The 57671-nt window shown below is 36.8% G+C and carries 56 protein-coding genes, 1 pseudogene and 1 riboswitch (2 of these 58 cut by a window edge); of the genes and pseudogenes, 50 read left to right on the forward strand and 7 right to left on the reverse strand.

Annotation, left to right across the window (positions count from 1 at the left end; all coding sequences use genetic code 11):
- A protein-coding gene (locus tag BMZ04_RS18945) for a DUF4352 domain-containing protein (RefSeq protein ID WP_093275767.1) crosses the window boundary here: on the forward strand, window positions 1–556 show its 3' portion. Its footprint begins 92 nt before the window's first position; only the last 556 of its 648 coding nucleotides appear in the window; its start codon lies beyond the left edge, outside the window; it ends in the stop codon at window positions 554–556.
- Window positions 557–828: 272 nt separating this feature from the next.
- Here the strand turns inward: BMZ04_RS18945 and BMZ04_RS18950 are convergent, their stop codons facing one another.
- On the reverse strand, window positions 829–2391 hold the full coding sequence (locus BMZ04_RS18950) for an alkaline phosphatase family protein (protein WP_093275770.1): 1563 nt from the start codon (window positions 2389–2391) through the stop codon (window positions 829–831).
- Between the two features lie 289 nt (window positions 2392–2680).
- Between BMZ04_RS18950 and BMZ04_RS18955 the strand changes: the two genes are divergently transcribed.
- The 26 genes from BMZ04_RS18955 to BMZ04_RS19075 all read left to right on the forward strand — a co-directional run bounded on the left by BMZ04_RS18955 (window position 2681) and on the right by BMZ04_RS19075 (window position 29613).
- Complete coding sequence (locus BMZ04_RS18955; RefSeq protein ID WP_255368013.1) at window positions 2681–3967, forward strand: glycosyltransferase family 2 protein; 1287 nt, start codon at window positions 2681–2683, stop codon at window positions 3965–3967.
- Window positions 3968–4237: 270 nt separating this feature from the next.
- The gene (locus BMZ04_RS22515) at window positions 4238–4423 is read left to right on the forward strand and encodes a TetR-like C-terminal domain-containing protein (RefSeq protein ID WP_255368022.1); all 186 of its coding nucleotides are present in this window, start codon (window positions 4238–4240) and stop codon (window positions 4421–4423) included.
- Between the two features lie 36 nt (window positions 4424–4459).
- On the forward strand, window positions 4460–5512 hold the full coding sequence (locus tag BMZ04_RS18960) for an LLM class flavin-dependent oxidoreductase (protein ID WP_093275775.1): 1053 nt from the start codon (window positions 4460–4462) through the stop codon (window positions 5510–5512).
- Between the two features lie 246 nt (window positions 5513–5758).
- Window positions 5759–8116 carry a polyprenyl synthetase family protein gene (locus BMZ04_RS18965; RefSeq protein ID WP_093275779.1) on the forward strand — a complete coding sequence of 786 codons (2358 nt, stop codon included), beginning with the start codon at window positions 5759–5761 and terminating at the stop codon, window positions 8114–8116.
- 504 nt (window positions 8117–8620) lie between these two features.
- Window positions 8621–9463 (forward strand): phosphate ABC transporter substrate-binding protein, encoded by an 843-nt coding sequence (locus tag BMZ04_RS18970; RefSeq protein WP_093275781.1) that lies wholly within the window; start codon window positions 8621–8623, stop codon window positions 9461–9463.
- A 155-nt stretch (window positions 9464–9618) separates the two neighbouring features.
- Window positions 9619–10533 (forward strand): phosphate ABC transporter permease subunit PstC, encoded by a 915-nt coding sequence (gene pstC / locus BMZ04_RS18975; RefSeq protein WP_255368014.1) that lies wholly within the window; start codon window positions 9619–9621, stop codon window positions 10531–10533.
- A 1-nt stretch (window position 10534) separates the two neighbouring features.
- The gene (gene pstA, locus BMZ04_RS18980) at window positions 10535–11362 is read left to right on the forward strand and encodes a phosphate ABC transporter permease PstA (protein WP_093275784.1); all 828 of its coding nucleotides are present in this window, start codon (window positions 10535–10537) and stop codon (window positions 11360–11362) included.
- 81 nt (window positions 11363–11443) lie between these two features.
- Complete coding sequence (pstB, locus tag BMZ04_RS18985) at window positions 11444–12214, forward strand: phosphate ABC transporter ATP-binding protein PstB (RefSeq protein ID WP_093275788.1); 771 nt, start codon at window positions 11444–11446, stop codon at window positions 12212–12214.
- A 12-nt stretch (window positions 12215–12226) separates the two neighbouring features.
- Window positions 12227–12886, forward strand: a complete 660-nt coding sequence (phoU, locus tag BMZ04_RS18990; RefSeq protein WP_093275790.1) for a phosphate signaling complex protein PhoU — start codon at window positions 12227–12229, stop codon at window positions 12884–12886.
- Between the two features lie 555 nt (window positions 12887–13441).
- Entirely contained in the window at window positions 13442–13948 is a 507-nt protein-coding gene (locus BMZ04_RS18995; protein ID WP_093275794.1) for a YehS family protein, read from the forward strand.
- Between the two features lie 611 nt (window positions 13949–14559).
- The gene (locus BMZ04_RS19000) at window positions 14560–15945 is read left to right on the forward strand and encodes a sigma-54 interaction domain-containing protein (protein WP_093275797.1); all 1386 of its coding nucleotides are present in this window, start codon (window positions 14560–14562) and stop codon (window positions 15943–15945) included.
- 222 nt (window positions 15946–16167) lie between these two features.
- A complete protein-coding gene (locus tag BMZ04_RS19005; RefSeq protein ID WP_255368015.1) occupies window positions 16168–17724 on the forward strand; it encodes a long-chain-fatty-acid--CoA ligase in 1557 nt (518 codons plus the stop codon).
- A 17-nt stretch (window positions 17725–17741) separates the two neighbouring features.
- Window positions 17742–18533: an enoyl-CoA hydratase gene (locus BMZ04_RS19010; RefSeq protein WP_093275801.1), complete on the forward strand. Its 792-nt coding sequence runs from the start codon at window positions 17742–17744 to the stop codon at window positions 18531–18533.
- A gap of 35 nt (window positions 18534–18568) precedes the next feature.
- Window positions 18569–19927, forward strand: a complete 1359-nt coding sequence (locus tag BMZ04_RS19015; protein WP_093275805.1) for an acetyl-CoA carboxylase biotin carboxylase subunit — start codon at window positions 18569–18571, stop codon at window positions 19925–19927.
- A gap of 13 nt (window positions 19928–19940) precedes the next feature.
- A complete protein-coding gene (locus BMZ04_RS19020) occupies window positions 19941–20153 on the forward strand; it encodes an acetyl-CoA carboxylase biotin carboxyl carrier protein subunit (protein ID WP_093275809.1) in 213 nt (70 codons plus the stop codon).
- A 12-nt stretch (window positions 20154–20165) separates the two neighbouring features.
- Entirely contained in the window at window positions 20166–21086 is a 921-nt protein-coding gene (locus BMZ04_RS19025; protein WP_093275811.1) for a hydroxymethylglutaryl-CoA lyase, read from the forward strand.
- Entirely contained in the window at window positions 21079–21873 is a 795-nt protein-coding gene (locus tag BMZ04_RS19030; protein WP_093275816.1) for an enoyl-CoA hydratase, read from the forward strand. The genes BMZ04_RS19025 and BMZ04_RS19030 overlap by 8 nt, the downstream gene beginning before the upstream one ends.
- A 12-nt stretch (window positions 21874–21885) precedes the next feature.
- Window positions 21886–23424: an acyl-CoA carboxylase subunit beta gene (locus BMZ04_RS19035; RefSeq protein ID WP_093275820.1), complete on the forward strand. Its 1539-nt coding sequence runs from the start codon at window positions 21886–21888 to the stop codon at window positions 23422–23424.
- Window positions 23425–23613: 189 nt separating this feature from the next.
- A complete protein-coding gene (locus BMZ04_RS19040) occupies window positions 23614–24054 on the forward strand; it encodes a MaoC/PaaZ C-terminal domain-containing protein (protein ID WP_093275824.1) in 441 nt (146 codons plus the stop codon).
- 16 nt (window positions 24055–24070) lie between these two features.
- Window positions 24071–25525 (forward strand): GntP family permease, encoded by a 1455-nt coding sequence (locus BMZ04_RS19045; protein ID WP_093275828.1) that lies wholly within the window; start codon window positions 24071–24073, stop codon window positions 25523–25525.
- A 277-nt stretch (window positions 25526–25802) separates the two neighbouring features.
- A complete protein-coding gene (locus tag BMZ04_RS19050; protein ID WP_093276302.1) occupies window positions 25803–26507 on the forward strand; it encodes a DUF421 domain-containing protein in 705 nt (234 codons plus the stop codon).
- An 84-nt stretch (window positions 26508–26591) separates the two neighbouring features.
- Window positions 26592–26981 carry an iron chaperone gene (locus BMZ04_RS19055; protein ID WP_093275834.1) on the forward strand — a complete coding sequence of 130 codons (390 nt, stop codon included), beginning with the start codon at window positions 26592–26594 and terminating at the stop codon, window positions 26979–26981.
- Between the two features lie 187 nt (window positions 26982–27168).
- The gene (locus BMZ04_RS19060; protein ID WP_093275839.1) at window positions 27169–28182 is read left to right on the forward strand and encodes a glutathione S-transferase family protein; all 1014 of its coding nucleotides are present in this window, start codon (window positions 27169–27171) and stop codon (window positions 28180–28182) included.
- 22 nt (window positions 28183–28204) lie between these two features.
- Window positions 28205–28708: a GNAT family N-acetyltransferase gene (locus BMZ04_RS19065; RefSeq protein WP_093275846.1), complete on the forward strand. Its 504-nt coding sequence runs from the start codon at window positions 28205–28207 to the stop codon at window positions 28706–28708.
- Between the two features lie 250 nt (window positions 28709–28958).
- On the forward strand, window positions 28959–29252 hold the full coding sequence (locus BMZ04_RS19070) for an RNA polymerase alpha subunit C-terminal domain-containing protein (protein ID WP_093275850.1): 294 nt from the start codon (window positions 28959–28961) through the stop codon (window positions 29250–29252).
- 163 nt (window positions 29253–29415) lie between these two features.
- Window positions 29416–29613 (forward strand): cysteine-rich CWC family protein, encoded by a 198-nt coding sequence (locus tag BMZ04_RS19075; protein WP_093275853.1) that lies wholly within the window; start codon window positions 29416–29418, stop codon window positions 29611–29613.
- Between the two features lie 44 nt (window positions 29614–29657).
- On the opposite strand, the gene BMZ04_RS19080 is transcribed toward BMZ04_RS19075, so the two are convergent.
- Entirely contained in the window at window positions 29658–29948 is a 291-nt protein-coding gene (locus BMZ04_RS19080; RefSeq protein WP_093275857.1) for a phospholipase, read from the reverse strand.
- Between the two features lie 221 nt (window positions 29949–30169).
- On the opposite strand from BMZ04_RS19080, the gene BMZ04_RS19085 reads away from it, so the two are divergent.
- The gene (locus BMZ04_RS19085; protein ID WP_093275861.1) at window positions 30170–31060 is read left to right on the forward strand and encodes a phosphate/phosphite/phosphonate ABC transporter substrate-binding protein; all 891 of its coding nucleotides are present in this window, start codon (window positions 30170–30172) and stop codon (window positions 31058–31060) included.
- A 32-nt stretch (window positions 31061–31092) separates the two neighbouring features.
- Window positions 31093–33468 (forward strand): bifunctional diguanylate cyclase/phosphodiesterase, encoded by a 2376-nt coding sequence (locus BMZ04_RS19090; protein ID WP_093275866.1) that lies wholly within the window; start codon window positions 31093–31095, stop codon window positions 33466–33468.
- A 267-nt stretch (window positions 33469–33735) separates the two neighbouring features.
- Here the strand turns inward: BMZ04_RS19090 and BMZ04_RS19095 are convergent, their stop codons facing one another.
- Complete coding sequence (locus BMZ04_RS19095; protein WP_093275870.1) at window positions 33736–34113, reverse strand: SLAP domain-containing protein; 378 nt, start codon at window positions 34111–34113, stop codon at window positions 33736–33738.
- A gap of 101 nt (window positions 34114–34214) precedes the next feature.
- On the opposite strand from BMZ04_RS19095, the gene BMZ04_RS19100 reads away from it, so the two are divergent.
- The 6 genes from BMZ04_RS19100 (at window position 34215) to BMZ04_RS19125 (ending at window position 36985) form a co-directional block, all read left to right on the forward strand.
- Window positions 34215–34772, forward strand: a complete 558-nt coding sequence (locus BMZ04_RS19100; protein WP_093275873.1) for a GNAT family N-acetyltransferase — start codon at window positions 34215–34217, stop codon at window positions 34770–34772.
- 75 nt (window positions 34773–34847) lie between these two features.
- Window positions 34848–35003, forward strand: coding sequence for a DUF1540 domain-containing protein (locus BMZ04_RS19105; protein WP_093275877.1), 156 nt, complete (start codon window positions 34848–34850; stop codon window positions 35001–35003).
- Window positions 35004–35101: 98 nt separating this feature from the next.
- On the forward strand, window positions 35102–35572 hold the full coding sequence (locus BMZ04_RS19110) for a YbaK/EbsC family protein (protein ID WP_093275882.1): 471 nt from the start codon (window positions 35102–35104) through the stop codon (window positions 35570–35572).
- 17 nt (window positions 35573–35589) lie between these two features.
- Window positions 35590–36066, forward strand: a complete 477-nt coding sequence (locus BMZ04_RS19115) for an NUDIX hydrolase (protein ID WP_093275886.1) — start codon at window positions 35590–35592, stop codon at window positions 36064–36066.
- Window positions 36067–36099: 33 nt separating this feature from the next.
- The gene (locus tag BMZ04_RS19120) at window positions 36100–36426 is read left to right on the forward strand and encodes a YnfA family protein (protein ID WP_093276305.1); all 327 of its coding nucleotides are present in this window, start codon (window positions 36100–36102) and stop codon (window positions 36424–36426) included.
- Between the two features lie 22 nt (window positions 36427–36448).
- Window positions 36449–36985 (forward strand): GNAT family N-acetyltransferase, encoded by a 537-nt coding sequence (locus tag BMZ04_RS19125; RefSeq protein WP_093275891.1) that lies wholly within the window; start codon window positions 36449–36451, stop codon window positions 36983–36985.
- A 74-nt stretch (window positions 36986–37059) separates the two neighbouring features.
- Here BMZ04_RS19125 and BMZ04_RS19130 read toward each other — a convergent pair whose 3' ends face one another.
- On the reverse strand, window positions 37060–38496 hold the full coding sequence (locus BMZ04_RS19130; RefSeq protein WP_093275896.1) for a phospholipase D family protein: 1437 nt from the start codon (window positions 38494–38496) through the stop codon (window positions 37060–37062).
- 171 nt (window positions 38497–38667) lie between these two features.
- On the opposite strand from BMZ04_RS19130, the gene BMZ04_RS19135 reads away from it, so the two are divergent.
- The 5 genes from BMZ04_RS19135 to BMZ04_RS19155 all read left to right on the forward strand — a co-directional run bounded on the left by BMZ04_RS19135 (window position 38668) and on the right by BMZ04_RS19155 (window position 44775).
- Window positions 38668–39870, forward strand: coding sequence for a CaiB/BaiF CoA transferase family protein (locus tag BMZ04_RS19135; protein ID WP_093275901.1), 1203 nt, complete (start codon window positions 38668–38670; stop codon window positions 39868–39870).
- Between the two features lie 21 nt (window positions 39871–39891).
- A complete protein-coding gene (locus BMZ04_RS19140; protein WP_093275904.1) occupies window positions 39892–41487 on the forward strand; it encodes a long-chain-fatty-acid--CoA ligase in 1596 nt (531 codons plus the stop codon).
- A 302-nt stretch (window positions 41488–41789) separates the two neighbouring features.
- A riboswitch (purine riboswitch) is annotated at window positions 41790–41889 on the forward strand.
- Window positions 41890–41927: 38 nt separating this feature from the next.
- On the forward strand, window positions 41928–43211 hold the full coding sequence (locus tag BMZ04_RS19145) for an NCS2 family permease (protein WP_093275909.1): 1284 nt from the start codon (window positions 41928–41930) through the stop codon (window positions 43209–43211).
- A gap of 254 nt (window positions 43212–43465) precedes the next feature.
- Window positions 43466–44245, forward strand: a complete 780-nt coding sequence (locus BMZ04_RS19150; RefSeq protein ID WP_093275914.1) for a PhzF family phenazine biosynthesis protein — start codon at window positions 43466–43468, stop codon at window positions 44243–44245.
- 131 nt (window positions 44246–44376) lie between these two features.
- Window positions 44377–44775, forward strand: a complete 399-nt coding sequence (locus BMZ04_RS19155) for a VOC family protein (protein WP_093275917.1) — start codon at window positions 44377–44379, stop codon at window positions 44773–44775.
- A gap of 31 nt (window positions 44776–44806) precedes the next feature.
- Here BMZ04_RS19155 and BMZ04_RS22955 read toward each other — a convergent pair.
- Window positions 44807–45378 (reverse strand): annotated as a pseudogene (locus BMZ04_RS22955) (IS3 family transposase); the annotation flags it as partial.
- 140 nt (window positions 45379–45518) lie between these two features.
- On the opposite strand from BMZ04_RS22955, the gene BMZ04_RS19170 reads away from it, so the two are divergent.
- Together BMZ04_RS19170 and BMZ04_RS22105 are read left to right on the forward strand one after the other, a co-directional pair.
- The gene (locus BMZ04_RS19170; RefSeq protein ID WP_093275925.1) at window positions 45519–45896 is read left to right on the forward strand and encodes a VOC family protein; all 378 of its coding nucleotides are present in this window, start codon (window positions 45519–45521) and stop codon (window positions 45894–45896) included.
- Window positions 45897–46212: 316 nt separating this feature from the next.
- Entirely contained in the window at window positions 46213–46458 is a 246-nt protein-coding gene (locus BMZ04_RS22105; RefSeq protein ID WP_143128326.1) for a hypothetical protein, read from the forward strand.
- A 687-nt stretch (window positions 46459–47145) separates the two neighbouring features.
- Here the strand turns inward: BMZ04_RS22105 and sspO are convergent.
- Complete coding sequence (sspO, locus tag BMZ04_RS19175; RefSeq protein ID WP_369802693.1) at window positions 47146–47352, reverse strand: small acid-soluble spore protein O; 207 nt, start codon at window positions 47350–47352, stop codon at window positions 47146–47148.
- Window positions 47353–47630: 278 nt separating this feature from the next.
- Between sspO and BMZ04_RS19180 the strand changes: the two genes are divergently transcribed.
- Together BMZ04_RS19180 and BMZ04_RS19185 are read left to right on the forward strand one after the other, a co-directional pair.
- Window positions 47631–47987, forward strand: coding sequence for a hypothetical protein (locus BMZ04_RS19180; protein WP_093275928.1), 357 nt, complete (start codon window positions 47631–47633; stop codon window positions 47985–47987).
- Between the two features lie 256 nt (window positions 47988–48243).
- Entirely contained in the window at window positions 48244–48726 is a 483-nt protein-coding gene (locus BMZ04_RS19185) for an NUDIX hydrolase (protein ID WP_093275932.1), read from the forward strand.
- Window positions 48727–48933: 207 nt separating this feature from the next.
- Here BMZ04_RS19185 and BMZ04_RS19195 read toward each other — a convergent pair whose 3' ends face one another.
- Window positions 48934–49446 (reverse strand): helix-turn-helix domain-containing protein, encoded by a 513-nt coding sequence (locus tag BMZ04_RS19195; protein ID WP_093275938.1) that lies wholly within the window; start codon window positions 49444–49446, stop codon window positions 48934–48936.
- 254 nt (window positions 49447–49700) lie between these two features.
- Here BMZ04_RS19195 and BMZ04_RS19200 point away from each other — a divergent pair, with 254 nt between their 5' ends.
- The 6 genes from BMZ04_RS19200 to BMZ04_RS19225 all read left to right on the forward strand — a co-directional run.
- On the forward strand, window positions 49701–51038 hold the full coding sequence (locus tag BMZ04_RS19200) for an MFS transporter (protein WP_093275941.1): 1338 nt from the start codon (window positions 49701–49703) through the stop codon (window positions 51036–51038).
- Window positions 51039–51281: 243 nt separating this feature from the next.
- Complete coding sequence (locus BMZ04_RS19205) at window positions 51282–52265, forward strand: ornithine cyclodeaminase family protein (RefSeq protein ID WP_093275945.1); 984 nt, start codon at window positions 51282–51284, stop codon at window positions 52263–52265.
- Between the two features lie 168 nt (window positions 52266–52433).
- Window positions 52434–53411 carry a ring-cleaving dioxygenase gene (locus tag BMZ04_RS19210; protein ID WP_093275949.1) on the forward strand — a complete coding sequence of 326 codons (978 nt, stop codon included), beginning with the start codon at window positions 52434–52436 and terminating at the stop codon, window positions 53409–53411.
- 1626 nt (window positions 53412–55037) lie between these two features.
- Entirely contained in the window at window positions 55038–56075 is a 1038-nt protein-coding gene (locus tag BMZ04_RS19215; RefSeq protein WP_093275951.1) for an LLM class flavin-dependent oxidoreductase, read from the forward strand.
- Between the two features lie 92 nt (window positions 56076–56167).
- Window positions 56168–57130 carry an ABC transporter ATP-binding protein gene (locus tag BMZ04_RS19220; RefSeq protein WP_093275955.1) on the forward strand — a complete coding sequence of 321 codons (963 nt, stop codon included), beginning with the start codon at window positions 56168–56170 and terminating at the stop codon, window positions 57128–57130.
- On the forward strand, window positions 57131–57671 hold the 5' portion of the coding sequence (locus BMZ04_RS19225; protein WP_093275959.1) for an ABC transporter permease. Its footprint extends 104 nt past the window's final position; 541 of the gene's 645 nt are visible here — the first part of the coding sequence; the start codon lies at window positions 57131–57133; the stop codon falls past the right edge of the window. It abuts the gene before it with no gap.

A 57671-nucleotide genomic window follows, 5' to 3' on the forward strand; every position in this document is an offset into this window, starting at 1 on the left:
GAATTCGAATTCTTCCAATGAAATCCCAAACTATTATCAAGATTATCTCGATAATCCCCAAGTAACCAATGATAAATCCTTGCAAGAAGTAGGTAAAACGATTCGAGATGTAAAGGGTGAAGTTACATTAAACGATATAAATAAAGAGAGTCAAACTGTCAATATTGGTGCAATTGAATTGACGGTAAGAGAAGCAAAAGCTCTTCATTTTAAACCTGATTATAGCTTAATCGATTTTTTTCATAGCTACACTCACGATCAAGAGTTTGATTTTGTAAAAGTGTTCGTAGAAATAAAAAACACATCGAATGAAACTTTAAAATTTGCTCCTATCTCATTAGTTCATACAAGCGCTGGTGAGCAAAAGACTTGGGAAGATGATATTTACTTAGAAGAATTAAATGGAAAAATTGCAGCGAATGAAACAAAAAAAGGGAATTTAGGTTTCATTATTGAAAAATCTAAGATTGACTCATTTGAAATTACAACTAGTGATGTTTTTAATGTACAGGATAAAAAACTAGATGATGCCGAAAAATTAAAAATCAAATTCTAATAATAACCCTAATCTATACTTTTTAAAATCGGGAAAAACGTGAACAAAAAGCAAGCAAAAGGTGTTCAAAATAAGGGTGAAAACGAATATCATTATGTATGATTCATAATCATATTTCGGTGGTGGTGGACGTCAGAAAGCATCTGGTTGTTCTTTAACAGATGAAGCATATAAGCAGCTTGTTGTTGGTTACTTTTCATTTAGTGCCAATAATTATATATACTAGGAAAGGAACTATGCCGATTATCTGACATAGTTCCTTTTAGTAGCGTTCATTTCATTAATTTAATTATCCATTCTTTAAAGTCCACGAGTCTATTGTATTCAGGTTTTTCTTGAGTCCCTGTAATTATAAGTGGGACAAGGGAATCGATTTTGTGTAATGAACCATGTGCTCCTCCTCCAGCATGGTCATGACTATGTTTTTCAATAAATTCATATTGTGGCTTTGCATCTACAATGATGAATCGACCTTCATGTGAATGTAGAGCACCATAAAGTCTTGCCAGACCATCTGGATAATCCCCATATTCGATATGCCCGCCGCTTTCAATCGATAAATTTAAAATCGAATGATCGCCTTTCAACTTCCATGATTGACCATACATATCTTTGTACGATCCTTCTGGAGAAAATATAAGTTCCTTATTGGATTGCGGAGAGATGACATAGTTTGTTTCTCCCTCTTTCCATGCAATAATGCCAATACGCTGATCCTTTCTTAATATCTTTACTACCTCTGAAAGCTCCACGTTTTCATCATTTAAGTTAATGTACGCCATTCGCTCGTTAATCGCGATTGCAATTTCGCCATTCGTGTTCTTACGTTCCCAAAAGGTATAGTCCTTCAATAAATCATTTAAATCTATGAGAGAATTGTTTTTATCTTTCATCACTGTAGATTGAGCGCTATCTCCATGAACAATCCAAATTGTCTGTTCAATTGCTTCCTCCCAAGTCGAATAAGAATTTAATAGTTCTTGAAGATGCTGATCTGCTTTTTCAATTGATCTTAAATCATTTGGCCCGTTTTTATGTAAATCCTTGTCTCCATCTGGCAGATAGGCGAGCGTAAATGCGGGCAATTTATTTTGTTCAATTAGAAATTTCAATTCGTTAACGGTAAATTGATTATTTACCCCCATTCTTGACCAAGCTAATTTGTGAAAATCATTTTCGGGATTATAGAGGGATAATGCTCCTAATGAAAGTAATGTGGGTCCGCTGATTTTAATATCATTCGGTAAAAGTCCCATTGTTGAAATTAGTTTTGGAACATTTAATTGGTGGTGGAAATTTCCACGATATAGAAGCCCATTTATAGAGGCTGATTGAATGTTATCGTTTGTGAGTTTTTCGTGAATGGTCTGAACACTTTTACTCAAATGTTCTTCGTTTAGATGGACGATACTGTCGAGCGCAACATTTTTCACTCCAAGACTCCATATTTCTCTTAAACCGCTGCCATAACTAATAATATGATTTTCATCTTCTTTAAACCAAATGAGTCCTGGAATCTTATGCTGATCGGCATAAGTACCTGTCAACAATGTACTATCAATTGTCACGGACATTGTAGGATATGAGCTAATTACTTCAGGGTGGAATTGTCCGTTGTTTATTAAAAATGAGAAGGCAGGGGCTTTTCCTTCTTGAATTCCTTTTTGGAGGGGCAGACTCATAAGAGAGTCGACTGTGATGAGAATGACTGGTTTTTGCGTTTTGTTTATAGCAGTTCCGTTTATATCTTTCGTAGGCGATATTGAAAAGGCTAATAGAAAAATGGCCATTAGAGTAATGAAAAATATAATCAATACGAGTATATTACGTTTCATGCTTTCACCCTTTCAAAGAATAATCCTTAGTATGGTTCGAATGGAAAAGGTGATACATCATATCAAGCTATTGATATTACATTGTCATATTTTTTAAATTCTAATATCTAACACTAAATGCTAAAATTTTACATAGAATTAACATAGCATTAATCCAATATGTAAATTGATGTAATATAATTGTTTCTTAAGGGTAGTCTAATGTGCTCGATACCTTTTGTAATACGCATAAATTTAGGGAAAGAAGCCGAAGAATGTTAAAAAAATCGTAACATCAGGGGGGATCGGCTTGGGCTCAGATGTATTAACTTTTATTAATGAATTTAATTTTTTTATGTTCCTATTATTTGCGGTGATGTATTCATATCAGATTGTGTACATGTTTGTTGCATTTAAGACCAAAAAAAATAAAAAGCCTGTGATGGAGAATGTCCATCCAAACAAATACTCAATAATCATCGCGGCTCGAAATGAAGAACTCGTAATCGGACAACTCATAAAAAGCATAAAAAACCAGAAGTATCCCAAAGAATTGATTGATATATTTGTTGTAGCAGACAACTGTACCGATGATACTGCGAAGGTTGCCAAGAGAGCCGGAGCAATCGTCAGGGAGCGCTTCAATAAGGCTAAGGTTGGAAAGGGATATGCTCTCGACTATATGATTAAAATTATCGAAAGTGAATATTCATTCAGAGAGTATGAAGGATATTTTGTGTTTGATGCGGACAATCTTCTTGATGAGAATTATATAGAGGAGATGAACAAGACTTTCAATCAAGGATATAGGGTAATTACCAGTTATAGAAACTCTAAGAATTATGATCAAAATTGGATTTCTGCCGGGTATGCACTCTGGTTCCTACATGAAGCTGAATATCTTAACCTCCCAAGGATGGTCCTTAACGCCAGTTGTGCAGTTTCCGGAACAGGATTTCTGGTACATGCAAATTTGATCAAAGACAATGGAGGGTGGGTCCACCATCTCCTTACCGAAGACATCGAGTTTTCTGTTTCTCAGATTATTAAAGGCGAAAAGATCGGATATTGTAGAAACGCCATGTTCTATGATGAGCAACCAGTCACCTTTGACCAGTCTTGGCATCAGAGATTACGTTGGGCGAAAGGGTTTTATCAGGTCTTTGGAAAATATGGCGGTGGTTTGGTACGAAATATTTTTCTTGGGAGACTTAACAAGTTCTCATGCTTCGATATGACGATGACGATTATGCCGGCCATGCTCGTCTCTAGTATTAGTATGATGGTGAATGGATTATTCTACCTAGCTGGCTTTTTGGGATTTTTTGATGGAAAAGAGATTATTCAAGCAACTACAGTGGAATTAATAAATTCCATTGGGTGGTATTATGGAATTTTGTTTACGCTTGGATTCATTACAACCTTGACAGAATGGAAAAAAATACATTGTTCTGGTTGGAAAAAGATTGCTTATACATTCACTTTTCCATTCTTTATGTTTACTTATATTCCTATTTCTATCGTTGCTCTTTTTAAGAAAGTGGAATGGAAACCGATTGCTCACACAGTGGTGAAATCACTTGATGATGTACGGTAATGGGAAGATTGCCGAAAAGCTTTATTAGTTACACTTATTTATAATAATATAGCCCCAATTGTTAGTCATGGTAACTAACAATTGGGGTTATTCTCGTTTTAAGAAAGTATTTTAACGAGATGTGTACCCTGCATCTGCGTGAATAGTTGTACCTGTTACATAAGTAGATGCATCCAAGCTAACCATTCGTAAACCCTATGCAAATCATGATAAAGTGAATATGAGAGAAATGCAGGCAGAGGACATATCTTTGCTTCAAATAGAAAAGCTATTTATGAATTTTTAGAGGAAACTAAATTGGAACAAAAATGGCTGTATGTTTATCAGGCCCATGGAGTAGCAGCAGTTATTTTACGTTGGATCGAAGATGGTTTTCAAGAATCACCGCTATATATGGCAGAGCAGATCATTGCTTTAATGATTACTGGGACAGATATTTTTTATGTGAAAGAATAATAAGAGTTATTAACTAGTTATAGGGAGAGAATTAATATGGAAATTGGAATCACTACATTTGTAGAAACAACGCCAGATGTTGAAACCGGGAAAGTAATTAGTCATGCGGAGCGCATTCGCGAAGTTATAGAAGAAATTGTATTAGCGGATCAAGTAGGATTAGATGTATTTGGTGTAGGCGAACATCATCGGAAAGATTATGCCGCTTCTGCACCTGCGGTAATACTCGCTGCGGCAGCGTCTCAGACAAAGCGGATTAGACTAACAAGCGCGGTAACGGTTCTATCTTCAGATGATCCAGTACGAGTATTCCAGGAATTTGCTACGCTTGATGCGATTTCAAATGGTCGTGCAGAGATTATGGCTGGTCGAGGCTCTTTTATCGAGTCTTTTCCCCTATTTGGGTATGACTTAAAGGATTATGATGAATTATACAATGAAAAGTTGGATTTATTGTTAAAAATACGGGAATCAGAAATGGTTACTTGGAACGGAGAGCATCGAGCAACGATTCAAAATCGAGGCGTTTATCCACGTCCTGTTCAAGACCCTCTACCTGTTTGGATTGCGAGTGGTGGAACTCCACAATCTGTTGCTCGTGCAGGTGTTCTTGGATTACCGCTCGTTTTAGCGATTATAGGAGGAAGTCCACTTCAGTTCGCACCACTTGTACAACTTTATAAGAATGCAGCAAAGCAAGCAGGACATGACATTTCGAAGCTGACAGTCGCATCGCACTCGCACGGATTCGTTGGAGAAAGTACCGATAGTGCGGTGGAAAAATTTTTCCCATCGACCCAGGCGGCTATGAATGTCTTAGGAAGGGAACGAGGGTGGGGTCCGTATACTCTTGCTACGTTTGATAGTGCTCGTAGCCTAGAAGGAGCTTTATATGTGGGGGATGCGAAAACAGTTGCTGAAAAAATTATTTTCCTTCGTAAAAATGTGGGTATCACACGTTTTATGCTTCACGTTCCAGTAGGCTCTATGCCACATCATGAAGTGTTAAAAGCAATCGAACTTCTTGGAAAAGAAGTAGCGCCATTAGTTCGAGCTGAAATAGAACGCTGGGAAGCGGAAGAGCAATAAAAGTCTTAAGGTGAATTTATAGACGACGATAAGAAAAAGGCTTGATTCTACTGAAATGGAATCAAGCCTTACGTGTTTACATATATGAGTTAATTTTCTTCAATTGTATAAAACTTGAATGCAAAGAGATTTAACATCTTGTTGCCTTTTATGAAATTGATCATATAAATAGGTTTTTTGAAGAATAAATTATTAATTGGTTAGTATTGTATTAAGAGAGAACATAAAGTGAAGGTGTGTTGTAGAATGATCAAGGAGTTATTAATAAATGCTGATGAATGTTATCGGCAAGCCGAGCAAAAAGCTGTACACTATTTTAAATCACTTTATGAGCAAGTTGAACAAAAGTCTTATGTCACCGCATTAACAGAAGATATTCGATTGTGGAGACGCAATCATATTCATAATTATTCCTTATTTTCACGTAGAAAAAGAAAACCTGATCCTCGACAGTATCACCATTATATCCAATGGCTAAATTACACAGGTAAACTTGATAATTACCTCGATCGAAGCATCTCCTATATTTTTATGCGGGATTTGAGCAAATCACTTAGTTCACCTGATACGCTAAACAGAATTGGAAGCATCGTAGACGGTTTAAAAAAAGACCTAACTAAAGAAAATAAAAATGAGACATTTAGTATGGCAGGGTTGTATCGTCTTGCCCAGAAAGAAGGAGTGGAATCTGGCCTAATTTGGGTGCTAAACAAGCTAAAGATTGTATCCGAAAGCATTCCAAAAGAGATGGATGCTGAGCACGCCCAGAGAAAGCTAATTAAAATAATTGCTGGTGTTATTATGCAAGAAATTGAAGAGATGAAGGATGAGACGACCTCTGAGGAACGTACTAGGAGACTCGATAAGGCTATTAGGCTTGGCTATTCATATGGACTAACTTATCCATTTATTGATGATCTTCTCGATGCGAAGATTTTATCAGATGAAGAGGAAAAACAATATACCGATTTAATACGTACTACACTTATCACTGGTACCGTACCAGAATTAGGTGATTGGAATGGAAATAATGTGGAATTAATCACATATATTCATTCGGAACTTCGTGATGCTTTTGAGTATATTAAGGGCCATCAGCAACAAGAGACAAGAACGGGTTTTTTAGAGCAATCTTATGTGTTTTTTAATTCCCAAGAAGTGGACCGTGTAAAGGATTTATCTAATGCAACCTATACGAATGAAGAGCTGTATATACCAGTCATATTAAAATCTTCCTCTTCCCGATTAATTGTTCGTTCAGTAATCGGTGCTTCTGAAGATAAGGAATTGGACAGCCGAACGTTTTTTTATGGTATTTATAATCAGTTGGCGGATGATTTTGCAGATATGTTCGATGATCTACAGGATGGTGCGGTAACACCCTATACCTATTATTTAAAATATCACGAGACACGTTCAGATCTCATAAATCCCTTTGAAATGTATTGGACGGTTATTTCTAATTTAATTCATAATGTGTATAACTCAGATAGGAAGACTTGTGAGGTTATATTGGATCGAGCTATCAACGGACTGAAACGCTATAAAGAGCGAGTGGGAACAAAAACATACAACGAAGTGATGGGGATATTTGCTAGTGGAAATCCTACATTCAATAAACTTATTCAAAATATGGTTCGAAAAGCAGATGATGTAGATTTCCTCGATAAACTGCTCCGCGATCATATGATTACTATTTTAAAAAATGAACGAATAGAAAAAGAAGAATTTATAAATACAATCAAAAAGTTACGTCATCAAATAAACGACATATTAAATATTCCTAAAACAGAAAATATGTTTTTAACGGAAGAGCAGATTATTGATGCTGCAAATTATAGTCTAGAAGGTGAAGGGAAACGTTTAAGACCTATAGTGGCTTGGTTCATGGGTGTTAACGCCTATGGATTAAATAGTTCAGAAATCGAGCCACTATTAAAATCATTAGAATATATGCATACTGCATCATTGATATTTGATGATTTGCCATCCCAGGATAATGCATCCACTCGAAGGGGGCGTCCGACACTTCATGAAATGTATAGCATTGCAGTTGCCGAATTAACCGGTCTATTTCTTACCCAAAAGGCTGTAGAGGAACAGGCATCTCTTCAACAGTTCGATTCGAAGACTGTACTTAATCTCATAAAATATTCAGCTCAAACTACAGCAAATATGTGTAGAGGGCAAACGATGGACTTGGGTTCCAAAGGGAAACAACTCACACTGGAACAGTTGAATATGATGTGTTTTTATAAGACAGGAATAGGCTTCGAAGCTTCTTTAATCATGCCTGCAATTCTAGCAGAGGCAAATGAAGTAGAAATGGATGCTTTGAAAAAATTTGCCCGTCATGCAGGCGTTGCATTCCAGATTAAGGATGATCTCCTGGATGTTGAAGGAGATACTACTTTACTCGGAAAACCTACAGGCAAGGATGCAGAAAATAATAATTCCACCTTCGTTTCAATATTGGGGCAGGAAGGTGCCAAAAAAGAGATGTGGGAAAATTATTGTACTGCAGTGGAGGCATTGCAAGAAGTGCCACGCAATACACCATTCTTAAAGCATTTATTGGACTATATTATTAATCGTGATCATTAAGTGATGGGTAAAACAAAAAGAGCTGGAAAATTCATAGTTGAATTTTCCGGCTTTTTATTATTGTTCTTAATAAATATGAAACCAAATATATAATGAAGGATGAATGTGAAATAATTGGAAAGTCATATATTAACGATTTAAACTCACCCTAAGATATCAATCATTCACTAAATTTTAAAAATATTTAACATTAAATATCTTGTTTTTAATAATCTTTACAAAACCTTTACAATTATAGTATCAAAAATTTACACTGAGCATTTATTCTAGCATTAGACAAAATACGACATAAAGTGATACATCCATCCGTGGGATTTCTTCATCCCACGGATGGGGAAATTAAACCCAGGCAATACAACACAATGTCCAAGGAAGGCAATCTAAATTCACAGCGATCTTCGACAACGATTGCATGACCCAAATCCTGTGGACCTCAATGCTTGAGTTACCAACATCCTGTTAAACCGGGATAAAAATTCCTAACATATTACTTGGAGGTAAGAAATGATCAGATTGAAAAAAATAAAAATGGGATTATTAATACTGTCAACACTCACTGTACTATCTGCGTGTAATAACAATGATAGTGATGGTACGCAAGCGCCCGATGGTAGTGGTGCTACAGTATCTATCTCAGGATCTACATCTGTAGGGCCGCTAGCTGAGAAATTAGCAGCGAAATATTCAGAGACAGATAATACGAACATTGAAATAAATCAAATTGGTTCTTCTGCAGGAATTACCAATGCTACCAGTGGAGTGTCGGAGATAGGGATGTCTTCGCGTGATCTAAAAGAAGAAGAAATAGCGAATGGCTTGAATGAAGTGGTTATAGCTTATGATGGAATTGTAGTAGTAACTCATCCAAGTAACAAAGTTAAAGATCTTACGATGGAGCAAGTTAAGCAGATCTTTACGGGTGAAGTGACAAATTGGAAAGAACTAGGTGGAAATGATATGGAAATCGTAGTGGTCTCTCGAGAGGATGGATCAGGTTCCCGTGATGCATTCCAAGAAATCGTTGACTACAGCTCTGGTGAATTAGTAAGAAACTCAATAATCGCAAGCGGTAATGGGAATATTAAAACAACAGTTGCGAACAATAAACATGCAGTTGGTTTTATCTCTTTTGAATATATAGATGAATCGATTTCAACAATCGATATCCATGGTGTGGAAGCAAATGCAGAGAATGTTTTACAAGGAAAGTATAGCTTGTCTAGACCGTTCTTGTTTGTATATAAAGAAGGGAAATTAACAGACGCTGGACAACGATTTATAGATTTTATTTTAAGTGAAGATGGACAACTCATTGCTGCAGAAGCAGGAGCAATACCAGTAAAGTAAATAATATCTAACTTCTGCGGAGCTTAACGAAGAGAAGCGGAAGCAATGTTTTTCCTGCGGAGCTGAACGAAGAGAAGCGGAAGCAAATACGCCGAGGCGTATTTGATAAGGAAGACAACAACATAATCTTTTACGGAATTTTGGAGGAATAAAGAGTGTCTATCCCAACAACTAATAAGCAGGCCGTAGATATCGGTAAATCAAATAAAAGGAAGTATATGCTAGAGAAGCTATCTTCAAGAATATTCTTGATTTGTGCACTTCTCTCGGTAATAACTTTATTGTTAATCATTGGATTTGTATTTTATAAAGGAGCTCATCCCTTTGTAGCAGAGGGCTATAGCTTTATAGATTTTATTTTTGGTACGGATTGGGTGCCGAGTGAAGATAAATTCGGTATATTCCCTATGATTGTTGCATCCATTTTTGCAACAATTGGATCATTAATTATTGGAGTTCCTATTGGCTTATTTACAGCTATCTTTTTAGCAGAAATTGCTTCTAAAAGGTTAGCCAAAATTATTTCACCAGCAATTCAGTTGCTAGCGGGTATCCCGTCTGTACTATATGGTGTATTTGGACTCGCAATCATTGTTCCATTTTTACAAGATACGTTTGGTTTAGTGAAAGGACAGAGCTTAATAGCTGTAATTCTAGTACTTGCAATCATGATGTTACCAACCATTGTGACTGTAGCAGAGACAGCGATTCGTGCAGTTCCACAAACATATCGCGAAGGATCATACGCGCTAGGTGTATCGCAAATTGGGACAATTTTTAAAGTCATTGTACCAGCAGCTAAATCAGGTATTATGACGGCAATCGTATTAGGTTTAGGTCGCGCAATAGGGGAAACGATGGCAGTTATCTTAGTAGCTGGAAATAGTTTAATCGTTCCAACTAGCTTAACGGATAGTGTTCGTCCACTAACGACAAACATTGCATTAGAAATGGGTTATGCGTTTGGTACTCATCAAGAAATGTTATTTGCAACGGGAATTGTTTTATTCTCATTTATATTGATTTTGAATTTTGTATTAGCAAAAATAAGTTCGAAGGGAGGTAACTAAGATGAGACAATTTAAAGATAACTTGTTTCGTGGGCTTTTATGGTTATCAGCTTTCTTATCAGTTGCCATCCTCGTTATGATCGTTGGATTTATCTTTTATAAAGGGATTGGTTTGATTAGCCTTGAATTCATCTTTGGAGATTATTCTCCTACTGGTGGTGGTGGTATTTGGCCAATGATCATAACAACTATATACACGGTTCTTATTTCATTAGTCATTGCAACTCCTATCGGAATATTAGCAGCTGTTTATTTACAAGAGTATGCTAAACAAGGGCGATTAGTTAGACTAATACGCTTTGCAACAGAAAGTTTAACAGGGATTCCCTCCATTATTTATGGTTTGTTTGGAGCGGTATTCTTTGTAACAACTTTAAAATTAGGTATGTCGATTCTAGCTGCTTCTTTAACCTTAACGATTATAGTATTACCTGTAATCATTCGAACAACGGAAGAAGCATTAAAAACAGTGCCACGTTCGTATCGAGAAGGTTCCTTAGCGCTTGGAACAACAAAATTACAAACATTATATAAAGTGATTTTACCAAGTTCCATGCCGGGAATTTTATCTGGTATTATTCTTTCAGTCGGACGAATTGTTGGAGAATCAGCTGCAATATTCTTAACTGCTGGAACAGTAGCAGCTATGCCAGATAGTATTCTATCATCAGCTAGAACGTTAACTGTTCATTCTTATTTAGTAACACAAGAGTCTGGTGACATTGAACTTGCTGCGGCAGTAGGTATTGTCTTAATAATAATTATTTTAGCGATTAATCTTTCAGCAACATATATTTCGAAAAAATTTAACAAAGCAACCAATAAATAAGCGTATGTTAAATGATGCTTAATAATAGAACATGCTGAGCTAACGACCAAAAAAATTCAAGTAGGGAAGGTATTTTAGCATATGGAGCAAAGTAAAGAAAGTACATCGATAATTAATGTAAGAGATTTAAATCTATTTTATGGTGAGAAACAAGCTTTATTCGGAGTTGATCTTGCTATTCTTGAAAAAGAGGTTACTGCTTTAATCGGTCCTTCGGGTTGTGGTAAATCGACTTTTTTACGAACACTAAATCGTATGAATGATTTAATTGATGGTGTGAAAATTACAGGTGATATTGTCATTGATCATGAAGACATTTATAAAACAAATGATGTTATCAAATTACGAACAAAAGTGGGAATGGTATTTCAAAAACCAAACTTGTTTCCAATGAGTATTTATGACAATGTTGCCTATGGACCAAGAATGCAAGGCATAAAAAATAAAAAAGAATTAAATAAAATTGTGGAAGACAGTCTGCGCAGTGCAGCAATTTGGGATGAAGTACAAGATCGTCTTAAAACATCAGCACTTGGTTTGTCCGGCGGTCAGCAACAACGTGTGTGTATTGCTCGTGCTATTGCAATGAAACCAGATATTATCTTAATGGACGAGCCTACATCAGCATTAGATCCAATATCTACGTTAAAAATAGAAGAATTAATTACAAATATGAAAAAAGATTATACGATTGTTATTGTTACACATAACATGCAACAAGCAGCAAGAGTCTCCGATAAAACAGCCTTTTTCTTAAACGGAGAAGTAGTTGAATATGATGATACGGATAACATTTTCTCTACACCACAGGATCAAAGAACAGAAGATTATGTAACAGGTCGATTCGGATGATGGAGGTAACAAATGGGAGTTCGTGTTAATTTCGAGAATAATTTAGAGGAATTAAAAAGTAAGATCACCGAAATGGGTGAACTATCAGTTGTTGCCTTAGAAAGAGCTTTTAAGGCATTAAAAACACAAGATGTGGAAATTGCTTTAAAAGTTATTGAGGGAGATACTGCAATTGATAACCTTGAAATGGATGTTAATCAGTTCACAGTATGGATTATGGCAAAAGAAGCACCTGTTTCGAGAGATTTACGCGAAATTATTGGTATACTTAAAATTTCATCTGAAATTGAACGGGTTGCGGATTTTGCTGTGAATATTGCAAAAGCCACGATCAAGATTGGTAATACAGAATCTTTACTAGGAATTACGAATCTAGAGAAGATGAAAGATGTATCGATTGATATGCTCCGAAAAGCACTACAATCTTTTTTAGAGGAAAATATCCTACTTGCTAAAGAAGTTGGTGACTTAGAGGATGAAGTGGATCAATATAGTGGTCAAACATATAAAACACTTACCACTTATTTAAGTGAACATCCAGAACAAACTAATCAGCTTGTACAATTATTATTTGTAAATCGTTTTCTTGAAAGAACAGCTGACCATGTAACAAATATCGCTGAAAGCACAGCATATTTGATGAAAGGTCAAATATACGATTTCAATTCGTAACACTTAGAAAACTGAATAAAAACTGGAGGAGAAAATGAATAATTTTCTCCTCCAGTTTTTTTATTCGGCGGATGTCACAGTCTTTGAAAGGAATCGATGAAGGAAATTTAAGTCCGCCGCGTCCTGCTCCTGCGCAAAGCTCGTCGCAAAAGTTCTGTGCTCCTGCGCAAAGCTCGTCGCAAAAGTTCTGTGCTCCTGCGCAAAGCTCGTCGCAAAAGTTCTGTGCTCCTGCGCAAAGCTCGTCGCAAAAGTTCTGTGCTCTTGCGCAAAGCTCGTCGCAAAAGTTCTGTGCTCTTGCGCAAAGCTCGTCGCAAAAGTTCTGTGCTCTTGCGTAAAGCTCGTCGCAAAAGTTCTGTGCTCCTGCGTAAAGCTCGTCGCAAAAGTTCTGATAGTTGAATTCAGGGAACTATGTAATTAGTTAAGTTTTTGCAGTATTCTGTTTCAACTGTTTTAATAGGTGTATTTACGTTTTCTCTGCTATAATTTATAAACTATAGCTGTCATCTTAAACTTTTTGAAATGGCTGGTCATTAGGCAATATTAGGAGGCTTTAAAATGGATAACAACGATATATTAATTCGACTAAGATACGCATTAGATATAAAAAACAAAGATATGATTGAGATATTTAATCTTGGTGGTATAGAAGTAACGAAAGAAGAGCTACCAAAAATACTCACAAAATCAAAAGATGAATATGACGATGAAGTTGATGTAGAAGAAACCGATGATCAAATAAAATGCACGCATAAGATGTTAGATTCCTTTTTAAACGGCTTTGTTACATTTAAAAGAGGTAAACAAGATCCAAAACCAGGACAACCTGAAAATCCTGCACCTCCCGAGAAGAGTGCTAATAATATGCTCCTAAAGAAATTAAAAGTAGCGCTACAATTAACAACAGAAGATATGATAGAAATATTAGATGAAGGTGGAATTATCGTATCAAAAGGGGAGCTAGGAGCAATCCTACGTAAAGAAGGACATCGAAATTATAAAGTGTGTGGGGATAATTTTGCGCGTAAATTTTTAAGAGGATTAGCTGTAAAACATCGAGAATAAGCGAGCGGAGAAACAGGGGAAGATTAAAATCTTCACCCTGTTTTTTATGTTCGCATTATAGGGATAATGTGTCGCAGTTATTGTCGTCTAAACGAAATACTGCACCGTATAGAGATACTGCTTCGTACGGTTAGGATCTGCGGGTCTGTCGTGTTGAGCGGTCTTTTTGTCGCGCTCGGAGTAATCTTTGTCGTGTTGGAAGGATAGTTTGTCGGGTTCGCAGTGGATTCTGTCTCGTCCAACCATTTATTGGATATAGCACGGCGTAACTTATAGCTTAAAGGCTGATAAGTAAGCGATTTCTATTGATTTTCGCTGCAGGGGGCGACTCCAGCTGGATGAGTGAGCAAAATGATTCTTCACAACGTACGCGTAAGCGGCGGTGAATGCTCATCGCTTACCCGGCGGAAAGCGTCCGACTGCAGCGAAAATCTTAGCGGACATTGTTTAAGACGCAGTATCCCAATATTGCGTGAACTATCCATTTACAATGGTAGTTTTTTTATTAAAATGTCTCCAAGCGAAAAATGAAACATCCTTTTCTCGAAAATTCCGTTATCATATAAGATATGGGGAGTAAGGGGATTTAGAGGGAGAAAGGGGAAATAAATATGGTATCTGGACAATTATTCAATCATAAATTACTCGATGTCGTATTTGAAAATGCAAACTATGGAACAATCATTATCGATAATAACGGAAAAATACAATATATTAGCAATAAATATTGCGAGTTTTTGGAAGTAGATAGAGAAGATTTAATAGGTGGATATATTGTTGATTTTATTGAAAACACAAGATTACATCTTGTCGTTCAAACAGGAAAATCGGAAATGGGAGATTTACAATTTCTACGAGGGAGTTTTGTCATTACGAATCGTATCCCGATTTTTGATGATAAGGAAATAATCGGTGCAATAGGAACTATCATTTTTCGAGATTTAGATGATTGGAAGAAAATGAATAGCCATATTAAAGACTTATTGGCAAGGAACAATTTGTATACGCCCGAGGTAGATCAAGCAAATGGGGCAAGGTATTCTTTACATGATTTAATCGGAAACTCGCATGAAATGAACGAATTAAAAGAACGTGTGAAAAGAGTAGCCGGTGGAGATATCTCAGTATTGATAAGGGGCGAAAGCGGGACAGGTAAAGAAATAATTGCGCAAAGTATTCATCAACTGAGTACTCGTAGTACTAAACCATTCGTTAGTGTGAATTGTGGGTCTATCCCAGAGCATTTAATCGAGTCGGAACTGTTCGGTTATGAAGAAGGTGCCTTTACGGGAGCTAAGAAAGGTGGAAAAGTTGGGAAGTTTCGGAGTGCCGATGGAGGAACTATTTTTCTAGATGAAATTGGTGACATGCCACTGCATATGCAAGTCAAATTATTAAGGGTCCTACAAGAAAGGGAATATGAACCGGTAGGATCCCTTCAACCTAAAAAAGTGAATGTCCGAGTGATTGCAGCTACAAACCGACCTTTGGAGAAAATGATCGAAAATAGGGAATTTCGGGAGGACTTATATTATAGGATAAACGCAATTCAATTAGTAAGCCCTCCTTTACGGGAAAGAACGGAAGATATCCCACTTCTTATTCAACATTTTTTTGAAAAAGCAAAAGCCCGAATCGGAAAACGGGTGAATTCCATACACAACGACGTATACGAATTGTTTAAAAAATATAGTTGGCCAGGAAATATAAGGGAGCTGGAAAATGTAATGGATGCAGGTGTCCATTTATCAAATGAGGAATTTTTGGATATCGATGCCTTGCCGGAATATATAAAAAGAGATTCTGAAAATATAAGAAGAGATTCTGAAAAAATACAAAAGAAAACATTAAAAGAATTAGTAGAAGAAACGGAAAAAGAAGAAATTGAAAGAACGTTAAAGAATTGTAAATTCGATAAAAATAAGGCGGCAGAAGCCCTTGGAATTAGCAATTCGACCATATATGAGAAAATTAAAAAGTATGGTATCACTGAGTAATATAAAAAATCCAGATTATCGGAAAATCCTCCGGTATTCCGGATTTTTTTATTTTACTGAAATTCTAGTAAGTTACACCATACAATTAATGTTTTCCGACAATTCGGAAATATTAATATTCAATTAATCGAAAAAATGATTCCAAGTAGCGAAAACTCACGTTTTTTAAACTTGGCACGATTCTTGCTTATATAAAAGAGACAAACGAAAGGAGGAATTTCATTGGACGTTGGACTTATTACTAGAAAAATGGCGAATGTGTTAAATGACAACCATCATGAAAAAATAGCAATAAAGGAAGAAATGGGTAAAGCATGGACATACAAAGAACTCCATACTATATCAAATGCATACGCGAATAAGCTTCTTGAACTAGGAGTCCAAAAAGGAGATCGAGTTGGCGTATTGCTTTACAATTGCCTGGAATATTTCGGTTTGTATTTTGCAATTGCAAAAATCGGTGGAATTGCTGTTCGTCTTAATTTTCGACTTTCGAGTGCAGAATTAGAATATGCATTAAACGATTCCCAAACGAAAATATTATGCTTCCATTCTAATTTGGTAACTGAACTGGGGGAAATTCGTCATCAGGTTTCCGTAGAACAGTACATATGCCTAAAAAGTGATGAGGATATAATTCCGGAATGGTCTAAACCATGGAGTCTATTAGAAAGCGGCCCAGCGGATGAAGTACCGGATATTAATATTAAATTGAGTGATCCAGTCATGTTGATGTATACGTCAGGTACAACTGGTAGACCAAAAGGCGCGATTTGGACGCATGACATGACACTTTGGTTTTCTGCCATGCAATCCTTGAAATGGAAGTTTACAGGACAGGAAATTGGCATGACGACAGGTCCACTTTATCATGTAGGTGCGATGGAAGATATTGGACTTCCGATACTATTGATGGGTGGAACACTTGTCATTACAAATAGCCAAGGATTTAAGATTGATAGAATCCTATCCGTAATTGAACAAGAAAAAGTGACGGATTGTTTCTTATTCCCATTTATGATTTATGAAATGTTGAATTACGATGATCTCGATTCATATCACTTGAAAAATTTAAAAACGATTTACACAGGCGGTGATCCATTATTGCCTTCTGCACTTGAACAATTAAAAAAGAAATATCCTAATGTTGGGGTTGTTCAAGTGTATGGATTGACAGAAGGTACACCAATTGCAGCATCGCTTGATCCACAAGATGCTTTTACAAAAGGACAAACAGTCGGAAAGCCAATGCCACTTACGGAGATTAACATCTTGGATGACGAAGGAAACCTATTACCAGCTGGTAAAGTGGGAGAAATCGCCATTAAAAGTCCTGCAGTTTCGGTAGGATATTGGCGAAAACCCGAAGCGACGATGGAGACGTTTGTAAATGGCTGGTGTAAAACAGGCGATTTAGGCGTGTTCGACCAAGATGGATACTTAACGATTGCAGGTAGGAAAAAAGATATGATTCGAAGTGGCGGAGAGAATATTTATGCTGCTGAAATTGAAGATGTTTTATACCGTCATGACGAGATAAAGGAAGTCTCCGTCATTGGTATACCCGATTCCAAGTTTATTGAAGCTGTTTGTGCTGTTGTCGTAAAAAAGGAAGGCTCGAACTTAACCGAAGAGGATGTAGTTAGTCATTGTGTGAAAAGTTTAGCAAGCTATAAAAAACCTAGAAAAGTTATTTTCGTAGATGAATTACCACGAACACCATCCGGCAAAATTCAAAAATTTGTTTTACGACAAGACTATAGTGAAGTAAAAATATAAAAAGAGGTGCTAGAACGATGCAAAAAGTCCAAGTTGTTTCATGGTCGTTACAACAGAATATCGCACAAATTGTCATCGATAATCCACCTGTAAATGTCTTAAGCGCAGATGTTATTGAACAATTGAATACAGTCGTGGATGAAATCGAAAGAGATTCTAACGTAAAGGTAGTCGTTTTAACAGGTGCAGGCGAAAAGGCGTTTGTAGCTGGTGGGGATATTAAAGGGTTTCCAGAATGGATTGGAAAAGGAGTCGAAGAAGCGAAGCAAAAATCGCTTTGGCTTCAAGAACCACTTAATAAGATTGAACAGTTACCTCATCCGACTATTGCGGCTATTAACGGTCTTGCCCTTGGTGGGGGATGCGAACTCGCTTTAAGCTGTGATATCCGAGTTGCGGAGGAACATGTACAGATCGGTCTTCCAGAAGTTAAATTGGGATTATTTCCTGGTGCTGGTGGGACGCAAAGGTTACCACGGTTAATAGGAAAAGCAAGAGCGAAAGAAATGATTTTTACCGGTGAGCCTATCTCGGCAGAAGAGGCAGAACGAATCGGACTTGTAAATCACGTTGTTCCGAAGGGGAAAGCTTTGGAGAAGGCGTTAGAAATCGCAAGTAAAATTAGTAATTATTCTTCACTTCCCATAACTTTTGCGAAGCGTTCAATTGATGATGGATATGAACAACCCCTTAATGAAGGTCTAGTCACCGAAGCCAGCTATTTTGGTGATGTTTTTCAAACGAAGGATGTTAAAGAAGGCGTTGAAGCTTTTATACAAAAACGAAAACCTAATTTTACGGATCAATGATGAATATATAAAGAAACTTAAAAGGAGCGATGTATATGTTTTCAAAAATATTGATAGCCAATCGTGGGGAAATTGCATTAAGAATAATCCGAACTTGTAAAAATCTTGGTATTCAAACGGTTGCCATCTATTCAGAGGCTGATGCGGAGTCTTTATTCGTTCGACAAGCAGATGAAGCGTATTGCGTAGGAAAGTCACCTGTCAATCAAAGTTATTTAAATACTGACGAAATTATTCGTGTTGCGAAAGAAAGTGGAGCAGAAGCCGTGCATCCCGGGTACGGTCTTTTATCAGAGAACGCGGCATTTGCGCGGAGATGTGTAGAAGCAGGACTTGTATTCATCGGACCTTCATCGGATATTATCGCTTCTATGGGAAGCAAAATCGAAGCACGTAAAATGATGAAAGAAGCCGGTGTTCCGATCGTTGAGGGTATCGATACTGCTTTGGATAATATAGATCAAGCAAAAGAAGCAGGTAGAGAGATTGGCTATCCACTGATGCTCAAGGCATCCGCTGGAGGTGGTGGAATTGGTATGCAACTCGTTAACTCCGAGGAAGAACTATTAAAAGCATTCGAAGGAAATAAAAAACGTGCAGAATCATTCTTTGGTGATGGAACGATGTTCATAGAAAAATATATCGCCGAACCACATCATATTGAAGTACAAATTCTAGCGGATACGCATGGAAATGTCATTCCACTTTGGGAAAGAGAATGCTCTATCCAGCGTAGAAACCAAAAAGTAGTGGAAGAAGCACCTTCTCCATTTATCAGTGAAGAAACACGTAAACGTATGCTAGATGCTGCCGTGCAAGCCGCAAAGCATATTGGGTATTCCAATGCGGGAACAATTGAGTTTTTAGTAGACAGCGACCAAAATTTCTACTTCTTGGAGATGAATACAAGACTACAAGTGGAGCATCCCGTTACAGAAGAAATTACTGGTCTTGATCTAGTAGAACAACAGTTGAAAGTGGCGTATGGAGAACGTTTATCTCTTACACGTGAAGAAGTTCAACTAAAAGGACATGCGATTGAAGTGCGTATCTATGCAGAAGATCCTAAAACATTTTTCCCTTCACCTGGAAAGATAACTGAATTTCAGCTACCACAAGGTGAAGGTATTCGTAATGAGTGCGCGATAGAAGCTGGTTCGCAAGTGACACCATACTACGACCCAATGATTGGCAAACTGATCGCTTGGGGAGAAACACGTAGTGAAGCATGTACTCGAATTAAAGAAGCACTTGAAAATTATAAAGTGGAAGGTATTAAAACAAATATTCCAATGCTCATTGAAACGGTCAGCCACGAACAATTTTTAGCGGGATATACAACAACTGATTTTGTGAATAAATATTACTTACCTCAAAAAGCAGCAGCAAAATAAGGAGGACTTGAAAATGACAAACATCGTAGCAAGCATGGCAGGTAGTGTATGGAAAGTATTAGTAGCAGAAGGGGATACAGTAACAGAAGGACAAGATGTAGTAATCCTTGAATCGATGAAAATGGAAATTCCGATTGCTGCAGAAAAAACCGGCGTCGTAACGAAGATTCATATTAATGAAGGCGACTTTGTGAATGATGACGATGTACTCATCGATGTTGAATAGGAGGTAAAATCTTTGAAACTACCGAAAAATGTAACGATAAAAGAAGTTGGTCCAAGAGACGGATTACAAAATGAAAAACAAACTATCTCAACTGAAGATAAGATTGTTTGGATCGACTCGCTTTCGAAGACAGGCCTTTCTTATATTGAAGTGAGTTCATTCGTCCATCCGAAATGGATACCGCAACTAGCAGATGCGTCGGAAGTACTCAGGAAAGTTCAGCGGGAACAAGGGGTTATTTATGCTGCCCTTGTTCCTAACTTAAGAGGACTTGAGCGTGCATTAGAAGCAAATGTAGATGAAGTGAGCATCTTCATGTCAGCGAGCGAAGCGCATAATCAAAATAATATTAATAAATCGATAGAAGAAACGTACCCGATTCTAAGCGAAGTCGTTAAGGAAGCGAAAGCAGCAGGGAAAACGGTCAGAGGTTATTTATCTACAGTAATTGGATGTCCATATGAAGGTCCAATTGCAGCACAGCAAGTAAGAAAGGTGAGCGATCGTCTATTTTCTATGGGTATAGACGAGCTATCGTTAGGTGATACAATCGGCGTTGGTGTTCCAAATCAAGTAGAACAATTACTGGAAGAATTATTACCTCATTTTGATGCGAGCAAGCTTGCTATGCATTTCCATGATACGAGAGGGACAGCACTAGCAAATATTGTGAAATCACTTGAAATGGGAATAACTATTTTTGATAGCTCCCTTGGAGGATTGGGTGGTTGCCCGTATGCAAAAGGTGCATCTGGTAATGTTGCGACCGAGGATTTATTGTACATGCTCCATGAAATGGGTATTGAAACTGGAATTGATCTAGATGCAGTGATGAAATCTGCCCAGTTAATTGAAAAGGTAAGAGGGAAAAGGCTGAATAGTCGTCAAATGGATATTTTGAATGCAGAAGAAGGAGATGTTTGCAATGTTTGAGACTGTACTTACAAATGTGGAAGTTGAAAAGCGGAGCGACGGGATTGCCATCATCACTTTAAATCGTACAGATGCGGCAAATGCTTTGTCCAAACAGATGCTTCGTGATTTAAAAACGGCTGCGAATGATTTGAAAAATAATCCAGAAGTTCGAGTAATTATTCTAACAGGTGCTGGAGAAAAAGCTTTTTGCGCAGGCGCTGATTTAAAAGAGCGAAAAACAATGACGGAAATAGAGGTTAAACAAGCGGTTCGATCAATCGGAGAAACTGTGAATGAAGTCGCATCCCTTCCGCAACCTGTTATCGCTGCACTGAATGGAGTAGCATTCGGAGGTGGTCTTGAGTTGGCATTGGCATGCGACCTCCGAATCGGTGCACTAGAAACAAAAGTGGGATTAACAGAAACTTCCTTAGGTATTATACCTGGAGCAGGAGGAACACAGCGTCTACCTCGTTTAATCGGTCTTGGAAAAGCAAAAGAACTCATTTTCAGCGCAAAGCGATTGACTGCTGAGGAAGCCGAAGTTTTAGGCATTCTGGAATATGTCGTTCCACGTGAGCAACTGTTAGATAAAGCACTAGAAATTGCAGTATCCATAGCGAAAAATGCACCTCTTGCGTTAGTCCAAGCAAAAGCTGCGATTAATAATGGAATAGAAGTAGACCTTAGTACAGGACTAAAAATAGAAGAGCTTGCGTACAACGAATTGCTACCAACTGAAGATAGATTAGAAGGATTACGCGCATTTGCAGAAAAGCGTGCACCACAATATACAGGGAAATAAGGAGGAAACAACATGACAACGACAGTTTCACAAACAGATTTTCAAGCCAAAAAAGATGCCATCTTGCAAGGTGGGCAAGAGAAATATCATAAAAAAAATCAAGAACAAGCGAAAATGTTCGTTCGTGACAGATTGAATTTGCTATTTGATGATGGCTTAAAAGCAGAGGATGGTATGTTTGCTAATTTACTAGCAGGAGACCTTCCAGCAGACGGTGTTGTTACCGGAATTGGTAAGATTAATGGCCGTACTGTTTGTGTCATGGCTAATGATTCTACTATTAAAGCAGGTTCTTGGGGAAAGCGGACTGTAGAAAAAATTATCCGTATTCAAGAAACGGCTGAAAAGCTACGCTGCCCTATGCTTTATCTTGTTGACTCAGCTGGAGCTCGCATTACTGATCAGTTAGAAATGTTCCCTGGTCGTAGAGGGGCAGGACGTATTTTCTATAATCAGGTCAAAATGTCAGGAAAAGTGCCACAAATCTGTCTTCTATTTGGACCATCTGCAGCGGGCGGGGCATACATTCCTGCATTCTGTGACGTTGTTGTAATGGTGGAAGGTAATGCTTCCATGTATCTAGGATCTCCTCGAATGGCAGAAATGGTTATTGGTGAAAAGGTTTCACTCGAAGAAATGGGTGGAGCTAAAATGCATTGTTCTGTTTCTGGTTGTGGCGATGTACTAGTGCAAAGTGAAGAAGAAGCTATTACGTATGCAAGAAAATATTTAACATATTTTCCGGAAAACTTTACTGAAAAGCCGGTAAAAGCAGAAGCAAAAGAACCAGCTTTCTTTGAAAAGACTATTGAGCAGTTAATTCCTAAAAATCAAAACGCACCATTTGATATGTATCAGTTAATTGAAAGATTAATCGACGAAGATTCTATGTGTGAAATTAAGAAATTGTTTGCACCTGAACTTATTACTTGTCTTGGAAGAATCAACGGTCAGCCAATTGGAATTATTGCAAACCAACCGCGTGTAAAAGGCGGCGTACTATTTCATGATAGTGCAGATAAAGCAGCAAAATTCATTAATCTTTGTGATGCATATCATATCCCTTTATTATTCCTTGCAGACGTACCAGGTTTCATGATTGGGACAAATGTAGAAAGAGCTGGGATTATTAGACATGGTGCTAAAATGATTTCTGCTATGAGTGAAGCGACTGTTCCGAAAATGACCGTTATCGTACGTAAAGCGTATGGTGCTGGATTATATGCAATGGCGGGTCCAGCGTTTGAACCAGATTGCTGTATCGCGCTACCGACGGCTTCTATTGCGGTAATGGGACCAGAAGCTGCGGTAAATGCAGTATATGCAAACAAAATTGCTTCCCTTCCGGAAGAAGAAAGAGCTGCGTTTATAGCGGAAAAACGTGACGAATACAGAGAAGACATTGATATTTACCGTCTAGCTTCAGATCTAATAATTGATGATGTTGTTGAGCCTAACCGTTTACGTGAGGAACTTGCATCACGTTTGGATGTTTATATGTCGAAATATTTAGTTTTCACTGAGCGCAAGCATGGAGTTTATCCAGTTTAACTTGACTCAGCAGTCAAAACACATTTGCTGATTTAACCTGCATCAAGCAGGCCAAAGCGCAATGCAAAATTGGGGAGAGATCGTCCAAGTTAGATACGTATTGCCAACTTTCGTGCGAGATTGTCCAAACGCAATTACGCCTGAGGCGTAATTGATAGATTAGTATTTATAAACAAAGGGGAGATTGAAATGTTCGATAAATACTTTGAAGATTATAAACTTGAAGACACTTGGGGATCAAAGGGAAGAACGATAACAGAGGCTGATATCGTTATGTTCTCCGGTTTAAGTGGGGACTGGTTCCCCCTTCATACGAATATTGAATATGCAAAGGAAACCCAATATAAAGAGAGAATCGCTCATGGAATGCTAGTACTATCAATTACGACTGGATTGGTACATTTCGAACCGGGGATTGTCGTCGCATTTTACGGTATGGATAAAGTAAGATTTACAAATCCAACTTTTATTGGAGATACCATTCATCTATCCGGGAAAGTAATTGATTTGCAGAGTAAAGGGCTTAATCAAGGGGTTGTGACGGTATTACAAGAAGTTAAAAAGCAAACAGATGAAACAGTGGCGGTATTTGAAATGAAGCTCTTGGTAAACAAAAAGACTTTAGATTAAACGAGGGAGAACATTTATGGATCTAATTATTATTCTATTAGCACTAGGATTACTCATGTTTTTAGCTTATCGAGGCTTTTCTGTAATCATCATTGCTCCGATATGTGCTTTACTTGCCGTATTTTTAACAGATCCGGGCCATGTTTTACCGTTCTTTTCTAATATATTTATGGAAAAGATGGTTGGCTTCATAAAATCTTATTTTCCAGTATTTTTACTTGGAGCGATTTTCGGTAAAGTAATTGAGATGTCCGGTATCGCAGAGAGAATTGCGAAAGTAATTATTCGATTCATTGGAGTTAGACAAGCCATTCTTACAGTTGTATTAATGGGGGTTATACTAACTTATAGTGGAGTAAGTTTATTCGTAGCAGTATTTGCGATTTATCCGTTTGCCAAACAGTTATTTCTTGAAGCAAATATTCCGAAACGCCTTATTCCGGCTACTATTGCATTTAGTGCTTTTACTTTTTCCATGGATGCGATTCCAGGCTCGCCACAGATTCAAAATGTTATACCAACAACTTTCTTTAATACGAACGTCTATGCAGCACCATTTCTTGGTACAATTGGTGCACTGTTTATCTTTGTAGTTGGTATGCTGTATTTAGAGAGCCGTCGTCGGAACGCAGCGAAGAATGGTGAAGGTTATTATGGTATAGGGAAAAATGCGATTAACGAGTCACCTGCTGCTAGTGAAATGGCAGCTACAAGTGAAGCTATTGCTGCTCCTAGTTCACTGTTATACACAGAAATAGATGTAAAGGATTGGTTAGCTTTTCTTCCGCTTCTATTAGTTGGAGTGATGAACAAGTTATTCACTACTTATATCCCTAAATGGTATGCAAATGGGTTTGATTTTGCCAATATTAATCTAGAACAATACGGAACCGTTAATATGAATCAGCAGCTTTCACTTTGGTCGGTGGAACTTGCACTTCTCGTAGGGATTTTTACTGCAATTGCTTTGAACTTCCAAGCAGTTAAATTGAGTTTCAAGGATAGTTTAAGTGTCGGTATAAGTGGTGCTTTGCTTGCTACGATGAATACAGCTTCGGAGTTCGGTTTTGGCGGGATTATTGCGGCGCTACCAGGTTTTGCTGTAGTTCAGAATTTCTTAGCTACAACCTTTACGCATCCTTTAGTCAATGGAGCTGTATTAACGAACGCACTTGCCGGTATTACAGGTTCTGGGTCCGGTGGGATAAGTATTACGCTAGGTATTATGGCGGAAAAGTATGTGGAGGCTGCAAATGCTGCCGGTATTCCTTTAGAAGTTATGCACCGTGTCATTGCCATGGCAGCAGGTGGGATGGATACTTTACCACATAATGGAGCAGTACTCACATTACTAATGGTTTGTGGACTTACTCATCGCCAAGCATATAAAGATATATTTGCGATTACGATTATTAAGACATTAGCGTGTTTCTTCGTAATTGGTGTATATCTCTTGACTGGAATTGTTTAAGGATTACAACCGGCTCACATCATATAGAAATAACCGCCAAACCCTATAGGGGATGGCGGTTATTTCTTTTATATATAGTTATAATAAAGGAGGATTTAATTGGAAAAAGTATCGAATAAGTTGTAAAAATCATCTACTTAGTTGTAGTAGGTATTTTTAGGCGAATAATCCACATCAAACAACCCTGTTCTAGCCAATTCATCCAGTGGAGTATTATATCTGTTGTGATTTGGAGATAACTGAATGGAATAATAGGTGGAATGGGGTTGTTTTGAAAATGAACGTTTTAAATATTACGATGGAAATAATTGTTGGTTTTTTTCTTCTCTTTTTTATCGTCAAGTTTGTCGGAAAGAAAATTATCAAACAAATAAGTCCGTTTACATTTATAGCAGCGATAGTATTAGGTGAATTACTTGGAAATGGATTGTATCATGATGATGTAGGGTTATTTTACATTGTTTACACGATGGCATTATGGAGTATCTTACTTTTGGTCGTTGAATTTCTCGGGCAAAAGTTTTTAGCGGTTCGTGGATTTTTTGAAGGTAAACCTTCCGCGTTAATAAAAAACGGCATTGTGGACCGGGAAGAATTAAAGAAAAATCGAATGAATCTGAATCAGCTACAAAGCTTACTTAGACAAAGTGAAACATTTTCTATTCGAGAGGTCGCATATTGTTATTTAGAGGCGAATGGATCGCTAAGTATTTTGAAGAAAACCAAGTATCAAAAGCTAACACAAGAGGATTTCAACTTAGCTTCTAAAGCTGTTTATATTCCTGTAACTCTTATCAGGGACGGCAAAGTTCTATGGGATGAAATTAAAGATTTAGGTTTTAACGAGGGATGGCTAACCGATCAACTTCACGCAAAAGGCATTTCTAGTTACGAGGGCATTCTTATCGCAGAATGGTTAGAAGGGGACGGTCTTTTTGTCCAACTACTTCGTGATACACCTTCTTCTTTTGATGGGAAATGAAAAATAGACAATGCAACTAACAATTAAAGCTACAGGTGCAGGTGAACCTAGGCTTTAAAATATTCAAGGAATGAAGGAGTAATTATGCAAGGAGATAAAAAAACTTATACTTCTATTGATGACTATATATCCACATTTCCGCTTGATATTCAGGAAATACTAACAACGTTAAGAAAGGTAATACAAGAGGCTGCACCAGATGCTGAAGAAAAGATTAGCTATCAAATGCCTACTTTTTCTTTAAGTGGAAACCTAGTACATTTCGCAGCTTATAAAAATCATATTGGATTCTATCCAACTTCTAGCGGAATCACAGCTTTTAAGAAGGAATTATCGACTTATAAAAGTTCAAAAGGAGCAGTGCAGTTTCCTATAGGAAAACCGTTGCCTTACGAATTAATAAGTGAGATTGTTAAATATAGAGTTTCTGAGAATATTGAAAAGGCAGCAGGAAAAAAGAAAAGTAAAAAATAGTTCTACTATAAGAAATAAGTATAGTACCTGGTTCTAAAACAACTTAAAATAATTTTAGAACCAAGTACTTTTTATTAGGTTATTATCTTGACTTCGAGATAGTAAGGTAATAGAATTAATTAAACCAAGAAGAATAGTATGTTTTTTTATGTTGCAATGAGAAAAAGAAATATATACTTAGAAAAGGATGATAAAAGTGGAAAAGACGCAGAAACAAGTTCCAACTGAAGTTGATAAGAAAGGGAAATTTATTCGTCAAAAAAATCGTTTTGCAACACCTTTCGGAAGTGAGCCTGGGGAACTTCCAGTAGAAGCGGGGAGATATCGTCTTCTATGGGCGGCTGTTTGTCCATGGGCGCATCGCTCCGTAATAGTGCGAAGCTTACTTGGGTTAGAAGATGTCATTAGTTTAGGTACTGCTAGTCCAATGCGTCCTAAAATCGACCGTGTGGATTGGGAATTTTCTTTAGATAAAGAAGGGGTCGATCCTGTTTTAGGCATTCAATATATAAGTGAAGTGTATAAGAATGCAGACCCAGAATATGCTGGAAGACCAACTGTACCTGTCTTTGTTGATATAAAAGAACAAAAAGCGGTGAATAACGATTATTTTACATTAACAAATCATTTGGAAACGGCTTGGGCGCCATTTCATAAGGAAAATGCACCAGACTTATATCCGGAACATTTACGAGATGAAATTGATGCTTTAAGTGATGTTATTTTTCATGAAGTGAATAATGGTGTGTATAAATGTGGATTTGCTCGTTCTCAAGAAGCATATGAAGAGGCTTACGATGTATTGTTTGCCCGGTTAGATGAATTGGAACAACGTTTATCCACGAAACGCTTTTTATTTGGAGACTTTATTACTGATTCAGATGTTCGATTGTATGCGACGCTTGCACGCTTTGATGTTGCGTATTATTCTGCTTTTAAGGCTAATCGGAATCGTATTGTAGATTTTCCAAACTTATGGGGATATTTACGAGATTTATACCAGACACCTGGTTTTGGGGATACAACAGATTTTGAAGCGATTAAAATACATTATCATCTATCTAATCATATCGCAAGCGATGATCAAAAGAGTCTAAATATTTTACCAAAAGGTCCGGATACGTCTAACTTCCTTTCCGCACATAATCGTGAAGCTTTAAGTGGAAATAAAGAAAAGTTTCTCGTGCATAAAGGAAAATAAGACGTAAGGAGATGAAGAAGTAGTGATTATCCGAGATGCTGTAAAAGAAGAATTAACTTATATTAGAGAGCTAAGGTTGGCTGCATATGAGGAACATGCATCCAAAATTCCGGAAGCACATTGGCAAGCTTTAAGAAAATCCATCTTATCGGATGGGGATATCCAAACCGGTGTGGAACGAATAGTAGTAGAAATCGATGGAGAAATAATGGGAAGTGTCGCTTTGTTTTCTCCTGATATAAAAGCTTATGATGGACTCTTAGAAGACGAACTTAGTTATCCAGAATTACGAATGCTTGCTATCTCTTCCAAATCGAGAGGAAAAGGAATAGCAACATTGCTCATTAATGAATGTATTAATCGTGCAAAGGAAAAAGGTTTTTCCGAAATGGGTCTCCACACCGCAGATTTTATGGAGAGTGCCATAAAATTATATGAACATTTAGGCTTTGAAAGGTTGCCACAGTTTGATTTTGAACCGGCAAATGATGGCATTATTGTAAAAGCATTTCGAATTAGTTTTTAATGAAATTCCAAAATCAAACCAGCTCCAACGACATCAACGTCAGTGTAGCTGGTTTTTATTATTATCCAAAAAGATAGGGTTTACGCAAAAGTGAATCAGTAAAAAGTTTAGTTGTAAAATTTGTGGTTTTAGTTGGAGAAAATGCAGCTTTAGTTGTAAAATATGAGCGGATAGTTGTAATAGTTATTTATGCACCTAAATAGTAAGAAGAATAAGCATTTGAATTCTACAGAAAAAGGAGAAACTGGTCATGACAACTACTCAAAAAACTTTAAGGACATGCGAAAAAGGACACGAATACTACAAAAGCAGCGACTGCCCTACATGTCCCACTTGTGAACAGGAACGCAAACCTGAAACCGGATTTCTGGCTCTACTTTCCGCACCTGCTAGACGTGCATTAGAAAGCAATGGCATCACTTCCTTGCAGCAGCTCTCAAACTTTAGTGAAAAAGATATTTTGAAATTTCACGGTATGGGACCAGCCTCCTTACCAAAACTCAGAGCTGCGTTAGATGCGGAAGGCTTAGCATTTAAAAAATGAAGTATATGAAAGGTATCAGATTCTGAGGTCTATCGGAAATTGATGTCTTTCCTTATTGCTATTAGATTAGTCTGAATATAAAATGAGAGATAGACTTTTAGGAGCGGTTAGAACGATCGAACGTAACCGTGTGAAGATTGACGCAAAATAGGAGGGATTTGTAATGGCTAATACACATTGTCCGCTTTGCGGAGAGGAAAACAAATGTATGGTCGATGCAACAGAGCCAAATGGATGTTGGTGTACGATAGAGGAATTTCCAAAGGGGATTTTCGAACTAGTTCCGGAAGAAAGTAGAAGAAAGCATTGTATTTGTCATAACTGTGTAACTGAATATAAAGAAGAAATGCAAAAAATCTGAATACCGTTTTCTATGGTATTCAGATTTTTTTCGCTACCCTATGCTTATATTCTAAAAGAGTTACAAGTAAAACTGGATTGGAATCTCATATAATTATAAAGTAGCTGAGCGTGTCTTCCTTGTTGTGTATAAGGATTTATATTAGGACGTAGCCGCTCGATAAACTCACGATCACATTCACATGGATTTCTACCTTTACTGTAGCATTTATCATGTGCTTTACACGCTGCATCTACTTCATTTATAGGTGCACCTGGTCCGTTGCAACCGGGTCCACACCAGTTATACCCTGGAAATATACAAAAGCGAGGACTTCTTCTACGTGACAATTTCATAACCTCCTTCGATAGTTTTTCACTTTTTATAAGCTATTCAATAATCTATATATATGTATAAACTACTACCTATTAGTTTCTGAATAGTATAAAAATATTTTGCTAATGGCGACTGATAGCATTGAAAAACATAATTCATAAGAAATTAACAAACAATTAATAAACTTATAGTATAATAGTAACTAATAATAACGGACTATTTTAACGGGGTGCATGTGTCGGTGAATGGGAAAAAAATCACATTCTTAATGATAATAATATTAATAAGTTTTATATTAACAAGCTGCGCTACTACTCCAAAGAAATTAACAATCGGAATGATTCCGGTAAAAGATGCAAATGAAATGGAAAAGGAGTTTGAACCTATTCGACTCTATTTAGAAGAGCAATTGGGTATTCCTATTGAAGTGGACGCCGCCGATAGTTACGTTAGTTTAATAGAAGGAATGAAGAACGAAACAATCGATATTGGGTGGTATGGTGCTTTTTCTTATGTAGCTGCTGAAAGTGAAATGGAACTTACTCCTTTAGTTGTTCAACAAAGAAAAGATACTGGTATTTACTATAATTCACTTATCATTACACAGAAAGATTCAGGTATTAGTAGCATTGAGGAATTAAAAGGAAAGAAGTTTGCATTCGTTGATTCTGGCTCTACATCGGGGTTTGTCCTTCCCTATGCATTATTTAAGAGTAGAAATATAACATATGAAACATTTTTTAGCGAAACACAGTATGCAGGTTCTCATGATCAAGTACTGGCTAATATTCATTCAAAAGATGTAGATGCTGGGGCTATTAGTAGTGTTCAGTATGGAAATTTACTAGAAAAAGGGATAGTAAAGCCGGAAGATATGACCATCGTTTGGAAATCAGAAGATATTCCAGGATCTCCATACGTTGCAAGAAGTAAGTTAGATAAGAAGATACAAAAACGTTTTTCAAAAGCTATGTTAGAAATACACATAGAAGAAACAGAGGCTTTGAATAGTTTTGATCATACGATTGATAAGTACATAGAAGTAGACAACAAATATTATAACTCTATAAGAAATATAGCGAACATTCTTGGTAAAGAGTATATGTACGAGTATTTCTTAAAAGGGGAATAATAGACTCGGGGCGCAGGAGATAGGTGGACCTTTTGAAAATAAAAAGCATTAAATTTTGGACAACGACTTTGATTGTATCGATGTGTATTGTGACAATGTCTTTATTCATACTATTGTCATATAAAAATTTAAATGAAAGTTTAGAGCAACTGTATAAAAAAGAAGCAGAATCTATCCTCATGCAAACTTTTTTATCTTTTGGATATCAATTTTTAACCGTCGAGAATACGTTGGAGCAGCTTAGTAATTCGCTTCTATTATTAAATGACTATGCTAGTAGTAATGATGAGATTGCATCCATGTTAGAAGAACTTCAAAAAGATTCGATTGTGAATGGAAAAATTATGTATGGCTTCACAAATGGTGAATTTTACAGAGAAGAATACAAAGATATTCCAGAGAGCTATCGTCCAGCAGAACAAGTTTGGTACAAGCTTGCTATGCAAAATCCAGGTGAAGTAAATTGGACGGAACCGTATTTTGATTATGTGACACAAGAAATTATCATTACCGCTTCTAAGTCCGTCATGGGGCCAAAGGGAATGCTAGGTGTTATTGCGCTAGATATGAACCTACATGAAATGAGTAGTCAAATTAGTAATTCGAAAATTGGGGAGGATGGATTCGTCCTATTACTAAGTAGTAATGGCACGATACTGGCTAATCGAGATAATCATATGATTGGTGAAACACTTTTTGGAGCTCAACACTCAAAAATAATAAAGGACACAGAAAAAAGTTATGTATCGTACACTATACAGAATAAAGACTATATAGTACGGGCACGTCCAATTGTGGAAAATGATATGAGTATCGTAACGGCGATAAGCAAAGAAGAAATAATTCGAAACCTTATAAACAGGCATCAACCTATATTAGGAATCGGATTATTTTGCCTCCTCCTATTCGGGGTTATTGCCTATTTTGCGACGTTAAGAGGCGTTCGACCATTAAAAAAACTTGGGAAGCTAATGATTTCCGTGGAAAATGGAAATTATAACGTGCAAGCAAACGCAAATGATTATGAAGAGATAGAGCGTCTAGCGAATGGTTTCAATAGCATGATTTTGGCTATAAAAACAAGAGAGGACAAGATAAAACATTTAGCATCCTATGATTCACTAACGGGGCTATTAAATAGAAGAAGCTTACAAGAATTGCTCACTGCATCCTTAGAAAACGATCCAAGCGGGCGCTTAAAAGCAGTTATTTTTGTCGATTTAGATAATTTTAAAACAGTGAATGATACGCTCGGACACTCATTTGGAGATAAATTAATAGAGGAAGTAGCAAAAAAACTAAATGCATTGTCATCGGTACATAAAGATGTCGCTCGTATAAGTGGCGATGAATTTATCGTCGTTATGCATGATTTAGAGTCAATAGAGCAAGCAAGAAACCTAGCGGAGGAAATCATTCAGCAATTTGACATACCAATTACGGTAGAATCCAGAATCTTAAATGTTACTGCAAGTGTTGGCGTTTCCTTATATCCACTCCATACTAATGCTTCGGAAGAATTGTTGAAGCTGGCAGACATGGCCATGTATCAAGCGAAAAGCTCTGGGAAAAATGGATACAGAATATTTGATGAAAGAATGAAACAGCAACTAGAAGAGAAATTTAAAATAGAACTAGGTATTCGAGAATGTCTTGATAAAGATGGATTTGAGTTATTTTTCCAACCATTATTTAAGCCAGAAGAAGGAAGGATTGCGAGTATAGAAGCACTTTTACGAACCAACTCTCCTGCTCTTTCTAATTATAATACTTTACAAATAATTCAAGTTGCTGAACTAACTGGTCAAATAGTTGAAATAGACAAATGGGTATTAAAGCAAGCATGTAGTACGATTCAAAAGATTAACAAAAATATGGAACATCCAGTTAGCATAGCCGTTAACATTTCCGCCGTCCATATTATGCAGCAAGATTTTGTCGATAATATACGAGAAATCATTGAAGCCTCTGGTGTTTCCCCTAGCTGGATTGAGCTCGAGATTACAGAAACCGCTTTGATGAAATCATTCGATTTAAACAAGCAAAAGCTAGTGGATCTCCAAAAGTTTGGGATATCCATTCATCTTGATGATTTTGGAACAGGCTATTCATCTTTAAGTTATTTAAACAGTTTACCAATCAATCATGTGAAGATTGATAAAAGTTTTGTAGACGGAATGCTTCAATCTGAAAAAGACGGTAAGTTTATAGAGACGATTATTAATTTAGCACATACGATAGGATTACATGTTGTAGCAGAAGGGGTGGAACATAGAGAGCAATTTGAAATGCTGCGAAGCTATAATTGTGAATTGATTCAAGGATATTATATAAGCAAGCCAGTAAGTTATGAGGAGATAAATAATCTTCTGCGACAAGAACAAAAAACACTTCAGGTGAGAATTTAATATTATATAACTAAAAGTAGTGCAAACCCAAATATGAAACTGCACTACTTTTTTGTTTGAATTGTGAAATTTAGCAGAGATGTTGCCCAAAATCATAGAAAAGTTGTGCATAATGGGTCATAAGGGAGTTTCCGCTGGGATTTTCGCTGCAGGGCGGACGCTTTCCGCGGGGTGAGCGATGAGCCTTAACGAAATCAACTGCCTCCATGTTAAATCTTCCATATTACGCTATTGAGTAAAACTGCACTTTAAAAAATTAAAGGAAGCTTAAATAATTTCTAATAGACCATTTTCATGTGAAAGTTTTTTATCCAATTTTTCTTTTGGAAAAATAAATGTCCATGGCATACTATATTTTGCTTGTATAGCGAGTAACGGACGGGTAAATGAATGTTCTGCTAGAATCTCATTATTTACGCTGTATCTTAGTTTAGTTCCATCTAAAGAAAATGAATGCTCGGTGAAATTATGAATCAGCACAGTTACTAATAACTCGCCTTTATGATTGAATGCTTTCCATAACGGTGTAAGTTGAATAGTATCATTATTAATCTTACTAGTTTCAAGAAAAGTTTTTTCAATTGCGTTGCGATCTTTATCGGACAGAGCTTTATTCCAAGACGATTCAAACATAAGCTTTTGCATTAATCATTCCCCCAATATGTACTATTTTTATTTTAACATTTAAGTATTAAATTATGGTAAGAATGGTATATGCATAAAATTCAAATATAGGTGGGTGTCTAATGAATTTCAATCCTTTTCCAACTATTGAAACAAAGAATTTATTATTAAGAAGAATGGTAGAAAGTGATCGTAATGATATTCATGAAATGAGAAAAGATCCTCAAATGAACGAATATACTGATTCGAAGGAGGACGAAAACGTTTCTGAAACAACAGCTTACATTGAAAAGATGAGTAAAGGAATCGAGCAAAATAAGTGGATTATTTGGGCTATTGAACATAAACTAACCCAAAAGGTTATTGGATCTATTAGTATTTGGAATATAAATGTAGAACTAAAAAGTGGGGAATTAGGATATGGTATAATTCCGAGTTTTCAAGGGAAAGGCCTAATGAAGGAAGCATTACAAAATGTTGTCAAGTATGGTTTTAATGAGATGAAATTAAAAGAAATAGTAGCATTTACAGAGGAAAATAATATCGCATCTCTTCGACTTCTAGAAAAGTGTCAATTTTTGCAAATAGATAGAATGGAAGAGGATGGATATTTTAAAAAACAAGTCTTTCAAATGAACGTATACCAATTAAAAAATAATACTATTAGTGCAAACAGTTAAGTTTTATTATAACCATTTTATCCGGTATTAATCGCAACCAAATTGTTCATGCTAGCAATAAGGAGGTGTGATACTATGGCTCAAGATGTTCTTTGTGAAGTAAACAACTGTACGTATTGGGGATCTGGAAACAAATGCAATGCTGCTGCCATTTACGTCGTAAGTAATAAAGGGAAACAAGCTTCCAGTAGCGAAGAAACAGATTGCAAAACATTTGAACCAGAAGCGTAGATCACCTAGGACAACCATTTTTTTGGTTGTCCTTTTTAATTTCGAATAATGGTAATATTAGATAAGAAGTTTAACTATTAAAAATACGAGGTGTAAATATGGCAATTGAATTAGTAAGAGATTATTTTAAGCAGTTTGGAATCGAAGAAAGAATACTGGAATACGAGGCATCTAGCGCAACGGTTGAGTTAGCAGCTCAAGCGCTAAATGTAGAAGGAGCACGTATTGCCAAAACATTATCTTTTAAGAAAGAGGACGGCTGTATATTGGTAGTAGCTGCAGGCGATGCTAAAATTGATAACGCTAAATTTAAAGCAACTTTTGGAGTAAAAGCAAAAATGCTAACACCAGATGAAGTACTCGAACATGTAGGACATGCAGTAGGTGGCGTTTGTCCATTTGGTATTCCTGATAATGTAGCCGTTTATTTAGATAAATCATTGAAACGTTTTGTCACGGTTTTTCCTGCATGCGGGAGCAGTAACAGTGCCATTGAACTCTCGTGCGAAGAATTATTTACATATGCTAATGGGCGCGAATGGGTGGACGTTTGTAAAGGATGGGAATAAAGAAAGAGGAGAATAATATGGATATTTCATTTGAAACTGTAGAAGGTAGATTCAATTACCGGGTAGCAGGGTTATTAATACATGACGATAAATTACTCATTATGAAAGATGAAGATCAATCATATTATTATGTTCCAGGTGGCCGGGTAATGCTGAATGAAACAAGTGAAGATGCGGTAAAACGTGAAATCAGAGAAGAGCTGTCAATAGAAGTGAATGTAAAGCGGCTGTTATGGGTGAATGAAAACTTTTTTGTGGAAGCCACTTTACAGGAAAAGTTTCATGAAATTTGTTTTTTCTATTTAGTAGAGTTGAAAAATGATGAATTTATAAGTAGAGGAAATGAATTCACCGTAAATGAAAATGGAAAAATACATACATATTACTGGAAATACTTAGAGGAATTAAAGGATATAAACTTATATCCACTATTTCTAAAAGAGAGAATAACAGAATTACCAATGAGTGTAGACCATGTTGTAGAAACGAAATAATTGTATGCATTAATTCGAAAGGATGAGTAGATGTTGTTTTCTGTAATTGCTCTATTTTTGATAGCCGGGTTAGCTGAAATCGGGGGTGGTTATCTTATATGGCTTTGGTTGAGAGAAGGGAAGTCAGCATATTTAGGACTCTTTGGAGGAATTGCTTTAGCTCTTTACGGTGTTATTGCTACATTTCAAATGTTTCCTTCCTTTGGTAGAGTGTACGCAGCCTATGGTGGAGTATTTATCGTGTTATCGGTCCTTTGGGGATGGGGTGTCGATAAAAAAGTTCCCGATACATATGATTGGATTGGGGCTCTAATATGTATAATTGGTGTATCTGTTATGTTATTTGCTCCCCGGAGTTAACTAAAAAGGAGGAGTGAGGAAGATGTTATTTCAAAACGACAAGTTATCTGTTCGTCTATTAGAACAGAAGGATGAGTGTTTATTAGTTAAATGGCTTTCAGATCCTGCGGTACTTGAGTTTTATGAAGGAAGAGATAATGCATTTGACTTACATAAGGTACATGAGAAGTTTTACAACCGTGAAATCGGAGTAGTTCGATGTATCGTGGAGTTTGACAAAATTCCAATCGGATATATCCAATATTACCAAGTAGATATTGATGAGCGAAAATTATATGGGTATGGAAATGTATTAGATGTGATATATGGAATGGACCAGTTTATAGGAGAAGTTGCATATTGGAACAATGGTATTGGAACACTTCTAGTAAACTCAATGGTAGAATTTTTAGTTGAACAAAATCAAGCAGACAGAGTGGTAATGGACCCTCAAACATGGAATGAAAGAGCAATTCGTTGTTATGAAAAGTGTGGATTTAAGAAGGTCAAGCTTTTACCAAAGAATGAACTACACGAAGGCGAATATCGTGATTGCTGGTTGATTGAATATATTAAATAGGATACAACTCAGAATGCCAAACTAAAGGTACTATATCAATTTTGAATTGTGTTAGTACCTTCATTTTTAGCTCATCAATAAGTTGTTACTTTAAAAAACTTTTGTAACGAATAAATCCAACGCTGCCACCAAGTAAATCCATCTTGATATTCTTCTAAGTCCAAAGTATACATGGCATCTTCATTATTCCATAGACGTTCGAAATAGGCTTCCATCTCTGAAACAAGTTGACTATTATTTGGTGCTATTACCCGTAAATTATTTTCTAAATTGTAATTATCCAATGTACGTTCTGTATAGTTCGCGGAACCACTTGAAATAATTGTATGCTCATCAGATTGAATCCAAATAGCTTTCGTATGGTATTGGCCGATGACAGTATTGTACCAACGAATATTCATCTTACCCTTCGTATCTTCAACCATCTCTTGCACAACTGGTCTATTTGGTAGTCCTGACTTTTCTTGTCCAAATGAGTTTTCGTTTGGATCTAAAATGAGATTTACGTCAACACCCCGATTTGCTGCATCAATCAATGCATTTACAATATCTCGCTTAGCTACAAAAAACATACCAAGCCAAATTTTGTCTCCTTCTTTTGTGTCTGCTAAATCTGCAAGTAATTTATCTAAAATCTTTTTCTCTGTTAAGTACTGGACTTCATATTCACCATCTGTTTCGTTCGCTTTTATACGTGGAAGTTTTGGTCCTCCAGAAAACAAGGACACAACTTCTTCTGATTTTAAAATATCATTAATGATAGGACCTGTTACTGTTAATGCGATGTTACCATGGAATCCACTCGCATCATGCGGATTGGACGATGTAACCATTGCTTTTTTCTCTGTGACGACCGCTTTACGATGATTAGCCTTCACGTTTAATAAGGTCATATAGGATGCAATTGTCATTTTGGGAGCGTCACTTGCCATTGCATTTGCTATCCAGCCTTTTCCTCCAATATCAAACCACTGGAAAAATATTCGATAGATGCCTGAATAAATGGGTGTTGAGTCCCGTAAAGGATCCAAGTCGGTATAGACGATTTCTACACCAGCTTTTCTCATTTTCTTAAACCATTCATTTTCATAAGAACCGTAACCTTGATTAAGCGGATCCGTAATGAAAGTTACCGGCATATTTGGATTCTCTTTCTTTTTATTAGCAAGGGTGGTGGATAGGTTGTCTGCGATTTTGGGGAAATCTTCATCATCATCATAGTAGCCATCAAATAAAAAGAAATCGACAACGACAAATTCTTCTGCCTTATTAATCATTGCATTTACTTCTTCAAAAATATGATTTTCATGTACCATTCCAGTTCCTTCTTTATCTTGTGCAAATGTAAGATCTGTAATGAATTCTACCGTATCTGTTTTATGTACGTTTCCCTCAAATGAGACCCCCTCGGGAAGAGGTTTATATGTATGCCATAAAATAACGGCTATATAAATAAGAGCGAATAATATTGCAGCGCCGATGAATATTCGCTTCTTTGACTTTTTAACCATCTGTGTTTCCTCCTACTATTATCTTTTCCTCTTTGGTATTCCCTAGAATAAGAGAAAGCAAACTATTTGACATGTAAACTATTGAAAACGTATACAATATTCCATACAATAGAGTAATAGAAAGAATATTTTTAAATTAAGTAATATTCAGCATATGAAAGGAGTGAGTATGTGGGGATTTTAGATGGTTTAAAAGTATTAGATTTTTCGACCTTACTGCCCGGACCGTTTGCCACTATGATGTTAGCTGATATGGGAGCAGAAGTGGTGAAAGTTGAAGCTCCTGATCGTGAGGACTTAGTCAAATATTTAGGACCTATCGATGGGGAAGTGTCCGCTACTTTTGGACATTTAAATCGTTCCAAACGATCTTTAGCATTAGATCTCAAACAAACGGAAGCAAAGGAAATCATCTATCAACTAATTCAAGAATACGATATTGTTATCGAACAATTTCGCCCAGGAGTTATGGATAAATTAGGAGTAGGCTATGAAAAGTTAAAAGAAATCAATCCTAAAATTATCTATTGCTCTATTACTGGATACGGTCAAACGGGTCCTCTTTGTAATCGAGCTGGGCATGATATTAATTATTTATCTTTGGCAGGTGTTTCGAGTTATTCCTTTAGAAAAGATCAGATTCCTGTACCAGCCGGTATACAAGTAGCTGATATTGCGGGAGGATCCATGCCTGCTGTAATAGGAATTTTAGCAGCTGTGTATCATCGTGAAAAAACAGGAGAAGGTCAGCAGATTGACATAAGCCTTACAGATGTATCTTTCTCGTTAAATGCAATGTATGGCCCAGGATATCTAGTAGGTAAGGAAGAGCCTGAATCGGAGTCATTATTGTTAAATGGAGGTTCTTTTTATGACTATTATGAAACGAAAGATAATCGCTATCTTTCTGTCGGTAGTTTGGAACCACCGTTTCAAGCAATGCTTTGCGAGTTAATTGGCGATCCGGGTTTAACAAAATTAAGTAGTAGTGAACTTGAAGAGGAACAGCAGGCATTTAAAGAAATTCTAGTAAAAGTTATTAAACAAAAAACTTTTGAGGAATGGCTAAGTATATTAGAAGATGACTTTGACGGGTGTATTGAGCCGGTATTGAGTTTCTCGGAAGCTGTAAATCATCCACAAATAAAAGCAAGAGAGATGGTAGTTTCGGTACCGAAGAAAGAAGGTGGTACACAGAGACAAATTGCTTTTCCGATTAAATTTTCAACACAACAAGCGAAATACAGTTTTACCGGTGTGAAAACAGGTAAAGACTCGGAAGAAATTTTGAAGGAAATGGGTCATAGCAAAGATACGATAGATACACTCAAGCAAAAAGGGATCTTTGGATCAATCGAACAAAAAGAAATTTAATTATAAAGAGGAGTTGGTTAAATGTTTGCTACATTAACACCATTAGATTGGAAAAGAAGAGCGATTAAATATTATCCGAAAAAAGTGGCGGTAATCGATGGAGAGAAACAGTTTACATATGAGGAGTTTGGAAAGCGTACGGATAAACTTTCTGCTGCTTTAGTGAATGCTGGTATACAAAAAGGTGATCATATTGCAGTCATGTTGCCAAATACGCATTATATGTTAGAAACTTTTTATGGAATTTGTAGTCTAGGTGCAGTACAAGTCCCTTTAAATTATCGATTAAATGCAGAAGACTTGGAGTACATTATTAAACATAGTGATTCCAAAATGCTTATCGTGGATGAAGAATATAGTCATTTAATAGAGGGTATCCGTCATAGTTTGTCATTAGAAAAGATAATTGTCGTTGCAGTAGAAGGGTATACGAATTTATTGGAAGGTATCTATTATGAAGAATTTATTAATGCGGACTTCGAGAATTCTTCCCTACCAGAAATTGATATAGATGAAAACCAGCTACTCACATTGAATTATACAAGTGGTACCACTTCCAAACCAAAAGGTGTTATGTTAACACATCGAGGTAATTACTTAAATGCTGCTAATTTTTTGTATCATTTAAGTGTAAAGCACGATGATGTATATCTTCATACGCTACCAATGTTCCATGCAAATGGGTGGGGAGGAGTTTGGGCGATTACTGCAGCCGGGGCAACGCATGTATGTTTGCGCAAGGTAGATCCACCGCTTATTTTGGATCTATTTGAAAAACACAAAATTAGCTTATTATGTGGCGCGCCTACCGTTGTAAATATGTTGGTGAATGAGCCAAAAGCAAAAGAATTGAAAATTACAACGAATCCTCGAATGGCTACAGCTGGAGCACCACCGGCCGCAGCCCTTATAGGTAAAGCGCAAGAGATTCTTGGATTAAATATGATGCATGTTTATGGACTGACAGAAACATCACCATTCATTTTATATAGTGAATGGAAGAAAGAATTTGATCATAAATCAGCAGAGGAACAAGCAACAATTAAAGCAAGACAAGGAATTGAGCTAGCGTTTAATGGAGAAACAAAGGTCGTCAGTCAAGAAGATGGAAAAGAAGTAGCTTGGAATGGTAAGGAAATTGGCGAAATCGTCACACGAGGAAATGTAGTAATGGAAGGTTATTACAAAGATCCAGAAAAAACAGCAGAAGCAATTGTCGATGGATGGTTCCATACTGGTGATTTGGCGGTAACGCATCCAGATGGGTATATTGAAATTCAAGACCGTATAAAAGATATGATCATTTCAGGTGGAGAGAACATCTCTTCAACAGAAATTGAAGGAGTATTATACAAGCATCCAGACGTGTTAGAAGTAGCGGTAATAGCTGTACCAGATGAAAAATGGGGAGAAGTTCCAAAAGCTATTATTGTGCTTAAAGAAGGAACTAATGTGACAGAGCAAGAGATGATCGACTATTGCAGAGCCAATATGGCTCATTTTAAAACACCAAAATCATTTGAGTTCGTGGAGTCATTACCAAAAACAGCAACAGGTAAGCTACAGAAGTTCTTACTCAGAGAAATGTATTGGAAAGGCCCAATAAAAGTAAATTAATAGAGTAGTAGACGGTTTTCTATTTATATATAGTGAATGGGAACCGTCTTTTTATAATGCGGAGTAAAGAAGCTTTTTCAATCTCTGATAATTGCAAAAGCTAAATTAACAAGAAGTTCCCATTGATTGAAGCCATGCCCAGGGAGAGCACCTGCCTGCAGCAAAAATCATAGCGGGCACCTAATAGGACCTTTTATTGTACATTAATCCTGTCTTGCGAACTAATAAAAAATAACCATACACGAACAATTATTATTGACATAAACTTATTGTTCGTATATTATATTGTTCGGAGTAAGAAAATGAAAGAATCAAGCTACATTCGTATATTCTCAGTAATATGGTCTGAGAGTTTCTAGTAGAAACCGTTAATTTCTAACTATGAATGGATAGATTTCGTCTATCTATTTTTAGTTAGATTTTTTATTTTAGGAGGTACTATGGAACGATTATTTAAATTAGGTGAGTTAGGTACGAATGTGAAAACAGAAGTATTGGCAGGCTTTACTACTTTTTTTACAATGGCATATATCATTTTCGTTAACCCTGCAATTCTTTCGGCAGCGGGGGTTCCTTTCGATCAAGTATTTATCGCAACGATTGTTGCTGCAGTCATTGGAACATTAATCATGGCTTTGTTTGCAAATTACCCAATTGCAATAGCACCAGGTATGGGGATGAATGCGTATTTTACGAGTGTTGTCGCTACGCAAGGCGTTAGTTACCAAGTAGTTTTTGGGGCAGTTTTGGTGGCAGGTATTATCTTTTTATTGTTAACGTTTACGAAGTTTCGGGAATTACTGATAGAGTCAATTCCTACTTCCATAAAATATGGAATTACTGCTGGTATAGGGTTATTTATCGCATTTGTTGGATTGAAAATGTCTAAAATTGTTGTTGGGAATAGTGAAGCGCTTGTAACGCTTGGTGATTTGAGTGATCCACTCACTGTCTTATCAATTATCGGATTGTTTGTAACGATTATATTAATCGCCCTTCGAGTAAAAGGAGCGCTGTTCGTTGGTATGTTTGTTACTGCAATTATCGGTTATTTTATGGGGATGTTACAACTAGATGGGGTTATTTCGACGCCGCCATCAATCGTATTTTTTGATGTAGATATTCCAGGTGTGTTTACTAGCGGATTATATGCTGTCATATTTTCATTTTTACTTGTGACGATATTTGATACAACTGGAACGTTGATTGGTGTTACGGAGCAGGCGGGTTTAATGAAGGACGGGAAATCGTCGAAAGTGAAATCCGCACTAGCTGCAGATGCGGTTGCTACAACTGTTGGAGCAACACTTGGGACGAGTCCATCTACTGCTTATATTGAATCATCGACTGGAGTAGCAGCGGGTGGAAGATCAGGATTAACGGCACTTGTTGTAGCGATTCTTTTCTTTGTTGCTTTGTTTTTCTCTCCATTAGTGTCGGCTATTTCATCACTTCCAGCTATTACAGCTCCTGCTTTAATCATTGTTGGTTGTTATATGATGGAGGGGCTTGCAAAAATTCATTGGAAGAAGTTCGATGAAGCATTTCCGGCTTTTTTGATTATTTTGACGATGCCCTTAACTGGGAGTATTGCTACGGGGATTGCGGTTGGATTCATTACGTATCCTATTCTTAAACTTGCAAGTGGTAAAGGTCGTGAAGTGCATCCGATTATATACGTTTTCGGGGTTATTTTTGCGATTCAAATGGTTTTCTTTTCATGATTTTAAATTAACAACAAAATCCAATGGTTCATAGCCGTTGGATTTTTTTGTATTACAAGAACACTGGTGTTTAATTGATTTATTCTAAAACAAGTAATTAATCCAGCTATTTTGGCAGCGAACATTATCAATCATAAATTTGGATATAAAAAAATGCGAAGTTATTGCAGAGAAAGTTAATGAAGAAATGTTCCATTTATTATTCTGGTGGGGGTACAATTGATATACAAATGAATACCGAGGAGATTATATAGATGAAAATTCCAATTTATCAGATCGATGCGTTTACAAATGAACAATTTAAAGGAAATCCGGCGGCAGTATGTCCATTAAATAAATGGTTAGAAGATGATTTAATGCAAAAGGTGGCAGCAGAAAATAATTTATCCGAAACAGCCTTTTTTGTTAAAAAGGACAATGGATATGAGTTGAGATGGTTCACCCCAAAAGGAGAAATAGACTTATGTGGACATGCAACGTTAGCATCAGCTTATGTAATATATACTTATTTAGACAAAAAATTAAAGAATATAAGGTTTACTACAAAAAGTGGACTTTTAGAAGTATCTAAGGAAGGCAGTCTATTTACGTTAGCTTTTCCTTCTAGAGAAGGAGAAAAATGCGATACACCGGAGGGACTTATTAAAGGTTTAGGTAAAGTACCTAAAGAGGTTTATAAGTCAAGAGACTATATGGCGGTATTTGATACAGAAAAGGATATTTTGAGCCTCGAATTAAACATGGATGAACTAAAAAAACTAGATGGTTTTGGTGTAATAGTAACAGCTAAAGGAAAAGAAGTAGATTTCGTATCAAGATTCTTTGCTCCAAAGGCAGGAGTAGAGGAAGACCCAGTTACTGGTTCTGCTCATTGTACGTTAGTTCCATATTGGAAGAATAAATTGAATAAAAATGAATTTGTCGCATTGCAATTATCAGAAAGAGGCGGAAAGTTGTATTGTACGGATTTAGGTGAAACGGTAAAAATGTCTGGAGAAGCTGTAGCTTATTTAGAAGGATTCATAAATATTTAGGTAAGTTCTTTCAATAAATTAAAACCTTATTAAAGTAACAGGTGTTTTAGTAGAGCAGGGCTGTCAGAAGACAGTCTTTATTGTTATTCAACTAAAGGATAATAGTGAAATAAAATAGGGGAGGGTTTTCATTGTCAAAGGGGTTACTCCATCATATTGAAATATATGTATCAGATATAAAAAGGACAGTAGATTTTTGGGGGTGGTTTCTTGAAGAGTTAGGATACACTCCATTTCAAGATTGGGTAAGTGGACGAAGTTGGAAAATAGGTGATACATACATTGTTTTTGTACAAACAGAGGACAGATTTTTAGACGTTCCGTATCATAGATGCCGAGTAGGTCTTAATCATCTAGCGTTTCACGCAATTTCACGCGAACATGTTAACGAAATGACAAATAAATTAAAAGATAGAGGAGTAAATATTCTTTATACAAACAAGCATCCTTTTGCTGGGGGAGATAATTATTATGCCGTTTATTTCGAAGACCCAGATAGAATAAAAGTAGAACTCGTGGCTCCTGAATAGTTGGTATGTCAACACTAGATCAAACAACTTTTTTAAGGATCTTAAATGTCGCCTCTGCCACCGCATTATCATAAGGGTCACCCTTTTGGCTAAGTGATCGTTTAATCTTGTATTTACTTAACAGCTCATCAATTCCAACGTTCTTGAACTCAGATCCACGATTTGTATGAAAGACTTTTACCTGACCAAGTGGATACTTAACAGATGCAAAGGCACGTTGAACTAGAGCTGCGTCTTTTTTTTCTCCGATGCTATACCCAACGATTTCTCGATTATATAAATCTATTAAAAAACAGATATAATTCCAACGATTGCCGACTTTTACATACGTTAAATCACTTACTAAAACGGACATCTCTTTATCTACTTGAAATTCTTTTCTCTATTTAGCACATTACGAACAGACTCCTCATTTGGTTGAGTGGACATTGGTTTATAAGAAGCTTGCGTGTATTTAGATACAATTCCAAGCTTTTTCATGAAACGACCAAGACGTCGTCTTGAAACGGTTTGATCAGTTTTTTCTAATGCATCTTTTATTCTTCTGGTTCCGTATACTTTCCGATTTTCCTGGAAAATCACCAGCACTTTCTCTTTTAATTCTCCCCCCTAAAATAGTAATATTAAAGGGATTATTGCCAACTTAATAGAATTATAGACATATTGAGTGATTTTACTAACGCAGCAGTTAGTTCAACAAGACCACATGGTGAAATTGATAAAACATTATTGGGGGGATAGTAATGAACATATACCAACTAGATCATTTAGTCTTGACTGTAAAAGATATTGATATAACATGTGATTTTTATAAAGGAGTATTAGGAATGAAAGTTATCACGTTTGGAGATGAGAGAAAGTCACTGCACTTTGGACAGCAGAAAATAAACCTACATGAAGTAGGCAAAGAATTCGAACCGAAAGCAAAACGGCCTATGTCTGGTACTGCTGATTTATGTTTTATCACGGATGTCCCCATGTCAGAAGTAATTAATCAATTAGATTGTTACGGAGTACCTATTGAAGAAGGTCCTGTAAAAAGAACAGGAGCAATAGGATCGATAACATCTGTGTATATAAGAGATCCAGATGGTAATCTGATAGAGATTTCTAACTATTAATTTAATATTTTATTTCCTTGTTGAACTAACGAGGTGCTTTAGTTTAACATGACCATCATTTCGATGGTCTATTTTAGGTCCAAAACATTAAGAATATTTCGGCGATACAATGTGAAATGTTACACTTAAACTAACGCCGCAGTTTAGTTGAACAACAGGGTTATATATATTAAATTAAGGACTTTCTATATTTTTTTAATACACAAAGGAGGGATTTATAATTAATCCTTTAGATTTTCTCAATACTTATGATTTACACGACAGTATTGTAGGAACAATTCAATATAATTCCACAGAAAAAAAACTAGAGTTAGAAGTGGAATTATGTAATTGGAGGCAGAATGATTACAATGAGGCAGAGCCAGAGATGGTGCAATGTCAATTAGTATTTACAGGAGTTTCCACATTGGATTTGGAAACTAATTTCCTTGTAGATTCTTATGAAATATTAAACATAGAAATAATAGATAATATGGGTACTTTGAAAATTGTTTTACAAAATAACAATGATGTCATTGTTATTTTAGTCTGTGCTAAAGAAGTTGAACTTTTTAAAAGTTAATAAGTTTCCGTGGTGTTAATACGAGTTCGTTACTCAACTAACGGGTGCTTTACTTCAAGAAAGGGTAAAGCCTTTTTTCTTATTTAACTAAAGCAGCAGGTTAGTTGAAGAAAGATTGCGTGTAATTTCGAACTTTTACGAACCGTTTTCGTTTATATAACAAGTATGTTCACCTCTCTCGTGTAAATAATAATACGATGTCATCGGAATAGAGCTTGTGCGATTGTATTATAAATGTAAGCGTCAAATAGCCCCCACCTTACTATAGACGGGGGCTTGTTGTATCATTTTGATAACTTATTAAAGACGGTACACGTAATAGGTAATGTTGTTGACCAATGCATCAATTTGTCAGAGGCATTTACGTCTGTCGGATACACATTGGAAATCGTCTTGAATAGTTGGGGAAGATAGTAAATGAATGCAATCCATTTTCTTTCGCTGTCTCCACGATACTGTAGATAATTGCGCTCTCCCTGGCACCTTTCGGTGTATTGGAGAAAAGCAAACGCCATCTGTCTGAGTATCGCAGTAACCGCCAAAAGTAACGGTTTGGATTTCTACAAATACCTGAAGAAAATTTTTACGGATCTAAGCGGAATATAGTAAATAAATGAAGTAAGCCGTATATTCGAATTAAAAAAAGGTACGCTTATTTATTATAATTCGGTCTTACATCATTTTAGCTCATTGCCGCTTCTTCGTTTTCTTATTATTATGTCTCTCTGCCGCTGTCAAGGGTTTGTTTGCAAGTTCATGATCAAACTCCCTTGATAAATTCTTCCTAACCGCTTGCTCATCACTAGCGTTACCACTTAAATTGTTCTTCGGGCTGTTGCTCACTATATACACCTCCATGATTTTAGTTTGCCACGTGGTGTCCTTAGTATGCATTTTTGTTAAATCTTACGGTAATTGTTTTGTAATTGATTATCTCTTCGAATGCGGTTACTAGGTTCTCTCCTTCGCAGCATTTAAAGAATTTAAAAAAGTTACTTTTTTCTGTGATAGCCTATTGTACTAACGACGCAGTTTAGTTGAACAAGGAAATGGAAAATGTATGTTGTAGTACTACATATAAGGAACTGATATTTTTATTTAACGGAAGTAAGGGTGTTAAATAAAACCAAAAGAAAATTAAGAAATATATACTTACAATAGGGAGGAATAAAATGACGAATTATTATTACTTTGCATCAGACCAGAAGATGGGATTAGGTAATGGTTCAATTGATTTTACAGAGACGGATTTACACATTCCAGGATTCGATTTTCCGATTCAGGTAGAAATATATAATGGAATTGAAAAAGCGTGGGAGTTGCGAGAACTACTACAGTATATTCTTAATCACACCACACCTTATAAGGAGTGTATTTTACAAATAGCTCATTTAATAAATTCAAATCGGGTTGAACTAATGGTACAGAAAAAATCTAATTTACTATTGCACGAGATTGTTGACCCAAAGCAACTCTTACTACAAGAAGGTCAATTATTGACAATCAAAAAAGTGCAAACCATTAAATAGTTCATTTAAGGAAGTCAAGCTAAAAAGGTTGTTTCGGCGATAGTGTTTGTTAAACTAACGGGTGCTTTACTTCAAGAAGGAGTAAAGCTTTTTTTATTAAATTAAAAGAGCAGTTTACTTGAAAAAAGATTTAAACTAGGGAAATTAAAGGTTGATTTATTTGTACCAATAGAAAAACGAATATTATGAACTATAGGGTGCATTATTTAAACTAAAGAAGCAGATTAGTCAAAACTAGTTGAAGTATAGTTGGATAATGAATGAATTTTATTGTGGAGATGATTTAGTGTTTAAATATAATGTATGTTTTTTGAAAAGTAATGACCGAATCTTAATGCTGAATCGTGAAAAGCCACCGATTATGGGTGTGTGGAACGGGGTTGGTGGTAAATATGAAGCAGGAGAAACAGCTGATGAGGGTGCAATACGTGAAGTATTTGAGGAAACAGGTATCAAAGTAAACGAATATTACTCGAAAGGTGTAATTACATGGGATAAAAATGAGGGGGAAAAAGATGGGTTATATGTGTACTTATTCGAAGTAGATGCGACATTAGGGAATGGACCCATACAAAAAACAAGAGAAGGGATTCTCGATTGGAAACAAATAGATTGGATAATGAACCCGAATAACTTAGGGATTGCTGAAATGGTTTTTCAGTACTTACCTGTTCTATTAGAAAAAGAGAGTGATTATTTATTTGAGTACAAAGACGGTATTGTAAATCTTATAGTGTAAGAAGTATCATATTTGCAGCCGTTGCCACAGGATGTGGCGTACTTAAGAAGCCTTCCGGTTCCATGTGCCTGTCGGTGGCCAGCACGAAGCGGGCCATACAGTCGTTGCGAAATGTTTTTTTATTTTGCTCAGGAGCACCACGATGTCGCGAACTTAGACTGTATTCCTTTAACATAGGCTCTTCCCGCTTCCGCTTTTCTATTGTATTTACTTCGAGGATACAACTAAAAAGCGTACAACTTGATCAGTTAAGTTATACCAATAGTGAGTTTTAGTTGCATCAAACATGGTGGATTGTTGCTCGACTAAATTCTTTTTTTCTCCATCCACGACTACAGTTAGTGTCCCTTCCACGACAAATAGAAATTCATGACCACTATGTGAAAAAGCATTCCCTTCATTTTCTCCAGGTTGTAGTGTGACTAAAATAGGTAGATAGGAAGCATTAACTATTTCATTTGATAAATCTTGATAATAAAATTGTTGTCTGATGGCATCTAAGTCATCCGCCTGTGAACGATCGGAAAAAAATACAGTTGGGTTTACCTTCAGTGCATCTGCTATTTTCTTCAAAGATTCTAGCGTGACACTCGATTTTCCACGCTCTACTTGGGAAAGGAAACTGATAGAGACACCAGTTTGTTCAGCTAAATCTTTCAGAGTTTGTTTTCGTTCTTTTCTTAGTTCTTTTAATTTCTGTCCGATTGAATGAGAGGGCATCTATAAATCTCCTATGCTTTGTAATATATTATTCAGTTAACCATATATTACAAAGCAAGTACACCTAATGCAAATAGTGCGTAACAAAGCTCTATTAGGTTACCAGTATGATTCCCGCCGGGTGAGCGATAAGCCAACTTAGTAGTACACACTATTACTATAATATTAAATTGACAGAATATTTAAAGTTAAATACAATGAAAATGGGGAGAAATTAAAGTGTCACTTCAATTTTTTTAAAAAGGAGATGTATCATGGAATCAAAACAAATGAGAAAAGTATGGATTGCAAGTTTGGTAGGAAGTTCCATTGAATGGTTTGATTACTTCTTGTATGGGACGGTAGCAGCTTTAGTGTTTAACCAGCTATTTTTTGTTACGGAAGACCCATCGGTTGGAACTATTCTGGCTTATGCGTCATTTGCATTAGCTTTCTTTATACGTCCATTTGGAGGGGTTATTTTCAGTCATATTGGAGATAGAATTGGGCGTAAGAAGACGCTTGTTCTTACGTTAAGTTTGATGGGGGTTGCAACATTTGGTATGGGATTACTTCCTACTTATCAAGCGATAGGTGTTTGGGCTCCAATTCTTTTAATAACGCTACGTCTTGTACAAGGCTTAGGTATTGGAGGAGAATGGGGAGGAGCTTTACTTCTAGCAGTAGAATATTCACCTAAAGAAAAACGTGGTTTATATGGGTCTATTCCACAAATGGGAGTACCTATCGGAATGGTTCTTGGGACAGTTGCGTTATCTATTATGACTTTGCTTCCTGAAGATTCATTTATGACTTGGGGTTGGCGTATTCCATTCATTTTTAGTGCATTGTTAGTTGTATTTGGATTATGGATCCGTAAAGGTATTGACGAAACACCATCATTCAAAAAGGTAAAAGAGTCAGGTGAAATTCCGAAATTACCAATCATAGATACATTGAAATTCCATTGGCGTGAAGTACTAATAGCAATCGGTGCAAAAGTAGTGGAAACAGCACCATTTTATATCTTCGGTACGTTTGTTGTATCTTACGCGACAACAAACCTAGGTTTCTCAAGAACAGCGGTGTTAAATTCAGTTATGATAGCAACAATAGTTACTACGATTTTAATTCCGATTATGGGAAGTCTCTCGGATAAAATAGGTCGTAAAAAGCTATACGTGGCTGGAACTATTGGAATGATTGTTTTTGCTTTCCCATACTTCTGGATGTTATATCAACAATCCGTTGCATTATTAGTTCTTGCGACGGTTATTGGATTAGGTATAATCTGGTCACCGATTACTGCAGTATTAGGAACGATGTTTTCTGAAATTTTTGATGCAAAAGTACGATATACAGGAATTACCCTTGGGTATCAAATTGGGGCTGCATTAGCTGGTGGGACTGCTCCGCTAGTTGCTGCTAGTCTATTGCTTAAGTTTGACAATTCTTATATTCCTGTTGCATGTTACATCATCTTCACTGCGGTTATTTCGCTTTTTGCTATTTGGGCGGTAAAAGATCGCAGTCAAGAGCATTTAGATGATGTTAGCAAGGTAGATTCTGAAGATTCAATAGAAAATTCTTCAAATGCATTGGGTAAAGCATAATAAGTAAAGCGATAAAAGGAAAACTCGTCTTTCGCTAAGGTTAGTGAGAGGCGAGTTTTTCTTAAAAAATAAGAAAGTATATACTTTTTACTCAGGAAATTGTCCAGGCTTCAGCGCCTTGCCCCTCGGGGTCAAATGTGAAAAAGCTGTGGTGGCTGAGGAACTGCCTCCTCGCTTTTCCACATTTGCCTGTCGGGGCAAACATAGGCGCTTGCGCTTTTCTTATTAATGGAGGTAATTAGCATGTTAATAGTTAATGAAGAACAAATTATGAATACATATGTTATGAATGATGCGATTCAAGATGTTACCGAAGTATTAAAAGCGAAGGAAGCGGAAAAGATTGCAAGCCCTCATCGTACAGTTATCGAATTTCCTTCGCATGAAGCCTCCGCTTTGTATATGCCTAGTGCCGATTTAGTGGGAGAAGTAGCGGCAGTAAAAGTTGTTACGATTTTCCCGCATAATCCAGCGAACGGAAAAGCGACAACACAAGGGGTTATCTTACTTTCAGACGCTTCAAATGGGGAGCATTTGGCTATGTTGAATGCCTCCTATTTAACGAGACTTCGTACCGGTGCCTTAAGTGGAATAGCAACAAATTACTTAGCGAAAAAAGATGCAAAAGTGCTAGCGGTAATTGGAACCGGTGCGATGGCATTCGAACAAGTACTAGGGGTACTTGCCGTTCGTCCAATCGAACGCCTCCTACTTGTGAACCGAAATTTAGAAAAAGCGAAGTCATTTGGAGAAAAGCTCCGAGCATTTGGAGTAGAAACAGCTTATGAGCTAATAGAAGAAGTAGCGGCTGCAGTTCGCCAAGCAGATATTATTAACTGTGCTACTCGTTCAAATGAACCTGTTTTTAATGGAGATGATTTGAAGAAGGGTGCACATGTGAATGGAGTTGGATCTTATTTACCACATATGCATGAAGTAGACATAACGACTATTACTCGTGCATCTAAAATCGTTGTGGATGATTTTGTAGGTGTAAAAGACGAAGCCGGTGAATTGATAGACGCGGTAAATCAGGGGAAATGGTCTTTTGAACAAGTATATGGAGAAATTGGGAAGCTTGTCGTAGGCGCAATTAGAGGTAGAGAAAATGAAGAAGAAATCACATTTTTCAAATCTGTTGGAGCTGCCTATTTCGATTTAGCTGTTGCAAAAGGCGTGTTTGCAAAAGCTAAAGAACAAAATATAGGTACGGAAATAGATGTGTAATATTTTCTAATGAATAAGTAAATAATTAGTACAGAACTGTTCTCAATAGCATGAATGCTTTTGGAACAGTTCTTATTTTATTGACAAGTTTTTTAATGTATGATAAAATTACTTCGAATTAGAGATACTTTAATTAAAGGTAAAAAAGTTGTATAGGAGGAATATAAAATGAATCATTTAAAAGGTATGCACCACGTAACTGCAATTACAAGTAGTGCAGAAGAGAACTATAAATTTTTCACATATACATTAGGAATGCGTTTAGTTAAAAAAACAGTGAATCAAGATGATATTCAAACTTACCACTTATTTTTTGCCGATGACGTAGGTGGAGCAGGAACAGATATGACATTCTTCGATTTCCCTGGTATTCCAAAAGGGACACACGGTACAAATGAAATTTATAAAACAGCTTTCCGTGTACCAAGCGATGCTGCACTAGACTACTGGGTTAAACGATTTGATCGTTTAGAAGTAAAGCATACAGGAATTCAAGAACAATTTGGTACAAAAGTTCTTTCATTCGTAGACTTTGATGACCAACAATATCAATTAGTGTCAGATGAAAATAATGAAGGTATTGCATCAGGAACACCTTGGCAAAAGGGACCTATTCCTTTAGAGTATGCGATTACGGGACTTGGACCTATTCATATTCGAATTGCAGAATTCGATTACATGAAAGAAGTGTTAGAAAAAGTAATGCTATTTAAAGAAATAGCACAAGAAGGTTCCTTACATTTATTTGAAGTTGGGGAAGGCGGAAATGGAGCGCAAGTAATTGTAGAGAAAAATATTATTCTTCCTCCAGGACGACAAGGGTTTGGTACGGTGCACCATGCAGCATTCCGTGTAGAAGATCGTTCTGTTTTGGATGAATGGACTACTCGAATGGAGAGCTTTGGTTTCCAAACATCTGGTTTTGTGGATCGCTTCTTCTTCCAAAGTTTATACGCAAGAGTTGCAAATGGCATTTTGTTTGAGTTTGCGACGGATGGTCCAGGATTTATGGGAGACGAACCTTATGAAACACTTGGAGAAAAGTTATCCTTACCACCGTTTTTAGAACCAAAACGTGCACAAATAGAAAGCTTAGTTCGTCCAATTGATACGGTAAGAAGTACAATAGAGTTTGTAAAAGAATAATGAAAAAATTCAAGCCCACTTTCTGCTGAGAAGGTGGGCTTGAGTTTTTAATAGAGTAAGTATATGCATATGAAAAGTGATTTGTTGTCGTGAAGTTTACCGCCGATAAGAATATGCGGATATGCGCCTTTAGGTTCGGATACGCCTTCTTTATGTGCGGATAGCCAGGATGTAGGGGCGAAGTAGATTAATATGAGCGGATAAGTTTCTTTTAGGATCGGATACGTCTACTTTATGTGCGGATAGCTACAATGTAGGGGCGAAGCAGATTAATATGAGCGGATAAGTGTCTTTTAGGTTCGGATACGCCTTCTTTATGTGCGGATAGCTACAATGTATGGGCGATGCAGATTAATATGAGCGGATAAGTTTCTTTTAGGATCGGATACGCCTTCTTTATGTGCGGATAGCCACAATGTAGGGGCGATGCAGATTAATATGAGCGGATAAGTTTCTTTTAGGTTCGGATACGCCTTCTTTATGTGCGGATAGCTACAATGTAGGGGCGATGCAGATTAATATGAGCGGATAAGTTTCTTTTAGGATCGGATACGTCTACTTTATGTGCGGATAGCCAGGAGGTAGGGGCGATTCAGATTAATATGAGCGGATAAGTGTCTTTTAGGTTCGGATACGCCTTCTTTATGTGCGGATAGCCACAATGTAGGGGCGAAGAAGAATAATATGAGCGGATAAGTGTCTTTTAGGATCGGATACGTCTACTTTATGTGCGGATAGCCAGGATGTAGGGGCGATTCAGAATAATATGAGCGGATAAGTGTCTTTTAGGTTCGGATACGCCTTCTTTATGTGCGGATAGCCAGGATGTAGGGGCGAAGTAGATTAATATGAGCGGATAAGTTTCTTTTAGGTTCGGATACGCCTTCTTTATGTGCGGATAGCCACTATGTAGGGGCGAAGAAGAATAATATGTTCGGATAAATGTCTTTTAGGTTCGGATACGCCTTCTTTATGTGCGGATAGCCAGGAGGTAGGGGCGAAGTAGATTAATATGAGCGGATAAGTTTCTTTTAGGTTCGGATACGTCTACTTTATGTGCGGATAGCTACAATGTAGGGGCGATGCAGATTAATATGATTGGATAAGTTTCTTTTAGGTTCGGATACGCCCTCTTTATGTGCGGATAGCTACAATGTAGGGGCGATGCAGATTAATATCAGCGGATAAGTTTCTTTTAGGATCGGATACGTCTACTTTATGTGCGGTTAGCCAGGAGGTAGGGGCGATTCAGATTAATATGAGCGGATAAGTTTCTTTTAGGTTCGGATACGCCCTCTTTATGTGCGGATAGCCAAGGGGCGATGCAGATTAATATGAGCGGATAAGTTTCTTTTAGGTTCGGATACGCCTTCTTTATGTGCGGATAGCCACAATGTAGTGGCGATGAAGATTAATATGTTCGGATAAGTGTCTTTTAGGATCGGATACGCCTACTTTATGTGCGGATAGCTACTATGTTGCTCAAAATTGTGAAACGGACAACTTTACTTTAAGATATTCTATTAATAACTCTGTCACTCTGTATATAAGCCAATTATTTTGTTTTTCCCTTGTTGTAGGCTATCGTTAAATTTATATCAAGTGATAAGTAAGGGGACGAGATCATTGAGCGAAACGAAAACATTAAATCAAATTAAATATTCTGTTTTAGATTTAGCACCAATTACTCAAGGTAGCTCTCCAGCAGAAGCATTTCAACATACGAAGGATTTAGCCCAACATGCAGAGAAGTGGGGATATAACCGTGTTTGGCTTGCGGAACATCATAGTATGCCAGGTATTGCAAGTTCAGCTACTTCTGTAGTGATTGGTTATGTTGCTGCAGCTACTGAAAAAATTCGCATTGGATCAGGTGGCATTATGCTGCCAAACCATTCGCCTCTTGTTATTGCAGAGCAATTTGGAACGCTTGAAGCAATGTACCCAGGGAGAATTGATTTAGGATTAGGTAGAGCACCGGGAACGGATCAGTTAACTGCGATGGCATTGCGACGTGATTCAAGAAGCAGTGGACACGAGTTTCCACAGCAATTAGAGGAGCTACGCGGTTATTTAAATGCAAATTCTAAACATAATAAAGTACGAGCTATTCCAGGAGAGGGACAAGATATACCAATTTGGCTCCTTGGATCGAGTGGTTTTAGCGCTACTTTAGCTGCCCAGTTAGGATTACCTTTTTCATTTGCAAGTCATTTTTCACCAGAAAATACATTACCGGCGCTCGAGAGATATCGTCATTATTTTGAACCATCTGCAGTATTAGATAAGCCATATGCAATGGTTGGTGTTAATGTCGTAGCTGCGGAGACGACCGAAGAAGCAAAAATCCTTTCAACAACACATCAACAACAGTTTTTAAGTCTTATTCGAAACACGCCAGGTCAGATACAACCGCCAGTAGAGACGATGGAAGGGATTTGGAATCCACTTGAAAAAGAAAGTATTCTTAATCAATTGAAATCGACCATTATCGGGAATCCACAGGAAGTAAAAGAGAAGCTGCAAGCATTTTTAGAGGAAACAGGAGCAGACGAAATGATTATTAACTCAACGATATATGACCATAAAGCTCGCTTAAGGTCATATGAAATAGTAGCAGAAGTGACAGGGATGAAATCATTAGAAGCAAACCAGATTCTATAACATTTAGAATCTGGTTTTTTTATGCTTTAATCAGATTTTTTAGGGTATATATAGTAACAGTTAAATATAGTGTGTTAAGGGGGAAAGTTTAATTGATCCAATTTGACAAGATTACAAAAGTATTTGAGAACGGGACAGAAGCATTAAAAGATGTCTCATTAACCATTCCAGCAGAACAACTAGTGGCCATTATTGGTCCGAGTGGTTGCGGAAAGACAACTTTGATGAAAATGATCAATCGCTTGGAAATTCCCACCTCCGGAGAAGTATATGTAGATGCCAAAGCGGTCTCTTCAGTGGACGCAGTGGAGCTTAGAAAAACAATTGGCTACGTTATTCAACGAATAGGTTTGTTTCCACATATGTCGATTGAAAGGAATGTATCGCTTGTACCAAATCTAAAGGGCTGGACGAAAGAAAAAACAACTGAGCGGATTTATGAACTAATGCAAATGGTTGGTCTCGATCCTAATCAATATTTATCTAAATATCCACTAGAGCTGAGCGGGGGGCAACAGCAACGAATAGGAGTTGTAAGAGCATTAGCTGGTAATCCAGCTATCGTTTTAATGGATGAGCCGTTTAGTGCCTTGGATCCTATTAGTCGCGAACAATTACAAATGGAAACGAAAAATATACAAAAAAAGCTGAAGAAAACAATCGTATTTGTCACACATGATATGGATGAAGCATTAAAAATAGCAGATACAATTGTTGTCATGAGAAATGGTCAGATTGAGCAAATAGGTACACCTACTGAATTAATAGAAACTCCAATTAATCATTTTGTTAAACACTTTATAGGTGTGGAACGTATCAATCGAAAAAGATCAGTCGGAAAGCGAGAACTACAAGAGTTTATCCCTACATTCAAACAAAGCGAACAATCCTCCTATTTAGTCGTTGAAGCCAACATAACCGTAGAAGAAGCTATAAAACTATTGGAGAAGGAAGATATTGAAAGCTTACTCGTAAAAAAGGGAAAGAAAGAATTAGGCTTTGTGAACCAATCCATTCTTCTAAGTGCAATGCTCACAAAGGAAGAGGTGTTGTAAATGCAAACTTTTTTAGAAACGATTCAAAGTAGATCTGATTTAATACAAGAATCATTTTTACAACATATTTATTTGTCTTTCATCGCCTTAGCGATAGGTATTGGTATCGCTTTACCGTTAGGGATTTTCGTGGCAAGATATCGAAAATTTGCGGAACCGATTATTGGTGTCACTGCCGTCTTTCAAACAATTCCTAGTCTTGCGTTGTTTGGATTTCTAGTGCCACTCATTGGAATAGGCACGATGACTGCATTGATTGCCTTAATCATTTATGCACTTCTACCTATTTTACGAAATACATATACAGGAATTACAACAATTGATGAATCTATTATTGAAGCAGGTCGTGGAATGGGGATGACGAAAAGTCAATTGTTGCGTCAGATTGAGTTTCCGTTAGCTTTGCCATTTATCATGGCAGGCATTCGAACAGCTACCGTTTTGACGGTTGGAATTGCGACACTTGCAACTTTTGTTGGGGCAGGTGGGTTAGGGGATGTTATTTATAGAGGTTTACAATCATATAATAATGCGCTCGTCT

The organism is Psychrobacillus sp. OK032 (assembly GCF_900111345.1).
In the GTDB taxonomy this organism is placed as follows: Bacteria; Bacillota; Bacilli; order Bacillales_A; family Planococcaceae; genus Psychrobacillus.

Bases quoted from the DNA above. Each gene is read 5' to 3' on its own strand.
- BMZ04_RS19130 (WP_093275896.1), bottom strand. From the start codon at position 38,496: ATGGTTAAAAAGTCAAAGAAGCGAATATTCATCGGCGCTGCAATATTA.
- BMZ04_RS19045 (WP_093275828.1), top strand. From the start codon at position 24,071: ATGGATCTAATTATTATTCTATTAGCACTAGGATTACTCATGTTTTTA.
- BMZ04_RS19180 (WP_093275928.1), top strand. From the start codon at position 47,631: ATGACGAATTATTATTACTTTGCATCAGACCAGAAGATGGGATTAGGT.
- BMZ04_RS19205 (WP_093275945.1), top strand. From the start codon at position 51,282: ATGTTAATAGTTAATGAAGAACAAATTATGAATACATATGTTATGAAT.
- BMZ04_RS19020 (WP_093275809.1), top strand. From the start codon at position 19,941: ATGACAAACATCGTAGCAAGCATGGCAGGTAGTGTATGGAAAGTATTA.
- BMZ04_RS18970 (WP_093275781.1), top strand. From the start codon at position 8,621: ATGATCAGATTGAAAAAAATAAAAATGGGATTATTAATACTGTCAACA.
- BMZ04_RS19105 (WP_093275877.1), top strand. From the start codon at position 34,848: ATGGCTCAAGATGTTCTTTGTGAAGTAAACAACTGTACGTATTGGGGA.
- BMZ04_RS19100 (WP_093275873.1), top strand. From the start codon at position 34,215: ATGAATTTCAATCCTTTTCCAACTATTGAAACAAAGAATTTATTATTA.
- phoU (WP_093275790.1), top strand. From the start codon at position 12,227: ATGGGAGTTCGTGTTAATTTCGAGAATAATTTAGAGGAATTAAAAAGT.
- BMZ04_RS19150 (WP_093275914.1), top strand. From the start codon at position 43,466: ATGAAAATTCCAATTTATCAGATCGATGCGTTTACAAATGAACAATTT.
- BMZ04_RS18995 (WP_093275794.1), top strand. From the start codon at position 13,442: ATGGATAACAACGATATATTAATTCGACTAAGATACGCATTAGATATA.
- BMZ04_RS19195 (WP_093275938.1), bottom strand. From the start codon at position 49,446: ATGCCCTCTCATTCAATCGGACAGAAATTAAAAGAACTAAGAAAAGAA.
- BMZ04_RS19080 (WP_093275857.1), bottom strand. From the start codon at position 29,948: ATGAAATTGTCACGTAGAAGAAGTCCTCGCTTTTGTATATTTCCAGGG.
- BMZ04_RS19125 (WP_093275891.1), top strand. From the start codon at position 36,449: ATGTTATTTCAAAACGACAAGTTATCTGTTCGTCTATTAGAACAGAAG.
- BMZ04_RS18960 (WP_093275775.1), top strand. From the start codon at position 4,460: ATGGAAATTGGAATCACTACATTTGTAGAAACAACGCCAGATGTTGAA.
- BMZ04_RS19060 (WP_093275839.1), top strand. From the start codon at position 27,169: ATGATAAAAGTGGAAAAGACGCAGAAACAAGTTCCAACTGAAGTTGAT.
- BMZ04_RS19010 (WP_093275801.1), top strand. From the start codon at position 17,742: ATGCAAAAAGTCCAAGTTGTTTCATGGTCGTTACAACAGAATATCGCA.
- BMZ04_RS19200 (WP_093275941.1), top strand. From the start codon at position 49,701: ATGGAATCAAAACAAATGAGAAAAGTATGGATTGCAAGTTTGGTAGGA.
- BMZ04_RS19145 (WP_093275909.1), top strand. From the start codon at position 41,928: ATGGAACGATTATTTAAATTAGGTGAGTTAGGTACGAATGTGAAAACA.
- BMZ04_RS19075 (WP_093275853.1), top strand. From the start codon at position 29,416: ATGGCTAATACACATTGTCCGCTTTGCGGAGAGGAAAACAAATGTATG.
- BMZ04_RS18965 (WP_093275779.1), top strand. From the start codon at position 5,759: ATGATCAAGGAGTTATTAATAAATGCTGATGAATGTTATCGGCAAGCC.
- BMZ04_RS19000 (WP_093275797.1), top strand. From the start codon at position 14,560: ATGGTATCTGGACAATTATTCAATCATAAATTACTCGATGTCGTATTT.
- BMZ04_RS19140 (WP_093275904.1), top strand. From the start codon at position 39,892: ATGTTTGCTACATTAACACCATTAGATTGGAAAAGAAGAGCGATTAAA.
- BMZ04_RS19095 (WP_093275870.1), bottom strand. From the start codon at position 34,113: ATGCAAAAGCTTATGTTTGAATCGTCTTGGAATAAAGCTCTGTCCGAT.
- BMZ04_RS19015 (WP_093275805.1), top strand. From the start codon at position 18,569: ATGTTTTCAAAAATATTGATAGCCAATCGTGGGGAAATTGCATTAAGA.
- BMZ04_RS19115 (WP_093275886.1), top strand. From the start codon at position 35,590: ATGGATATTTCATTTGAAACTGTAGAAGGTAGATTCAATTACCGGGTA.
- BMZ04_RS19070 (WP_093275850.1), top strand. From the start codon at position 28,959: ATGACAACTACTCAAAAAACTTTAAGGACATGCGAAAAAGGACACGAA.
- BMZ04_RS19035 (WP_093275820.1), top strand. From the start codon at position 21,886: ATGACAACGACAGTTTCACAAACAGATTTTCAAGCCAAAAAAGATGCC.
- pstA (WP_093275784.1), top strand. From the start codon at position 10,535: ATGAGACAATTTAAAGATAACTTGTTTCGTGGGCTTTTATGGTTATCA.
- BMZ04_RS19050 (WP_093276302.1), top strand. From the start codon at position 25,803: ATGAACGTTTTAAATATTACGATGGAAATAATTGTTGGTTTTTTTCTT.
- BMZ04_RS19055 (WP_093275834.1), top strand. From the start codon at position 26,592: ATGCAAGGAGATAAAAAAACTTATACTTCTATTGATGACTATATATCC.
- BMZ04_RS19040 (WP_093275824.1), top strand. From the start codon at position 23,614: ATGTTCGATAAATACTTTGAAGATTATAAACTTGAAGACACTTGGGGA.
- BMZ04_RS19110 (WP_093275882.1), top strand. From the start codon at position 35,102: ATGGCAATTGAATTAGTAAGAGATTATTTTAAGCAGTTTGGAATCGAA.
- BMZ04_RS19210 (WP_093275949.1), top strand. From the start codon at position 52,434: ATGAATCATTTAAAAGGTATGCACCACGTAACTGCAATTACAAGTAGT.
- pstB (WP_093275788.1), top strand. From the start codon at position 11,444: ATGGAGCAAAGTAAAGAAAGTACATCGATAATTAATGTAAGAGATTTA.
- BMZ04_RS19030 (WP_093275816.1), top strand. From the start codon at position 21,079: ATGTTTGAGACTGTACTTACAAATGTGGAAGTTGAAAAGCGGAGCGAC.
- BMZ04_RS19170 (WP_093275925.1), top strand. From the start codon at position 45,519: ATGAACATATACCAACTAGATCATTTAGTCTTGACTGTAAAAGATATT.
- BMZ04_RS19185 (WP_093275932.1), top strand. From the start codon at position 48,244: ATGAATGAATTTTATTGTGGAGATGATTTAGTGTTTAAATATAATGTA.
- sspO (WP_369802693.1), bottom strand. From the start codon at position 47,352: ATGCATACTAAGGACACCACGTGGCAAACTAAAATCATGGAGGTGTAT.
- BMZ04_RS18950 (WP_093275770.1), bottom strand. From the start codon at position 2,391: ATGAAACGTAATATACTCGTATTGATTATATTTTTCATTACTCTAATG.